This is a genomic window from Pseudoalteromonas sp. APC 3250 (genome assembly GCF_030407915.1).
GTDB lineage: Bacteria > Pseudomonadota > Gammaproteobacteria > Enterobacterales > Alteromonadaceae > Pseudoalteromonas > Pseudoalteromonas tetraodonis.
This window is the reverse complement of record NZ_JASDCM010000017.1, coordinates 1-57,671: the sequence shown is the minus strand read 5'-3', so window position 1 is coordinate 57,671 and position 57,671 is coordinate 1. Positions and strand designations below refer to the sequence as shown.

Annotated in this window: 62 protein-coding genes, 2 tRNA genes and 2 rRNA genes (1 of these 66 running past the window's edge); 35 read left to right on the top strand and 31 right to left on the bottom strand. The window is 40.1% G+C overall.

The genetic code is table 11. From position 1 onward, the window contains the following. From hemC to cyaY, 4 genes are all read right to left on the bottom strand, one after another. Positions 1–831 carry the 5' portion of a hydroxymethylbilane synthase gene (gene hemC, locus QL986_RS15540; RefSeq protein WP_024601984.1) on the bottom strand. It extends 108 nt beyond the left edge of the window, so the window shows 831 of its 939 coding nt (coding positions 1–831); it begins with the start codon at positions 829–831; its stop codon lies beyond the left edge, outside the window. 71 nt (positions 832–902) lie between these two features. After that, positions 903–1,808, bottom strand: a complete 906-nt coding sequence (locus tag QL986_RS15535; protein WP_138686363.1) for a DUF2914 domain-containing protein — start codon at positions 1,806–1,808, stop codon at positions 903–905. Between the two features lie 23 nt (positions 1,809–1,831). After that, positions 1,832–2,488 (bottom strand): alpha/beta fold hydrolase, encoded by a 657-nt coding sequence (locus QL986_RS15530; protein WP_036980847.1) that lies wholly within the window; start codon positions 2,486–2,488, stop codon positions 1,832–1,834. Continuing rightward, positions 2,485–2,808, bottom strand: a complete 324-nt coding sequence (cyaY, locus tag QL986_RS15525) for an iron donor protein CyaY (protein WP_013463729.1) — start codon at positions 2,806–2,808, stop codon at positions 2,485–2,487. Before cyaY ends, QL986_RS15530 begins: the two co-directional genes overlap by 4 nt. Before the next feature lie 148 nt (positions 2,809–2,956). Between cyaY and QL986_RS15520 the strand changes: the two genes are divergently transcribed. The 7 genes from QL986_RS15520 (at position 2,957) to QL986_RS15490 (ending at position 8,012) form a co-directional block, all read left to right on the top strand. Further along, positions 2,957–3,136: a lipoprotein gene (locus QL986_RS15520; protein WP_013463728.1), complete on the top strand. Its 180-nt coding sequence runs from the start codon at positions 2,957–2,959 to the stop codon at positions 3,134–3,136. Beyond that, a complete protein-coding gene (gene lysA, locus QL986_RS15515; RefSeq protein WP_024601982.1) occupies positions 3,137–4,390 on the top strand; it encodes a diaminopimelate decarboxylase in 1,254 nt (417 codons plus the stop codon). It abuts the gene before it with no gap. 64 nt (positions 4,391–4,454) lie between these two features. Next, positions 4,455–5,285 carry a diaminopimelate epimerase gene (gene dapF, locus QL986_RS15510; RefSeq protein WP_013463726.1) on the top strand — a complete coding sequence of 277 codons (831 nt, stop codon included), beginning with the start codon at positions 4,455–4,457 and terminating at the stop codon, positions 5,283–5,285. Then, complete coding sequence (locus QL986_RS15505; RefSeq protein WP_024601981.1) at positions 5,282–5,893, top strand: DUF484 family protein; 612 nt, start codon at positions 5,282–5,284, stop codon at positions 5,891–5,893. The genes dapF and QL986_RS15505 overlap by 4 nt, the downstream gene beginning before the upstream one ends. Further along, positions 5,890–6,834 (top strand): tyrosine recombinase XerC, encoded by a 945-nt coding sequence (locus tag QL986_RS15500; RefSeq protein WP_013463724.1) that lies wholly within the window; start codon positions 5,890–5,892, stop codon positions 6,832–6,834. The genes QL986_RS15505 and QL986_RS15500 overlap by 4 nt, the downstream gene beginning before the upstream one ends. A gap of 10 nt (positions 6,835–6,844) precedes the next feature. After that, positions 6,845–7,555: an HAD-IA family hydrolase gene (locus QL986_RS15495; RefSeq protein ID WP_013463723.1), complete on the top strand. Its 711-nt coding sequence runs from the start codon at positions 6,845–6,847 to the stop codon at positions 7,553–7,555. 97 nt (positions 7,556–7,652) lie between these two features. Beyond that, a complete protein-coding gene (locus QL986_RS15490; RefSeq protein ID WP_024601980.1) occupies positions 7,653–8,012 on the top strand; it encodes a HopJ type III effector protein in 360 nt (119 codons plus the stop codon). Between the two features lie 14 nt (positions 8,013–8,026). Here QL986_RS15490 and QL986_RS15485 read toward each other — a convergent pair whose 3' ends face one another. After that, positions 8,027–8,446 carry a GNAT family N-acetyltransferase gene (locus QL986_RS15485; RefSeq protein WP_024601979.1) on the bottom strand — a complete coding sequence of 140 codons (420 nt, stop codon included), beginning with the start codon at positions 8,444–8,446 and terminating at the stop codon, positions 8,027–8,029. A gap of 41 nt (positions 8,447–8,487) precedes the next feature. Continuing rightward, positions 8,488–8,793, bottom strand: coding sequence for a DUF6482 family protein (locus tag QL986_RS15480; protein ID WP_013463720.1), 306 nt, complete (start codon positions 8,791–8,793; stop codon positions 8,488–8,490). A gap of 91 nt (positions 8,794–8,884) precedes the next feature. Here QL986_RS15480 and QL986_RS15475 point away from each other — a divergent pair, with 91 nt between their 5' ends. The 3 genes from QL986_RS15475 (at position 8,885) to QL986_RS15465 (ending at position 11,279) form a co-directional block, all read left to right on the top strand. Next, positions 8,885–9,577, top strand: coding sequence for a pseudouridine synthase (locus QL986_RS15475; RefSeq protein ID WP_013463719.1), 693 nt, complete (start codon positions 8,885–8,887; stop codon positions 9,575–9,577). A 109-nt stretch (positions 9,578–9,686) separates the two neighbouring features. Further along, entirely contained in the window at positions 9,687–10,061 is a 375-nt protein-coding gene (locus QL986_RS15470; protein ID WP_013463718.1) for a BlaI/MecI/CopY family transcriptional regulator, read from the top strand. Between the two features lie 9 nt (positions 10,062–10,070). Further along, positions 10,071–11,279, top strand: coding sequence for a M56 family metallopeptidase (locus tag QL986_RS15465; protein WP_028834871.1), 1,209 nt, complete (start codon positions 10,071–10,073; stop codon positions 11,277–11,279). A gap of 74 nt (positions 11,280–11,353) precedes the next feature. Here the strand turns inward: QL986_RS15465 and QL986_RS15460 are convergent, their stop codons facing one another. Beyond that, positions 11,354–11,737 (bottom strand): MAPEG family protein, encoded by a 384-nt coding sequence (locus QL986_RS15460; RefSeq protein WP_013463715.1) that lies wholly within the window; start codon positions 11,735–11,737, stop codon positions 11,354–11,356. A gap of 243 nt (positions 11,738–11,980) precedes the next feature. On the opposite strand from QL986_RS15460, the gene QL986_RS15455 reads away from it, so the two are divergent. After that, complete coding sequence (locus QL986_RS15455) at positions 11,981–12,862, top strand: DMT family transporter (RefSeq protein ID WP_013463714.1); 882 nt, start codon at positions 11,981–11,983, stop codon at positions 12,860–12,862. Between the two features lie 44 nt (positions 12,863–12,906). On the opposite strand, the gene QL986_RS15450 is transcribed toward QL986_RS15455, so the two are convergent. The 4 genes from QL986_RS15450 to QL986_RS15435 form a co-directional block, all read right to left on the bottom strand. Continuing rightward, on the bottom strand, positions 12,907–13,224 hold the full coding sequence (locus QL986_RS15450) for a multidrug efflux SMR transporter (RefSeq protein ID WP_016900225.1): 318 nt from the start codon (positions 13,222–13,224) through the stop codon (positions 12,907–12,909). Further along, complete coding sequence (locus QL986_RS15445) at positions 13,224–14,756, bottom strand: bifunctional GNAT family N-acetyltransferase/carbon-nitrogen hydrolase family protein (protein ID WP_016900226.1); 1,533 nt, start codon at positions 14,754–14,756, stop codon at positions 13,224–13,226. The genes QL986_RS15450 and QL986_RS15445 overlap by 1 nt, the downstream gene beginning before the upstream one ends. Positions 14,757–14,844: 88 nt before the next feature. Beyond that, complete coding sequence (locus tag QL986_RS15440; protein WP_033103662.1) at positions 14,845–15,693, bottom strand: MBL fold metallo-hydrolase; 849 nt, start codon at positions 15,691–15,693, stop codon at positions 14,845–14,847. A 76-nt stretch (positions 15,694–15,769) separates the two neighbouring features. After that, positions 15,770–18,058 (bottom strand): penicillin acylase family protein, encoded by a 2,289-nt coding sequence (locus QL986_RS15435; RefSeq protein ID WP_033103661.1) that lies wholly within the window; start codon positions 18,056–18,058, stop codon positions 15,770–15,772. Positions 18,059–18,214: 156 nt separating this feature from the next. Between QL986_RS15435 and ycaO the strand changes: the two genes are divergently transcribed. From ycaO to folX, 7 genes are all read left to right on the top strand, one after another. Beyond that, the gene (ycaO, locus tag QL986_RS15430) at positions 18,215–19,975 is read left to right on the top strand and encodes a 30S ribosomal protein S12 methylthiotransferase accessory factor YcaO (RefSeq protein WP_013463710.1); all 1,761 of its coding nucleotides are present in this window, start codon (positions 18,215–18,217) and stop codon (positions 19,973–19,975) included. A gap of 118 nt (positions 19,976–20,093) precedes the next feature. Next, positions 20,094–23,447 (top strand): ATP-binding protein, encoded by a 3,354-nt coding sequence (locus QL986_RS15425; protein WP_138686362.1) that lies wholly within the window; start codon positions 20,094–20,096, stop codon positions 23,445–23,447. A gap of 47 nt (positions 23,448–23,494) precedes the next feature. Then, entirely contained in the window at positions 23,495–24,127 is a 633-nt protein-coding gene (locus QL986_RS15420; RefSeq protein WP_024601972.1) for a YceH family protein, read from the top strand. 72 nt (positions 24,128–24,199) lie between these two features. Then, complete coding sequence (gene nadE, locus QL986_RS15415) at positions 24,200–25,036, top strand: ammonia-dependent NAD(+) synthetase (protein WP_013463707.1); 837 nt, start codon at positions 24,200–24,202, stop codon at positions 25,034–25,036. A 127-nt stretch (positions 25,037–25,163) separates the two neighbouring features. After that, positions 25,164–25,883, top strand: coding sequence for a dihydromonapterin reductase (gene folM, locus QL986_RS15410; protein ID WP_013463706.1), 720 nt, complete (start codon positions 25,164–25,166; stop codon positions 25,881–25,883). A gap of 23 nt (positions 25,884–25,906) precedes the next feature. Further along, complete coding sequence (folE, locus tag QL986_RS15405) at positions 25,907–26,461, top strand: GTP cyclohydrolase I FolE (RefSeq protein WP_008108996.1); 555 nt, start codon at positions 25,907–25,909, stop codon at positions 26,459–26,461. A gap of 3 nt (positions 26,462–26,464) precedes the next feature. Continuing rightward, positions 26,465–26,821, top strand: a complete 357-nt coding sequence (gene folX / locus QL986_RS15400; protein WP_013463705.1) for a dihydroneopterin triphosphate 2'-epimerase — start codon at positions 26,465–26,467, stop codon at positions 26,819–26,821. Here the strand turns inward: folX and QL986_RS15395 are convergent. The 3 genes from QL986_RS15395 to QL986_RS15385 all read right to left on the bottom strand — a co-directional run bounded on the left by QL986_RS15395 (position 26,798) and on the right by QL986_RS15385 (position 30,026). Next, positions 26,798–27,238, bottom strand: a complete 441-nt coding sequence (locus QL986_RS15395; protein WP_013463704.1) for a YqaA family protein — start codon at positions 27,236–27,238, stop codon at positions 26,798–26,800. The two genes, folX and QL986_RS15395, sit on opposite strands and share 24 nt — an antisense overlap. 91 nt (positions 27,239–27,329) lie before the next feature. After that, a complete protein-coding gene (locus QL986_RS15390) occupies positions 27,330–27,695 on the bottom strand; it encodes a DUF4870 domain-containing protein (RefSeq protein ID WP_010392586.1) in 366 nt (121 codons plus the stop codon). A gap of 159 nt (positions 27,696–27,854) precedes the next feature. Next, a complete protein-coding gene (locus QL986_RS15385; RefSeq protein ID WP_138686361.1) occupies positions 27,855–30,026 on the bottom strand; it encodes a S9 family peptidase in 2,172 nt (723 codons plus the stop codon). A 191-nt stretch (positions 30,027–30,217) separates the two neighbouring features. On the opposite strand from QL986_RS15385, the gene QL986_RS15380 reads away from it, so the two are divergent. Then, entirely contained in the window at positions 30,218–30,688 is a 471-nt protein-coding gene (locus QL986_RS15380) for a DUF2721 domain-containing protein (protein ID WP_013463702.1), read from the top strand. A 53-nt stretch (positions 30,689–30,741) separates the two neighbouring features. Here QL986_RS15380 and QL986_RS15375 read toward each other — a convergent pair whose 3' ends face one another. Beyond that, the gene (locus tag QL986_RS15375; protein ID WP_013463701.1) at positions 30,742–31,275 is read right to left on the bottom strand and encodes a hypothetical protein; all 534 of its coding nucleotides are present in this window, start codon (positions 31,273–31,275) and stop codon (positions 30,742–30,744) included. An 11-nt stretch (positions 31,276–31,286) separates the two neighbouring features. Next, positions 31,287–33,620, bottom strand: a complete 2,334-nt coding sequence (locus tag QL986_RS15370; protein WP_013463700.1) for a S8 family serine peptidase — start codon at positions 33,618–33,620, stop codon at positions 31,287–31,289. A gap of 221 nt (positions 33,621–33,841) precedes the next feature. Between QL986_RS15370 and QL986_RS15365 the strand changes: the two genes are divergently transcribed. Then, complete coding sequence (locus QL986_RS15365) at positions 33,842–34,294, top strand: cytochrome c (RefSeq protein WP_290191687.1); 453 nt, start codon at positions 33,842–33,844, stop codon at positions 34,292–34,294. 51 nt (positions 34,295–34,345) lie between these two features. Here QL986_RS15365 and QL986_RS15360 read toward each other — a convergent pair whose 3' ends face one another. Next, positions 34,346–35,002: a cytochrome b/b6 domain-containing protein gene (locus QL986_RS15360; protein ID WP_013463698.1), complete on the bottom strand. Its 657-nt coding sequence runs from the start codon at positions 35,000–35,002 to the stop codon at positions 34,346–34,348. 105 nt (positions 35,003–35,107) lie between these two features. Here QL986_RS15360 and QL986_RS15355 point away from each other — a divergent pair, with 105 nt between their 5' ends. From QL986_RS15355 to QL986_RS15345, 3 genes are all read left to right on the top strand, one after another. Then, positions 35,108–35,812: an AzlC family ABC transporter permease gene (locus QL986_RS15355; protein WP_013463697.1), complete on the top strand. Its 705-nt coding sequence runs from the start codon at positions 35,108–35,110 to the stop codon at positions 35,810–35,812. After that, positions 35,809–36,108: an AzlD domain-containing protein gene (locus tag QL986_RS15350; protein WP_016900234.1), complete on the top strand. Its 300-nt coding sequence runs from the start codon at positions 35,809–35,811 to the stop codon at positions 36,106–36,108. The genes QL986_RS15355 and QL986_RS15350 overlap by 4 nt, the downstream gene beginning before the upstream one ends. A gap of 93 nt (positions 36,109–36,201) precedes the next feature. Beyond that, entirely contained in the window at positions 36,202–36,693 is a 492-nt protein-coding gene (locus QL986_RS15345; protein ID WP_013463695.1) for a glutathione peroxidase, read from the top strand. 118 nt (positions 36,694–36,811) lie between these two features. Here QL986_RS15345 and QL986_RS15340 read toward each other — a convergent pair whose 3' ends face one another. Then, positions 36,812–36,997, bottom strand: coding sequence for a PA3496 family putative envelope integrity protein (locus QL986_RS15340; RefSeq protein WP_008108975.1), 186 nt, complete (start codon positions 36,995–36,997; stop codon positions 36,812–36,814). A gap of 387 nt (positions 36,998–37,384) precedes the next feature. Here QL986_RS15340 and QL986_RS15335 point away from each other — a divergent pair, with 387 nt between their 5' ends. The 5 genes from QL986_RS15335 to QL986_RS15315 all read left to right on the top strand — a co-directional run bounded on the left by QL986_RS15335 (position 37,385) and on the right by QL986_RS15315 (position 40,207). Beyond that, positions 37,385–38,179 (top strand): YggN family protein, encoded by a 795-nt coding sequence (locus QL986_RS15335; RefSeq protein ID WP_013463693.1) that lies wholly within the window; start codon positions 37,385–37,387, stop codon positions 38,177–38,179. 760 nt (positions 38,180–38,939) lie between these two features. Next, positions 38,940–39,080 (top strand): hypothetical protein, encoded by a 141-nt coding sequence (locus tag QL986_RS15330; protein WP_008113257.1) that lies wholly within the window; start codon positions 38,940–38,942, stop codon positions 39,078–39,080. Positions 39,081–39,306: 226 nt separating this feature from the next. Beyond that, a tRNA-Ser gene (locus tag QL986_RS15325) sits at positions 39,307–39,397 on the top strand. Positions 39,398–39,450: 53 nt separating this feature from the next. After that, positions 39,451–39,543, top strand: a tRNA-Ser gene (locus QL986_RS15320). A gap of 175 nt (positions 39,544–39,718) precedes the next feature. Then, positions 39,719–40,207 (top strand): DUF4124 domain-containing protein, encoded by a 489-nt coding sequence (locus QL986_RS15315; RefSeq protein WP_013463692.1) that lies wholly within the window; start codon positions 39,719–39,721, stop codon positions 40,205–40,207. Here QL986_RS15315 and QL986_RS15310 read toward each other — a convergent pair. Next, entirely contained in the window at positions 40,191–41,315 is a 1,125-nt protein-coding gene (locus QL986_RS15310) for an aminotransferase class V-fold PLP-dependent enzyme (protein ID WP_013463691.1), read from the bottom strand. The genes QL986_RS15315 and QL986_RS15310 overlap by 17 nt on opposite strands. 1 nt (position 41,316) lies before the next feature. Next, positions 41,317–42,486 (bottom strand): monodechloroaminopyrrolnitrin synthase PrnB family protein, encoded by a 1,170-nt coding sequence (locus tag QL986_RS15305; protein ID WP_016900237.1) that lies wholly within the window; start codon positions 42,484–42,486, stop codon positions 41,317–41,319. Between the two features lie 136 nt (positions 42,487–42,622). Here QL986_RS15305 and QL986_RS15300 point away from each other — a divergent pair, with 136 nt between their 5' ends. The 3 genes from QL986_RS15300 to QL986_RS15290 all read left to right on the top strand — a co-directional run bounded on the left by QL986_RS15300 (position 42,623) and on the right by QL986_RS15290 (position 47,109). After that, the gene (locus QL986_RS15300) at positions 42,623–43,078 is read left to right on the top strand and encodes an Lrp/AsnC family transcriptional regulator (RefSeq protein ID WP_010392556.1); all 456 of its coding nucleotides are present in this window, start codon (positions 42,623–42,625) and stop codon (positions 43,076–43,078) included. 73 nt (positions 43,079–43,151) lie between these two features. Then, a complete protein-coding gene (locus tag QL986_RS15295; RefSeq protein ID WP_016900238.1) occupies positions 43,152–45,878 on the top strand; it encodes an ATP-binding protein in 2,727 nt (908 codons plus the stop codon). Between the two features lie 91 nt (positions 45,879–45,969). Next, on the top strand, positions 45,970–47,109 hold the full coding sequence (locus tag QL986_RS15290; RefSeq protein ID WP_016900239.1) for a GNAT family N-acetyltransferase: 1,140 nt from the start codon (positions 45,970–45,972) through the stop codon (positions 47,107–47,109). Here QL986_RS15290 and QL986_RS15285 read toward each other — a convergent pair. Beyond that, on the bottom strand, positions 47,086–47,676 hold the full coding sequence (locus QL986_RS15285; RefSeq protein WP_016900240.1) for a DUF938 domain-containing protein: 591 nt from the start codon (positions 47,674–47,676) through the stop codon (positions 47,086–47,088). The two genes, QL986_RS15290 and QL986_RS15285, sit on opposite strands and share 24 nt — an antisense overlap. Before the next feature lie 193 nt (positions 47,677–47,869). Between QL986_RS15285 and QL986_RS15280 the strand changes: the two genes are divergently transcribed. The 4 genes from QL986_RS15280 to QL986_RS15265 all read left to right on the top strand — a co-directional run bounded on the left by QL986_RS15280 (position 47,870) and on the right by QL986_RS15265 (position 50,689). Further along, positions 47,870–48,055: a hypothetical protein gene (locus QL986_RS15280; RefSeq protein ID WP_013463685.1), complete on the top strand. Its 186-nt coding sequence runs from the start codon at positions 47,870–47,872 to the stop codon at positions 48,053–48,055. 216 nt (positions 48,056–48,271) lie between these two features. Further along, positions 48,272–49,651 (top strand): class II fumarate hydratase, encoded by a 1,380-nt coding sequence (locus QL986_RS15275; protein WP_290191686.1) that lies wholly within the window; start codon positions 48,272–48,274, stop codon positions 49,649–49,651. A 107-nt stretch (positions 49,652–49,758) separates the two neighbouring features. Beyond that, positions 49,759–50,277, top strand: coding sequence for a hypothetical protein (locus tag QL986_RS15270; protein WP_171046546.1), 519 nt, complete (start codon positions 49,759–49,761; stop codon positions 50,275–50,277). Between the two features lie 10 nt (positions 50,278–50,287). Further along, positions 50,288–50,689, top strand: a complete 402-nt coding sequence (locus QL986_RS15265) for a hypothetical protein (RefSeq protein ID WP_008113277.1) — start codon at positions 50,288–50,290, stop codon at positions 50,687–50,689. Positions 50,690–50,704: 15 nt separating this feature from the next. Here the strand turns inward: QL986_RS15265 and QL986_RS15260 are convergent, their stop codons facing one another. From QL986_RS15260 to QL986_RS15215, 10 genes are all read right to left on the bottom strand, one after another. Further along, positions 50,705–50,890 carry a hypothetical protein gene (locus QL986_RS15260; protein WP_290191685.1) on the bottom strand — a complete coding sequence of 62 codons (186 nt, stop codon included), beginning with the start codon at positions 50,888–50,890 and terminating at the stop codon, positions 50,705–50,707. 64 nt (positions 50,891–50,954) lie between these two features. Beyond that, the gene (locus QL986_RS15255; RefSeq protein WP_008113280.1) at positions 50,955–51,275 is read right to left on the bottom strand and encodes a hypothetical protein; all 321 of its coding nucleotides are present in this window, start codon (positions 51,273–51,275) and stop codon (positions 50,955–50,957) included. Continuing rightward, positions 51,272–51,910, bottom strand: a complete 639-nt coding sequence (locus tag QL986_RS15250; RefSeq protein WP_016900243.1) for a hypothetical protein — start codon at positions 51,908–51,910, stop codon at positions 51,272–51,274. Before QL986_RS15250 ends, QL986_RS15255 begins: the two co-directional genes overlap by 4 nt. Positions 51,911–51,981: 71 nt before the next feature. After that, entirely contained in the window at positions 51,982–52,674 is a 693-nt protein-coding gene (locus QL986_RS15245) for a PspA/IM30 family protein (RefSeq protein WP_008113282.1), read from the bottom strand. Positions 52,675–52,698: 24 nt separating this feature from the next. Beyond that, a complete protein-coding gene (locus QL986_RS15240) occupies positions 52,699–53,112 on the bottom strand; it encodes a DUF2170 family protein (protein WP_290191684.1) in 414 nt (137 codons plus the stop codon). 80 nt (positions 53,113–53,192) lie between these two features. Continuing rightward, positions 53,193–54,914 (bottom strand): polyamine aminopropyltransferase, encoded by a 1,722-nt coding sequence (locus tag QL986_RS15235; protein ID WP_016900245.1) that lies wholly within the window; start codon positions 54,912–54,914, stop codon positions 53,193–53,195. Between the two features lie 4 nt (positions 54,915–54,918). Further along, positions 54,919–55,818, bottom strand: coding sequence for a DUF350 domain-containing protein (locus QL986_RS15230; protein WP_013463678.1), 900 nt, complete (start codon positions 55,816–55,818; stop codon positions 54,919–54,921). A gap of 25 nt (positions 55,819–55,843) precedes the next feature. After that, on the bottom strand, positions 55,844–56,776 hold the full coding sequence (locus QL986_RS15225; protein WP_016900246.1) for a hypothetical protein: 933 nt from the start codon (positions 56,774–56,776) through the stop codon (positions 55,844–55,846). 553 nt (positions 56,777–57,329) lie between these two features. Further along, a 5S ribosomal RNA gene (gene rrf / locus QL986_RS15220) occupies positions 57,330–57,444 on the bottom strand. A gap of 135 nt (positions 57,445–57,579) precedes the next feature. Next, positions 57,580–57,671, bottom strand: a 23S ribosomal RNA gene (locus QL986_RS15215); the annotation flags it as partial.

The window sequence follows — 57,671 nt, the reverse complement described above, 5'->3', positions numbered from 1 at the left end:
TTCATCGCGTAAAATTTCGCTGCCATCAATCGCCCCAACTAAACCACGTAAATGCACTTGCTCACCATCAACCAATGCATAAGCACCAATCGGAACTTGGCAGCCCCCTTCTAAGTGGCGGTTCATTGCGCGCTCGGCATTAACACGAATACGAGTTTCACTGTGCTCCAGCGGAGCTAATAAGGCTTTAGTAACTTCATCATTTATACGGCATTCAATACCGACAGCACCTTGACCATTAGCAGGTAACGACACTTCTGGCTCAATAAAGTCACGAATACGTTCACCCATTTCTAAACGAATTAGCCCAGCCGCTGCGAGTATAATCGCATCGTATTGACCACTATCAAGCTTTGCTAAACGTGTATTTACATTGCCACGTAAGTCACGAATTTCTAAATCTGGACGCAACGCTCTAATTTGGCATTGGCGACGTAAACTTGAGGTGCCAACAATGGCGCCTTGCGGTAACGCATCAATATTGGCAAAATTATTTGATACAAACGCGTCACGCGGGTCTTCACGCTCACAAATAACATGTAACTCTAAATCATCTGGAAATTCGACTGGCACGTCTTTCATTGAATGCACTGCAATGTCTGCTCGCCCATCAAGCATGGCTTGTTCTAGTTCTTTTACAAATAAGCCTTTACCACCAATTTTAGCCAGTGGTGTATCTAAAATAATGTCACCTTGAGTCGACATAGGCACCAGCTCTACACGCACGTCATCGTGAAAATGCTCTAGCTGCGCTTTTACAAATTCAGCCTGCCACAGTGCCAATGCACTTTTACGAGTAGCAATGCGAACTAACTTTGTTTTTTCAGTCATAAAATATCCATTAATAATTACTGGGGTCTGTTGACCTTCCAGGATTAAAACCTGTTCTATCTGAGGGCGATTTAATCAGCTAAAATTCTAAATTCTTTTTGCGCAATGAGTAAGCCTCGCTCATCAACCACATCAACGCGCCAATTCCCTAGCTGGGAATCCATAATATTTTTAGTTGAGTAAGTTCGGTAGCGCGGAGAAGTAACTTTGAGCGACACTTCCGCCATCACTTCCCCTTCAAATAACCAAATGTGCTTTACCTGCTGACCTTGTAAGTTTTTAAGCTCACTAAAAAATGACAATGATTCTTCAAATTGGCTTAAACGCACATCGGCGGCAAATACATTGGTTGGTTCACGATTACTCACACTGCGCGTCAATACGGCGCGGCTAATAGTAGCTGTATCTATTTTGGCACCAATGGCCACACTCGCAACTTGTGCTGATTCAGCAAATACTTTTTGCTCAGCCGGTTTTTCACTGGCCGTTTCGGTTTCAGGCGTTTGGTTATCTGTTGCAGCCATGGCTGCTTCTTCAGGCTCAGCAGTGATCGTTGGCTCTACTTCTTGCTCAATAATACTTTGTTGAACTTCAGGCTCTGATGTTACTTGTTCGGTAATAGGAGCTGGTTTTTGCTCATCTGGGGAAAGGATTTTAGGTGCTGCAATTGCGACACTGCTCAGCAGCTCCTCATCAGCATCTGTTGCGTTTTCACTCTCTGCTGATGCTGCAGTATCATCGCTTAACGACACAATTGCTGTTTGTTGCTCAGTAAAATCTAGCTGCTCATTAGGATGCGGCGCCCCTTGATCAGCATTCACAGCGCTAGACAGGCCGTAAATAACCGCTGCAGAGGTCATAATCACCAACATAGAAATACTCACAATCCGACGCCAATGCCACTCATAGCTCACGCTGGGTTCGCTAACCTGTGGTTCACGTTTTACATTTGCTGTTATTACTATTTTTTGACTCATTTTGACCCTCAGCGGCTCCTAAACTAACTTAAGCGAGAAATTAACCATTGGCGCACAGCTTGTAACTCTTGTGTACAAACCTGATGCCCCATAGGGTATTCTTGCCAACTCACATCCATGTTATGCGTTGATAATACTTCAAACGCACTTCTACCCGCGCTATGCGGTACAACGTCATCTTGGCTCCCATGAGCCATAAATATATTTAGCTGTGTTTGCTTTGCTTCATCAGCCAATTTATGTGGCACACACATATAGGTTGATAGTGCCATAACGCCAGCAAGCTTTTGCTCTAAACGCGGGGCTAAATGTAGCGATATGACGCCACCTTGTGAAAATCCCGCTAAAATAATTTTGTTCGCCGGTATGCCGTTAGCAATTTCTTGCGTTATTAATTGCTCAACTTTTGCTGCAGACTCCCTAACCCCTTGCTCATCTGCACGTTTGTCTAAATCCATCGATTTAATGTCATACCATGAGCGCATCTGCATACCGCCGTTAATAGTAACAGCCTGCATAGGCGCATGCGGAAAGATAAAACGCACACCTAGTTCACTGGGTAAATCGAGCTGTGGCGCTACTGGGGCAAAACCGTCACCAGAATCACCCAAACCATGTAGCCAAATAACCGTGGCTTTATGCGTTCCCTGAGCTGGGTATTGAACAAACTCTAAACTCATAGCGATGATTGCCACTTAATTTCTTGACCCGCTTGACGTGTTGACGCTTCATTGATGAAACTCCAAAACTCTGCACCTGAGCGGTTATCAATCCATTGACCATCACGCATTTCAAAATGGTGACCATTAAATTTTGTTGCCACCCACACTTGATGCAACGGTGCTTGCTTATTAATCACAATTTTACTGCGATCTGGAAAAATAATTTCTAAAATACCTTGAGCCGATTCATAATCTAAATCTGCTTCACAATCATCAACTTGTTCTTCAATTGTGAACATAAGAGCTTCTGCTAACTGGTGATATTCGTGATCAGTCATCGTTAATTTCCTTTGCAGGCAAGACGCCTAAATAATGGGTGCATGTTTGTACAGCTAGTGTAACAGGAATAAAATCATCCGCGAATAGCTGCATTTTTTAGATATTCTGTTACTCTGCGATTATAAAGCCAGCAACCGTATTAATCTAATGAAAGCGACATATACCTTACAATTAAAACAACTATTAATCAGCACCGTTTTGTTGTGTGCGTTAGCTGGCTGTGGTCAAAGCGGCCCGCTGTACTTACCAGAGCAGCCTACTGAACAAAATCAGCCAACAGACACCCCCAACAAGCAAACACCTATTGAGCAAAAACAGGAGCAGTAAATGGATTTTTTTAATTATAAAAACAATCAACTATTTGCTGAAGATGTCAGCGTAGCAACGATTGCACAGCACTATGGTACACCGTGTTATGTGTATTCAAGAGCGACGTTTGAACGCCATTATTTAGCGTTTGCCAATGCAGCTCAAGATCATAAAAGCCTAGTGTGCTACGCCGTTAAAGCAAATTCAAATATTGCAGTATTAAATATACTGGCGCGACTTGGTGCGGGTTTTGACATTGTTTCAAAAGGCGAGCTCGCGCGGGTCATCAAAGCGGGAGGCGCAGCCAATAAAGTGGTGTTTTCTGGGGTTGCTAAAACCGCTGACGAAATTGCTTATGCGTTAGAATTAGGTATTAAATGTTTTAACGTTGAATCAATCTCAGAGCTTGAGCGCATTTCAGAAGTAGCGTGTGAGCTTAATCTAGACGCGCCAATTTCTATTCGTGTTAATCCTGATATTGATGCTAAAACACACCCGTATATTTCTACTGGCCTAAAAGAAAACAAATTTGGCATTGGTATCGAAACCGCGTTAAGTGTGTACCAACATGCTGCGTCGTTACCTGGCTTAAATATAGTTGGGGTTGATTGTCACATTGGCTCACAGCTGACACAAACCAAACCGTTTTTAGAGGCGCTTGATAAACTACTGGCATTAATTGATGAGTTAAAAAATGCAGGTATTGAGTTAAGCCATTTAGATATTGGTGGAGGCCTTGGCGTAACCTACGACGACGAACAGCCTCCCCACCCGAGTGAGTATGCAGCACAAGTAACACAGCGCCTTACTAATTATCGCCACCTTGAACTGATTTTTGAACCAGGGCGAGCTATTGCCGCCAACGCTGGGATTTTAGTGACTCAGGTTGAGTTTATTAAGCAAAATCAAGACAAGTACTTTGCGATTGTTGATGCGGGTATGAACGACATGTTGCGCCCATCACTTTATCAAGCGTGGCAAAAAATTATTCCTGTCTCGGTGCGTGATGACGAAACACCTACCCACAACTATGATGTGGTTGGGCCGGTGTGTGAAACCGGTGACTTTTTAGGTAAAGACCGCCCTCTAGCACTCAAACAAGGTGACTTATTAGTGCAGCGAAGCGCTGGAGCATACGGCTTTACAATGAGTTCAAATTATAACTCACGCCCACGGGTTGCCGAAATAATGGTAGATGGTGAGCAACATCATCTTATTCGCGAACGCGAAACCATCGAGAGCCTGTACCAAGGTGAGAAAATTTTACCATAAACGTTTTTGTTACCTAGCTGCTCTGTGGCATGATTAGCGCAGAGCAAAACCGAATTAGAGCGCTATGTTAGTTAATTTTTCCAAAATGCACGGCTTAGGTAACGACTTTGTTGTGATTGATAATATTACACAAAACGTTTTTTTATCCCGTGATCAAATCAAAAAGCTGGCCGATCGCCATTTCGGCATTGGGTTTGACCAATTACTGATGGTTGAAGCCCCTTACTCACCCGATCTCGATTTTCACTATCGGATTTTTAATGCCGACGGCCACGAAGTAGAACAATGTGGTAACGGCGCCCGTTGCTTTGCCCGCTTTGTGCGCATGAAAGGCTTAACCAATAAACATAAAATTAGCGTTTCAACTAAATCTGGTAACCTCACCCTGTATATTGAAAAAGACGGCCAAGTAACGGTTAACATGGGACACCCTAATTTTGAGCCGAGTAAAATCCCGCTTAAAGCAACCAAACGTGAGCTGACTTATATTATTCGTGCAGAAGAACATACCGTTTTTAGCGGTGCTGTTTCTATGGGTAACCCGCATTGCGTCATGGAAGTAGACGACATTGAAACGGCACAAGTGAGTACCCTTGGCCCGTTGCTTGAAAATCATGAACGTTTTCCACAGCGCGCAAATATTGGCTTTATGCAGGTTATTTCTCAAGAACACATTAAACTCAGAGTGTGGGAACGTGGTGTAAGCGAAACACTTGCTTGTGGTACCGGTGCGTGTGCCGCTATGGTGATTGGCTTTATTCAAAACAAGCTCACCAGCACAGTGCAAGTTGATTTACCAGGCGGTAGCTTACAAGTTCGCTGGAGTGGCGAAGGCCACCCTGTGCGTATGACAGGCCCCGCTGAACATGTATTTGATGGGCAAGTTGCACTATGAGTGAATTAACTAAACAGCAAGTAATAGATTACTTACAACAGCACCCTGATTTTTTAATAAATCAACCTGCGCTATTAGCGCAACTTGAGTTACAACAGCAAGTTCAGGGTGCGACTTCGTTAGTACATATTCAGCAACGTCAACTACGTGAACATAATACTCAGTTAAAACATCAAATCGAGACGATGACCAAGCATGCCACGCAAAATGAACTCGTGTACCGCTTGTTCAGTCAATGCCATCGTCAGCTTTGGAGCAATTACGACTTTAATACTTTGGCAAGTAACTTACGCAACATTATTTGCATGAGCCCGACTATTAATGAGTGCAAACTCGTAAGATACGACAGCGCGTTTGAGGGCTTAGTAAAGCATAGATTGTCAGATAGTAATCATTATTTAGGGCGGGTAAATCAGCAAGAGCGCGACTTACTCTTTAACGATGATACCCAATCGACCGCCCTGTATTTAATTGGCGAACCCACTAACCCCTACGCAATTTTGGCTTTTGGCAGCCACGATGAGAACCACTTTGAGCCCTCACAAGATAACTTATTTGTGTTAGATTTTGTACGCTCATTACAAATACGGTTACTGGAACTGGCATGAGCGACGACACGCCAAATATTAGCGACTTAAGCGATAGCTGGCGTACACCCATTACATTATTTAGTGATTACTTAAAATTTGAACGCCAGTATTCAGCGCACACCGTCAATCAATATGTTAGCCAATTAGGTTTTGCCGCCTTGTATTTTAATAAGCTATGCGACAATTGGTTTGCCGTACAAAGTGAGCACATTCGCCGTTACAGCATGGCGCTGCGCGCTAAGCAACTGAGCGGCAGAACAATCAGCTTAAAGCTAAGCTGCATTCGAAGTTTATATAAGTTTTTAAAAGCAAAAAATATTACTGAGCAACCGCATTACCATAACCCCGCGCAAGGGATAAAAGGCCCTAAATTTGCCAAGCCTTTACCTAAAAATCTTGATGTTGACCAAATGGCACGTTTACTCGAAATCCCCGATGACGATCCACTTGCCATTCGAGATAAAGCCATGATGGAACTCATGTATTCATCAGGTCTGCGCATTAGCGAGTTAGTTGGTGCTAACATGCAGGATATAAACGCCCGTAATGGTGAAATACTGGTACGTGGTAAAGGTGCAAAAGAACGGCTAATACCGGTTGGCTCTAAGGCCCTTGAGGCATTAAAGAAATGGCTCGCGGTTCGGCCGCTATTTATGGGCGCAGACGAACACGCGGTATTTTTAAGTAGTAAAAAAAACCGTATCTCTGTGCGCCAAGTCCGTTTGCGAATGCAAGAATGGGGCATTAAACAAGGTATAAGCTCACAAGTGCATCCGCATAAATTACGCCACTCATTTGCGTCGCATATTTTAGAATCGTCTGGCGATTTACGAGCAGTACAGGAGCTATTAGGCCACAGTAGTTTATCTGCAACCCAAGTTTATACTCATTTAGATTTTCAGCACTTGGCTAAGGTGTACGACAACACCCATCCACGAGCTAAAAAACGAACCGATTAGGGTAATAACCATGATCCGATTTAATCGCGCAATTTCTCCTTTTTCTGTACTAAGCTTTGACTTAGACGACACCTTATACGACAACCGCCCAATCATAACCGCAGCCGTTCAGGCGCAAATTGATTATTTAAATGCGCTGCCAGGCTATAAAAAACAGGGGCCACAGTTTTGGCAACAATGCCGTGAGCGAGTTGTTCAACACCAACCTGAACTCATTGATAACGTCACTCAGTGGCGTAAACATACCCTACGCTTAGTTTTGTCTGAGCTTGGTTTTAAAGACGATGAAGTAGAGCATCATGCACACAGTGCTTATCAAGCATTTGCTGATGCGCGCAGTAATATTGAAGTGAGCGAAGACGTACTAACATTGCTTGATAAACTAAGCCAGCACTACAAATTAATTGCCATTACTAACGGTAATGTAGAGGTTGAGCGTTTTAATTTAAAAGATAAGTTTGAACTGGTGCTGCAAGCTGGCCTGCACGGTAAAGCTAAACCACATACGACCTTATTTGATCAAGCTGCAACACATTTGCGTATTAACAACAGTGAAATTTTACACATAGGTGACAGCCTTGATAGCGATGTGCAAGGTGCTAATAACGCTGGCTGCCAGTCTGTGTGGTTAAATAATCAAGCACAAGCCTATGCCTACAAAGGACTTGCTGATATTGAAATAACCAACATTCATGCGTTAACCCACTTAATTGGTAAATAAACTATGCTTGTTTTATTGGCTCAATTGAATATAAATCAATCATAAGATAGGTTAGGGGTAATTACTTAACAATATCTTATAATAACAAGGACAGCGTATGACGCTTACAAACTACTTAACAACGCTCGCGAATGAGCCTAAAAGCATTGCTTTTGCTGATACTATGGCCGTTATTGATGAGCATTATACTTTTACTGCATGCAGCTTTAGTAACCATGGGTTGTTGAGCTCTGCGAGTGAGAATAACGGTTCATGCAAGATTTTTGCATTTGCAAAGCTCAATGGTCTTAGTAAGCAAAATACATTAGATTGTTTTGGGGCATTTTATCGCGAAGATGTGCTAAACAACCCAGATGCAGACGATCACATGAATATTCGCACCTTTATGTTAGCGCCTGAAGCTACCCCATTTTTAGGTGTTACCTTTGATGGTACGCCATTAACAGCAAAAAAATAACGCTCCAATCAGCGTTATTCAGCCACTATTAGCGGTTTTTCCATAAAGTAACGAGTGCCATTAAGTGGGTAATAATCAAGTTGATATTTAACTTGGTAACCCCGTTTTTCATAAAAAGGTTTGGCTTGAAAGTCTAAGGTGTCAAGCTGAGCCTGAACGGCACCCATTTCAATTGCTGCATTTTCAAGTGATGTTAATAACGAATCAGCCAAGCCATTGCCTCGTACCGATTCATCGCACCATAACCAGCTTATTAGCAACCAGTTACCAAACACATGACCGCTTATGCCTGCAACTAACTCACCTTGTTTATCGAGATATTTAAAGCCAAGAGGTTGACGCTGTGCGTCGAAGTGCTGAGCATTAAACTCAAGCATGTGCGCGCGCAGTGCTTGATTTAATTGCTCAGAATTATCGGGATGTAATAGGTACATTGGATGATTCCAAATAAACCTATATTAGCAAATACCTGATATTAAAACAGGTTGTTTTGCCCAAAGGGCACTTCGAGCATATTACTGGAAATTTTTTCCGGTTGACCACACATTTCATCATAAGCACTGGTGTGCCTTAGCATCATTTGTGCATAGGCGATATCTTCAAAGCGTTTTTGAATATGTAATGGGCTTAGTGCCTTCACAAATTCACCATTACTTTCTTGTACATAGTATTCAACATTATTAATGACAACAGACACTTGGTACAAGGCCATTTCCAGTGAATGAACAACCACTTTTTGTAATGGCTGATGCTTTTTTAGTTCTGAAAATTGAATACCCATAGTAACCTACCTACTGTTAAATTAACTGTCCAAGTAATCAATACGCAGCTTTGCTATAATCGCGATCAATATTTTTTAATTACACGGCATTATGGATACAAAAATTCGACTCGCTAAATACATTGCTCATGCCGGTATTTGCTCACGAAAACAAGCGTCGCGCTTGATTGATGAAGGCGTTGTCATCGTTAATAATCGCCCCGCTAATCATATTGATCATGTGGACGAAAACGACCGTGTTATCGTTAATGGTCACGCCATTAAAGGCCCAGCCGATTTAGTGTACTTTGCCTATCACAAACCGGTAGGGATTGACTGTAAACTCAATCATCACGACCCCAGCAGCCTTATTCATCACCTGCCTCAACTTACCCGTGTTTACCCTATTGGCCGCCTTGATAAAGATTCTCGTGGTTTAATTATCTTGACCAACGACGGAGACTTTTGTAATCAACTGATTCATCCAGACTTTCATCAACCTAAACGCTACTTAGTCACTGTGAATAAACCATTAGACGCGCATTTTTGTGAAAAAATGGCGGCAGGCGTCCCCGTTGATAAGCAAATAACACGACCTTGTGAAGTAGTTAAAATAGCGAGTAATCAATTTAGTATTGTTTTAAAACAAGGGCTCAACAGGCAAATACGTAAAATGGCGCATTACTGTGGCTACACAGTCATTGATTTATACCGCGTACAGATCAGTGAATTACTATTAGATAATTTAAACCTCCCAGAAAACCACTTTATAAAAATTAACAAAAACGATATTTTAAGCCAATAAGCTCACACTAATTCCCTCCCTTTAGCGTGATTAAAAAACAAAAAATAAACTTGCAAAAATAGATTACAGGTGTAGTCTTAAATAAAAGATTACACTTGTAGGCAATAAAATGATCGAATTATCAAAAGCAGAATTTGAAGTGCTGGATGCACTCTGGATTAACTACCCCGCCACAGCCAGCCAAATTATTGAGCGTTTAAGTGACGATAAACAATGGCACGAAAAAACCATTAAAACCTTATTGGGTCGTTTAGTAAAAAAAGGCGCGCTTAGCTTCGAAAAAGACGGCCGCCAATATATTTACACCCCCTGTATAAAGCGTGCTGATTACACTTTAAAAGAGAGTAAGAACTTCATAGAGCGCTTTTTTAGTGGTCGTATTGCCCCTTTGGTAAGTGGCTTCGCTAAATCGGAGCAACTCTCTCAGCAAGATATAAACGAGCTTAAAAAAGTCATTGATGACTGGGAAAAGAATCAAAAGTAAGGAGTTAGCATGGCGATTCAAATAGGATTTAATTGGCTCATTGAGCAGCAGCTATTATTAAGTCTGTTGTTTGCAGGGTTTGTTTTACTGGAGCGCTTTGGCTTAAAAACCCTTGGTTCACGCTTTGTGTATAAATTAGCTTGGTTAATACCTGTATCAGTTCTGTTGGCTAATTTACCTAGTGCAATTAAGCCACTGCAAAATAGCGGCATTAGTTACCATTTAATCACACCTAATCAGGTACTTACAAACAGCTTGAGTGTTAGTTTGGCGCTACTGTATGTCATTATTACCACGGTCCTATTAATTGCCGCTGTTGTTACCCATACCCGATTTGTCAAAGGCCTACAGCTCACTGAATTAGCGAACTTTAAGCAGGTAATAACCGGAGTAAAAACTTATACCAGTGCTCAGGTGGCTACGCCCATGGTCATTGGTGTTTTTAATAGCAAACTGGTATTGCCGCACAATTATAATACTCAGTTTGATAATACTACTCTGGCGCTTATTCTAGAGCACGAAAACGTGCATATAAAGCGCAAAGACAACCTTATAAATGTGCTGCTATTACTGGCTACAATTTTATTGTGGTTTAACCCTCTGGCTTGGATGGCTTATGCAAGCTGTAGACGTTTGCAGGAGCTAACTTGTGATGAACGGGTACTAAGCAATAAAACCACACAGCAACAAATTTTATACAGCAAAGCCTTAATAAACTGCGCTGCCAATGCGCCAGCGGGTCTGATGGCTTATTCACACTACGGAGATAAAAAAACCATGTTACAACGACTTACTAATATCAAACATAACGGCGCACATTCGCGCCTAGCAAAAGGAAGCGTGTTACTTATCGCTGCGAGCTTACTCAGTGGCTTAGCAGTAGCAAAGCAACCTGAAGCATCAGCTAAAAAAGAAACATCTATTGCTCCCGTAATGCGAATCGAACCGCTTTACCCAAAACAAGCGGCGGAACAAGGCATTAGCGGTTCAGTGGTATTAAAATACGACATAACCCCAGCAGGTAAAACAGCTAACATTACTGTTGTAAAAGCTGAACCAGAAGCAGTCTTTAACAAAGAAGCAAAAAGAGCACTGATGCAATGGCAATATACGCCTTCATCAATGGGACAACAGAACGTACTAATACAACTTGATTTTGCACTCAACAGTACAGTTACAAAAAGTGATTTAATAGAGCGAGTTAACATATCGCATTAATGGGAATAAGTGTTTAAGACTATAAAGCAAGCACCCTTGTAGGCTGCTTGCTTTGTGGTTTTTGCTTATTCTCGTTATAAACTGACGGCGATCATGCCAATAGCGGTGCCTATTCCCACCAGCCAAGTGATCGAGCGAATAATATCGAGGTTTAAATAATAAAAAGTACAAAATAAAATACGCGCTACAATATGCGTCATCGCTAAAGTTTCGGTTACGGCATTAACATTGTTTGTGCCTAATACAGCAGCCAAAGCAACGGCAAAAACCGCTAACGATTCAAAACAGTTTTGATGAGCAGCCAGCGCCCGTGCTCCGAGTCCTGTAAGTTGTGTTTGTTGTTGCCGCGGATGTTTATTATCGTAACCACCGAGCTTATTCATTTCTATAATAGCTGGGATTCTCGCAACATAAGGCATGATCACTGCAATTAAGGCGCAAACCAATAAAATCGTCATTATAATTCTCGAGTTATTATTTATGACCCAAAATAACACAGCAAATAGAAAAAAGCCGCCAAATATAAATAACCTGAGCTCTGGCGGCTAACAGTAACATCCCTCACACTATAGCCGATTTAAGCAGTGCGTCACTGTGGCAAATTGTCGCAGGTGATGAATATTCATTATGCCTTTTTGATGGTCGCTTTAATGCCAGAGTACTGCTAAATTAGCTCTCCACTTTTTTGTATGTTGTTTAAGATGATTTGGATTTTACTCACTATTTTTGCCGCATTTATGCAGTCATGGCGTAATGCGCTGCAAAGCAAATTAAGCGCTCATGTCAGCGTTGCTGGCGTTACTCTAGCCCGCTTTATTGTCGCAAGCCCTATTGCAGGGCTGTATTTATATGCGCTTTATTATTACCAAGATGCGCCTCTCCCTTCATTTAATCCTTTATTTATTAGCTATATTATTGGAGCCAGCATAGTGCAAATTATTGCCACAGGGCTCATGGTGAAGTTGTTTAAAATGAACAATTTTGCAGTAGGCGCCGGCCTTGCTAAAAGCGAAGCGCTAATGGCGGCGATATTAGGGTTACTATTTTTTGGTTCGGCGCTTTCATTTTTAGGTTGGATTGGTGTATTTATTGGCGCACTTGCTGTATTGCTATTAAGCGGCATTGCAAATGTGAAACATTTTAGCTTAAAAACCGCCTTAACAGGGCTTGCTTGCGGTACTTCGTTTGCGTTGTCATCGTCATGGATCCGCGAAGCAAGTTTAAGCTCGGGTATAGCTTTTCCTTATGCACCCGCGTGGGTTTTGTTACTGATTATTAGCTTGCAAACACTGATGTTATGTATATACATTGCTTTAAAAGAGCGCCATACCTTTAAAATGATGTATCAATATAAGAAAATGACAAGTGCAGTGAGTGTATTTAGCTGCTTAGGTTCCGTCGGCTGGTTTAGTGCCATGAGCTTACAGCATGTCGCCTATGTAAAAACGCTCGGTCAAATAGAAGTGTTTTTTACCATGTTAATCTCGATTTTATGGCTAAAGCAGCCGCTAAAGCGCCAAGATAGTGCGGGGCTAGTGCTGATTGCAGTGGCTGCCATATTGGTTATGCTGCCAAGTAGTTAAAAAAAGCGCAGGTATAAACCTGCGCTTGTTTTTTAATCTAACAATTAATGACTAATTTTTAAGGTGATGACACCACAAATAATCATTAATACACCAGCAATACGGCCAAAAGTGGCTGCATCACCATAAAATAATATACCAACTAAAAACGTACCTGCTGCGCCAATCCCCGTCCATACCGCATAAGAAGTCCCCATAGAGATTTGCTTTTGCGCTAACCAAAGCATAAAGCCACTTGCGACCATAAACGCGATTGCAATTGCAATGCCTTGCCAACGGGTATCTGGGTTTTGTGAAATTTTTAGGCCTATTGGCCAACCAATTTCAAGTAACCCTGCAATTATTAAGTACATCCACGCCATTAAACATCTCTCTTTTTCAATATCACTTCATATAAATCACTGCGGCGGTCTTTTAAGTTACGCACGGTACCTTCACTGTGAAGTATTTTTAACTTGTCCATATCTAAGTCGCTAAATAATAGCATTTCGGTATTGGTGGTGGCCTCATTTAGTGTGGCATCGTGTGGAAATGAAAAGTCAGACGGTGTAAGAACAGCAGATTGCGAATACTGCACATCTAAACTTTCTACTTCGGGTAAATTACCCACCGAACCTGCGATAACCACATAACATTCGTTTTCAATAGCGCGCGCTTGTGCACAGTGGCGAACACGTAAATAACTATTTTTGGTGTCGGTCCAAAATGGCACAAATAAAATATCAAGCCCTTGGGTTGCTAAAATACGCGACAACTCTGGAAACTCAACATCGTAACAAATTTGAATCCCTACGCGACCGGCATCGGTTTCAAATACCGCTATTTTATCACCGCCTTGAATCACCCAATCATTATGTTCATGCGGGGTGATATGAATTTTACGTTGCTCATCTATTTTGCCACTGCGGTGGCACAGGTAACTTACGTTATAAATTTTATCACCCTCGGCAAGCGGCATAGAGCCGGTGATAATATTCGCGTTGTACTCAATTGCCATCCGCGACATCGCGTTTTTAAAAGTCTCAGTGTATTCAGCTAAATAACGAATGGCTTCGGTTTGATTACTTTGCTCAGTTAACCCCATCAGTGGCGCGTTAAAGAACTCCGGAAATAAAATAAAGTCGCTTTTATAATCAGACACCGTATCAACAAAATATTCAACTTGCTTAAGCATTTCTTCAACCGACTCAACACAGCGCATTTGCCACTGCACAGCCCCTACACGTACAATTGATTTAGTCGACTCAATAACGGTATCGGTTGGCTCAAACATAATGTTATTCCACTCAAGTAACGTGGCATAACCTACTGATTCTTGATCCTCTGGAAGGTACTTTTTAAGTAAACGCTTTACCTGAAAATCGTTAGCTAATTGAAAGCTCAATATTGGATCGTATATCTCTTTTTGATCCACCTTGGCAATGTATTCCATTGGCGTCATATCGTCGCTGTGATTGTAATAACGCGGAATGCGGCCACCCGCTAAAATAGCGCGTAAGTTATATTGGCGACATAATTCTTTACGGGCATCATAAAGACGACGCCCTAATCGCATGCCTCGGTACTGCTCACTAATAGCAACATCTAAACCATATAGCGCGTCACCTGTGGTATCACTAAATACACGATCATGGCCATCAGCAATATCTTCATAGGTGTGCGGGTTCGAAAAACGTGCATAATCTACTTGGACACTCAGCGCTAAACCCACCAGCACGCCATCATCAACAATACCAATTTGCCCTTCAGGGAACTGATCTATAAGTCTAAAAATTGTATGGCTTGGCCATGCGCCGCCTAAATCAGGGTACGCTTCGTCCATCAAGGTTTTAATTTGTGGGTATTGTTCTCTGCTTAAGTTACAAATTTCAAGATGGGTTTTTTCTGCCGACATATACAACTCCTTTAGGCACGTAAAAATCAAAAAAGCTGAACAAATGCTCAGCTTAATTAGGTTTATGCGTTATGGTTCGCGCTAGGCGCTACTTTAAACTGCGATAAAAAAGGGTGGTTACACGCTCTTTTGGTAACCAGTTTGCATATTCAAGGCCAAGTTCTGATAATGGATCGGCTTTGAGGACTTGCTCTAAACTGGCATCGTTTTGCATAGCATTAAGCATAACATCTTTCGCTTTTTGTACCAGCTTACGATACGTCATTAGCCCTGAACGGTCGCTTATCGGGCCATGCCCTGGAATAACGGTTGTTTTTTCATCAATTTGTTTGATCACATCATCAACCGCCGCTAAAACACCATCAACACTACCGCCACTATCTACATCAACAAAAGGTAAGCTTCCAAAGTTAAAATATATATCGCCCATGTGCACTATGTTGTCGTTACTAAAAAAGATAACCGAGTCGCCATCTGTGTGTGCATTTGAGTAGTGCACAACATGCGCATGCTCATTGTTAAAGTGCAGTTTTAAATCATGGCCAAAACTAATACGCGGTAAGTAATCAGAACCCTCACCATGTTTTTCTTTTAAGCGTTTGTGTACATTGTCGTGAGCAATCACATGTGCGCCCGCTTTGGCAAAGTTCTCGTTACCCCCAGTATGGTCGCCATGATGATGGGTATTAATTACAAACTCGGCACTGCCTGGCTTTAAGTCGCTAATGGTTTTTTTTATATCGTCGGAAAGCTTGGCAAACTGATCGTCAATAATATAAATGCCATCATCCCCCACGCTTGCGGCAATGTTACCGCCTTGACCAAATAACACGTAAACATGTTCACTTAATTGTGTAGCCGTAACAGGGTTTTCATCCGCAAATGCATGATTGCTTAACAGTAAACTGGTGATTAATGCCGGTAGTAATTTTTTCATTTTTGTTTTCCTATAATTGCTTTATCTGGGTTATAAAACGTTATTACTACTTATTTAGCTCACTTTGCATCCAAGGCTAGTCGTTCATTGGTGCAATTTCAATTTGATGCATTAATGCTTGCGGTAATAATGGCGTGTGCTTACCTTTTACATATTCATCAAAGCCAGCTCGATAAAACTCAGAAAGTGGGTGGCCTGATTGCCCACCCGGAATCGTTAAAATAGCATTCTTTAAGTGCCCAGGCTGAACAATAAAACGCTGTGATGCGCCAAAACTACGTTTTTGCACCGCTGGCATATAACTGTCACCAAACCCGGGCGCTGTTGGCATGTTAAGTAACTTACTTAGTATGGGCATTTGTTTAGCAAACGGGTGCTCAATCGCTAATTCGTTTACTTTTCCCCACTGCCAGTTTTGTATGTTACTACCAAACCTTGATGTTAACTGCGTGAGTGTTTGCTCAAATGCGCCCTGTAATTGCTGCTCCCAATTAGTAAACTGCGGATTAACCCAACTTGTTGGCTGAGCCTTTATTAACTGCCAAACAGCAGGCTCTAAATCACGTTTCACATATTTTAATGTGCCATCTTGCTGGTTGAGTGTTGTCTCAATACTGCTAAATAAAATATTAATCAGTTCATCACGATACGTCTTTACTAAGGTATACCCTATTGATTGCGGGCAAGCGCATTGCTGCCAGTTTTCGAGGGCATTTATATGATCTTTATAGCGCGTGGGCTGCTTTTTTAACTGCTCAAGCAATAAGGCATGCCAAGGCATTAAAAATCGTGCTTGGTTATCTAACTGCAACTGATAAAAATCACTTTCATTAAAGCGTTGTTTTTCAAATAACCTATCGCGAATTTGCGTTGCACGTGCTCCAAGCGCATAGCCGCCATTACCAAAACGGACGTTATCATCAGCAGATACCACTCGAGAATTACCTGTCCACAATCGCCCGTTTTCAGGATTTTTAATAAAAGGTCGATCGATTTCGTTTTGCTGCCAAAGCGCGGAGTAATCTTCTTCTTTTACGGCTAATTCACTAGGTGTTGTTCGCGCAGGTATGCCGCCCATATTTTTCCATGCTGCATTTCCTTGGTCATCGACCACCAGCAGGTTTTGCACAGGAATGCCTACGTCACTTGCAATATCAAGCGCATCATCAACACTCTGTGCTTGCTCAAGCTGTAATAGCTGCATATTAACGGCGTATGGTTGATGTGCAGCCCAGCTCAGTGCATAAGGCTTTTCATTAATGTATTTTACCGGACCGTATTCACTGAGCGTAAGAGAGTAACTTTCTACTTTGCCACTGGGTAATGCAATAGGCTCATCTACTTGCCACATTTTGCTATCGCTATTAAGCGCAATCCAATCGGCGGTATCTAAATACCCGTTGGTAAACCCCCATGCAACGTTGTTATTTGTGCCTACTACAATCGCCGGCGCTCCCGGAAGCGAGACACCCGTTACCTGCATGGGTTTATTATTTAATGAATAGTTTAATTGGGCTCGATACCAAATAACCGGCACAGCCATTGATAAATGCATATCATCAGAGAGCATCGCAGCCTGAGTGTTGGTTAAATTTGAGGTGACCGCCCAATTATTACTACCCACTTCTAAGTTAGCGGTAATGGGTTTAATCGCGGTGATTGGTTGCGATAAAAGCTCGGGGATTGGGTTATTCAAAAGAGCGAGCTGACTGCCATCCAATGCGGCTTGATATTGGCTAGGCTGAGTTAAAAAACTTACCATTTCAGCACCGTACTGCTGCTCTATTTGAATTAAAGCTTGGTCGCGCTCAAATGTAGATGACTGTAAATCAAGGTACATGCTAAAAATAACTAATAAACTGTCTTCACTTTGCCAAGGCTTTTGCTCGGCCCCTGTGATTAAATATTCAAAACTTGGGTACCCTACTTGTGCAAGGCCTTCATTTACACCTTGGGCATAACTGCGTAGCAGCTGTTTGTCGGCCTTCGGGAGGGTTTTTAAAATAGCTTGGCTGCGTTTACGTAATTGGTGAAAACGCATTTTTTTATCAAGCCCAAGCGCGGCTTCACCAAATAGTTCGCTTAGCTCACCGGCCGCATTACGACGTAATAAATCCATTTGAAAAAAGCGGTCTTGCCCATGCGCATACCCTAAGCCATAGGCAGCGTCATGACGAGTAGTTGCAGTAATAACGGCTTGGCCAAGCGTATCACGAGCGACTTTAACGGGCTGTGTTACCGCATCGCTTCGGCCTTTACCATCAAGGGCTGGCAAACTTAAGGTCAAAACGCCGTAAACAATTGCAGTACTGGCGAGTGCTAAAACCACAACAACCAATAGCAACCGTTTGATTACTTTAAACATAAACATACCCTTTAACTATTTCAATAAACTATTATTAGCATATATTCATAATCGTTCTATTAAAAACGCTACGAAAAGCGGGTAAAGGGTGAAATAAACATCAAAATCCACGATAATACACAGTTCATGTATTGTGCAGACCTAGTTGAGATAAAAATGACTGAAAAAACATTTATTAAAGGTAAAGACCGCGATTTAGAATCGTCTATCTCTACCATGCAAAACAAGCTAAAAGCGCTAAATATTAATATTGAAGAAGCGCTGTGGCTTAACCCTGTAGCAAACTGTTATTCAGTTCATATAAAAGATAGCGACTGCGGTGTGATGTTTACTAATGGTAAAGGTGCCACTGATAAAGCCTCTATTGCCTCTGCGCTAGGTGAATATTTTGAGCGTTTAAGCTGTAACTACTTTTTTGCTGATTTTTACTTAGGCGAAGAATTTGCCAATGATGACTTTACTCATTATCCAAACGAGAAATGGTTTAAAGTTGAAAACGATGAAATACCACAGGGTATTATGGATGAGAGCTTATGGGATTATTTTGACCCAGAGCGTGAATTAACCGCATCACACCTTTATGACTTTAACTCTGGCAATTTCGAACGTGGTATTTGTTCTGTACCGTACACTCGTCAGCGCGACAACCAAGACATTTACATTCCGGTGAATGTGATTGGTAATATTTTTGTTTCTAATGGTATGAGTGCCGGTAATACTAAATTTGAAGCCCGTGTTCAGGGATTATCTGAAGTATTTGAGCGCGCTATTAAAAACCGCATTATTGCCGAAGGTATCAGCTTGCCAATCGTGCCTGAAGAGGTGGTAAAACAATACCCTAAAATTCATGAAGCTTGTGAAGAGCTGCGTAGCCATGGCTTCCATTTACGCATTGCGGATGCATCACTAGGCGGTAAATACCCAGTAATGAGTGTCACGCTTATAAACCCTGTTGATGGGTCAGTATTTGCTTCTTTTGGTGCCCACCCTTCATTTGAAGTAGCGCTAGAGCGTACCGTTACTGAATTACTGCAAGGTCGTCGCCTAGATCAACTAGACGTATTCCAACCTGCTACATTTGATAACGACGAAGTCGCTACTCCTGAGAACATTGAACTGCACTTTATTGATTCAAGCGGTTTAATTTCACATGACTTTTTCCGCTCTGAAGCAGATTTTGAATTTGTACATTGGGACTTTAGTGGTTCAACTGAGCAAGAATACAACTTCTGTACTGATTTAATTCATAGCATGGGTCACGATATATATATTATGGATTACACCCACTTAAACGTGTATGCATGTCGTATTTTAGTTCCTGGTATGTCAGACATTTATCCAGTAGATGAGTTAATTTGGCGCAACAATAATGAAGGCGCTAAATTCCGTGAAGACTTCTTATCGCTTGATCAGTACGATAGCGAACAATGGATGGAAATTTACGACAACCTCGAAGAAGCAGGCCACAGCGATATTATTCGCGCAGCTGAATTCATTGGCTTAGCAACCGACGCCGATACACCTTGGCACACACTACGCATTGGTGAGCTTAAAGCACATTTATGCTTAGCGGCGGGTAATGAAGAAGCTATTGACTGGGTTGATTGGATTTTGCATACCGGCCAAGTAAACGACGAAGCGATGCGTCACTTTCGTTGCTTAAAAGCAATCCTTGAAATTAAATATGATGACGAGCGCGAATATGCAAGTTATCAAGATGCATTAGGTTTAATGTTTGGTAGCGACAATGTCACGCTTGCTATTGAAATTGCTGAAGGTCGTAAATTATTTAACGGCTTAACTTTCCCAGGCTTATCGCTTGAGGGTTTTAAAAAGCATGCAGCACTTCTTGATGGTTACCGCAAATTACACGTTGCAAAGCAACAGCATTGGGCGCGCGAAGTTAGCGACTCATAACCACACCTAAACTACTAATTATAAAAATAAAATGGCGCATTTTTAACTGCGCCATTTTTATTTCTTCGATAAATTGACTATAGTTAGCCTGTCTTGATTAACAACTTAATTACATTCTATGTCCCCGCAGCGCAAAAACAAACGCACCCGAATTAATAACGCTAAGCTGACTTTTTTATTATCGCTGGTGTTGATAATCACTATCAGCTTGGTGCTTGATCACGTCAATTATCACCGTGAGAAAGATGCTTATCGATTACGCACTCTGTCGCAGGTAAGTACCTATAGAGCACAACTTGAAGCTGTATTAGTGTCTAATATTCAACTCATTCGTGGCTTAGCTATTGCTGTTGCCGCTGAGCCAAACTTAGATCAAACTCGCTTTGAACAAATTGCAGCCCCACTTTTTGAAACCTCAAATGAGCTACGTAACATTGGCGCGGCGCCAGGCATGGTAATAAAAATGACCCATCCGCTTAAAGGTAACGAAAAAGCGATAGGTCTTAATTTTTTGGAAAATAAAGCACAGCGCGAAGATGCCATTAAAGCAAGAGACACGAATACGATCGTGATGGCAGGTCCACTTCAGCTTATCCAAGGCAGCGAAGCCTTGATTGCGCGCGTACCAGTATACTTGCCAGAAAATAACGCCTTTTGGGGATTGCTCTCAGTGGTACTCGATATAGAAAAAGTTTATGAAAACTCGGGGATTATTGAACTACAGCAAAATTATAATATAGCAATACAAGGACGTAATGGATTAGGTAAGCAAGGTGAGTTTTTTTTCGGTGGCCCCTCTATTACTGATCAAGACCCTCTAGAATTTACTTTAAACTTTCAAGGAGGTGTTTGGCAGCTTTATGTTATACCCAAGCAAGGCTGGCAACCAGTGAGTTCTTCGATCTGGCCTTTACGGTTCATTATTTTAACCGTGTTAGGCTTGCTCATTTCTGCCTTTTTGTTTTATCTAAAAATACTCAACCGTGAACAAGAAAGCGAAAGAATGCTTGAGGTGATGAGTAATTTAGCACAAGTCGGTGCATGGTCGTTTAACTTAGAAAAAAAACACGTGTTTTGGTCAGATATGACTAAAAAAATATTTGAATACCCATTAGATGAGCAACCAAAATGGTCAGAAAATTTAAACTATTTTAAAGAAGGTGAAAGTAGAGAAAAAATCGCTAAACTGGTTGAAAGAGCAATTAAGCATGGTGAAAGTTACGAAACTGAGCTTGAAGTGATCAATGCAAATGGTCAGCCTGTATGGGCACTTGTTCACGGTGAAGCTGAACATAAAAATGGCCGTTGTGTAAGAATATTTGGTTCATTACAAAATATTGATGCCCGTAAAAAAGTAGAATTAGAAAATCGCAAAATTGCTCGTTTTAACGAAACCTTGGCCTCCTTAACGGTGAGTGATGAAATATTAAATGGCAAACTAAGCCAATCTAAAGAATTAATCACGCAGTCTATTTGCCAAGCCCTTGAGGTAAACTGCGCCAGTATAAAATTGTTTAATCAACAAAGAACCCAGCTAATTCAATTTGCGAGTTTTAATCGTTCAGGTAGCGAAAATAATATTCCGTGGCTGCAAGAAACTATTCCTGACTTTTTTACCGCAATAGAACGAAAAGCGATATTTTGTGTTGATGATGCTCAACAACATCCCTACTTAGCCCCTATCAAAGAAAGCTACCTTCAACCGTTTTCAGTCAAGGCGATGCTGTGTGTTCTTATTCCTGCAAGCAGTGGCTCTATTGGAATAGTTTGTGCTGAGCAAGATATAGTTAGAACATGGAGCCATAATGAAGAAAGCTTTTTAATTGCTGTAGGGGCTTTAATTGGCAGCCTTTACTCTAGCCAACAACGTATAGAAACAGAGGCACAACTAGTCAAGGCAAAAGAAGCCGCAGAACAAGCTGTGATTGCAAAAAGTGAGTTTTTAGCCAGTATGAGCCATGAAATTCGCACACCCATGAATGGGGTGTTGGGAATGCTTAATATTGTTAAAGCAACCCAATTAGATCAACAACAAAAGCATCATATTAAACTTGCGCAATCATCTGCAGAGTCATTATTAGGAATTATTAATGATATTTTAGACTTTTCTAAAATAGAGGCTGGCAAGTTAGACATTGAAAATATTCAATTTAATTTACCTCGCTTACTGGGTGAAGTGGTTGAGTCATTTGCATTAAAAGCCGAACAAAATAACACCACGTTAATTTTGGATGCAACACATATCACTAGCAGCGAATTTATTAGCGATCCGAATAGATTACGTCAAATTTTAAGTAACTTAATTGGTAATGCCGTTAAATTCACCCAAAACGGTGAAATATTGGTAACCGCTAAAATAGCCCACACACTTGACGCCACAGTTTTAGAATGTGCAATCGCTGACTCAGGTATAGGAATCAGCGCAGAGAAACAGCCCCATTTATTTGACTCATTTACTCAAGCAGACACATCAACCACACGCCAATATGGTGGCACAGGCCTGGGTCTTGCTATTGTAAAGCAGCTTTGTGAGCTCATGGGTGGCGAAGTGAATGTGAGCAGTACACCAAATAAAGGCAGTACATTTTCCTTTTTTATAAAGATAATCCCTCAATTAGTTCAACAGCACGAAGCATATCAAGCAATTAAAAATAAGCGTATTTGGGTTATTGATGATTGCTTACTCAATACCACTATTGCCAAAAAACAATTAACTCGCTGGGGGGGCAAGGTCAGCACGATTTGCGATTACCTGTCTATAAGTGACTACATTAATAGCCATGAAGATACCCCACCAAACATTGTGCTCGTTGACAGTGCTTTATTTGAACCATTATACGAAGCTCAAGCACTCGCACTTAAGCAGTTTTTAATAAAAAGTAACAGCCATTTAATTATTATGGCTCCCATGAGTTATACAAATAAAAACGCGACCTTACCATTAACCGAAGAAACCCTCGTATTTAAACCACTCACCCCTTTTGATTTACAAAATGCGCTGACTGCAAAAAGCACTATCGAGCAAACACACGTTGATACACAACTAAAGTCGCTTGCTGCCACTGAGGTTATGACAGATACACTGGCGGCGCATGTTTTATTAGTAGAAGATAATAAAATTAACCAAGTTGTTACCGCTGCTTTTTTAAAACAGTTGAACGTGACATTTGAGATTGCTGAAAATGGTGCTGAGGCAGTTGAAAAGTTGAATCAAAACCCAGCTAACACTTATCAATTAATATTAATGGATTGCCAAATGCCTACGATGGATGGCTACCAAGCAACTATTGCCATCAGAGAAGGCAAAGCAGGTAAGGTAAATAAAAACATAACAATAATAGCGCTTACCGCAAACGCAATGCAGGGTGATAAAGACAAATGTTTAGCCACTGGTATGGATGATTATTTAACTAAACCCCTCAATGCCACAACTCTTCATTCTAAGCTCCAGCAATGGCTTACAAGCAAATAACAGTGTAAGCTAAAAATAGAATTTATTAGGTGAGATAAGGTATGCAATTGCAATTATCAATGGAGCAACAACGCGTTATTGGTTGTTTATTAGAAAAACAAAGCACAACACCTGAGCACTACCCTTTATCGTTAAATGCATTAACAAATGCCTGTAATCAAAAATCGAATCGCGCGCCAGTTGTTAATTATATAGAAGAGCAAGTTCAAACAACCGTTGATGAATTAATCAGTATGCGATTAGTCACTGTAAATGAAGGGCTGTCTGGGCGAGTTAATAAATACGATCATCGTTTTTGTAATACTGAGTTTAGTCACCTGCAATTTGATCAACAGCAAAGGGCGATTATTTGTTTATTATTATTGCGAGGCGCACAAACACCTGGCGAATTAAAAACACGCAGTAGCCGCCTTGCCGACTTTGCTCATATTGATGATGTTGAAAAGTCACTTGAACAACTAATTCAAAGCAATCATGTTAAAAAGCTGCCGCGCGAATCAGGTAAACGGGATTGTCGATATATTCATTTATTTGCAGATCAATCATCTGTGAACGAGGCTTCACTTGAGGCACAAACACACACTGATGATATAAAAAACACTGAGCTAAATGACTTACTTGCAGAAATTGATGAGCTAAAAGTCCAGCTTAAACAAATAAAAGCTCACTTAGGGCTTTAATTCATAAATATGAAATCACATAATAGTTGCTCTATGTAGAGCGTAAAAATTATTTAACTAAAGGAGCGGGCCATGCGCGCCGAGATTATGGCTGAAATGAAAGTTCAGCCTTCGATTGATGTAAACGCTGAAATTAAACGCCGAGTGGATTTTATTAAAGCACGTTTAAAAGCGGCATATTCAACCTCACTTGTACTAGGGATCAGTGGTGGTGTAGATTCATCGACCTGTGGCCGTTTGTGTCAACTTGCTATTGATGAGCTAAACCAAGAACACCCTGACACTCATTATCAATTTATTGCTGTACGCCTACCTTATGGCGTTCAAGCTGATGAAAGTGAAGCGCAAATGGCGGTTGATTTCATTAAGCCGAGCACCCGCATGACAGTAAACATTAAACCCGCAACCGATGCTCTGCATGAGCAGACAATGGCAACTCTCGCGGGTACCGAACAAACACTCCCTTCGCAAGATAAAATCGATTTTATTAAAGGTAATGTCAAAGCACGTCAACGCATGATTGCGCAATATGAAATAGCCGGCTTTTGCCAAGGCTTAGTGGTCGGTACCGATCATAGTGCTGAAAATATTACGGGTTTTTACACTAAATTTGGTGATGGTGCATGCGATTTGGCTCCTTTATTTGGCCTATCAAAACGCCAAGTTCGCGCATTAGCAACCACATTGGGTGCGCCTGCGCTTTTAGTTGAGAAAGCACCAACAGCAGATTTAGAAAGTGATAGACCTGGACTAACAGACGAAGAAGCACTTGGCTTAAGTTATGAAGAAATTGATGACTTTTTAGAAGGTAAAGCAGTTTCAAGTCATGTAGAAGAAACGCTAATTGCAATTTACCAGCGCACGCAACATAAGCGCCAGCCTATTCCAACAATATACGATGCTTTTTAAATCAATATTATAAGCGTGATTTAACTGATCGAGCCGCTTGTATTTTACGTAAACATGACGTGAAAATAAGTGGCTTAAATTTTTAAAAGTTAACCTTAACGCTTGCCAACAGAGAGTTTTATATTTTATGACACCCCCTATTTTGATTACTGGTGCAGCACAACGTATAGGGCTTGCGCTGGCAAAGCACTTTATAGCCCAAGGGCAAGCGGTCATTATTACTTATCGGACCCGTCATGAGGCTGTTGATTCGTTGGAACAACAAGGAGTTACCTGTCTTTATGCTGACTTTAGTACTGATGAGGGCATTAATACTTTTATTACGTTGCTTAAATCACACACTGACTCACTCAGGGCGGTTATTCATAATGCATCAAGCTGGGACTGTGAAGCTAACAACCCCCACTTTGAGCAGCTGTTTGACAATATGATGCGCATTCATGCAAAAACACCGTACTTGGTAAACTTACACTGCGCAGATTTACTATTAAATTATCAGGCGTCGCATGCTAAACCCGCTGACATTATTCATTTGACTGATTATGTAGTGGAAACAGGCAGTCCAAAGCATCTTGCTTATGCGGCCAGTAAAGCCGCACTGGATAACTTAACTAAATCATTTAGTGCTAAATATGCACCTAACATAAAAGTAAATTCAGTCGCACCATCATTAATTATTTTTAACCAACATGATGATGAGCAGTATCGCGCTAAAACTTTAAAAAAATCATTAATGGGTATCGAACCTGGATGCCAAGAAATTATTAATAGTATAGACCTACTACTGAACAGCCATTACATCACAGGGCGTGCTTTACCTGTTGATGGTGGTCGCCATCTTAAGTAAGTCCTAATAAAACTGAGAAACTTATGCATAACGAATTAAAAGAAAGCTATCAAAAAATTATAACTGCTGTAGGTGAAGACGCTGAACGTGAAGGGTTACTTGATACCCCAAAACGCGCTGCAAAAGCGATGGAGTACCTTACTCAAGGATATCGTCAAACGCTTAACGAAATCACTAACAATGCGGTATTCACCTCTGACGCTGACGACATGGTATTGATACAAGACATCGAGCTTTACTCTATGTGTGAACATCATTTACTCCCTTTTATTGGCCGCTGTCATATTGCTTATATCCCTGATGGCAAAGTATTAGGCTTATCTAAGTTTGCGCGTATTGTTGATATGTTTTCGCGTCGTTTTCAAATTCAAGAACAGCTTACCCATCAAATTGCAAAAGCGGTTGAGGAAGTAACCGGTGCAAAAGGTGTGGGGGTAATTGTTGAAGCAAAACACATGTGTATGATGATGCGTGGTGTAGAAAAGCAAAACTCAAGCATGCGTACCTCGGTAATGCTAGGAAACTTTAGAGCCGATCCGAAAACACGTAATGAGTTTTTACAGCTGATCAAAGGATAATGTATGGCAAACGCAATTATTAATGTAACTAATTTACGACTACGCACATTTATTGGTTTTAATCCTGATGAGCGTGAAAAAAAACAAGATGTGGTCATTAACCTTGAAATTCACTACCCTGCTGATCAAGCTTGTGAAACAGATGAAGTAGACCAAGCACTTAACTACAAAGTGATTACTAAAGAGGTGATTAGCTTAGTGGAGCAAGGACACTTTTTATTGTTAGAAAAACTAGTTGCTGAAATTCTTGCTGTTTGCCACTCACACCCAAGTGTTAATTATGCTAAGGCTCGAGTAGATAAACCTCATGCGTTGCGCTTTGCCGATTCGGTTTCTTTAACCCTCGACTGGCACAAATAATCCAACGGCAAGGGCTATTACCGCTAAATAACGTAACCCCTTGCCGAGCGTTACCAGCACTAAAAATGTAGTAAAGCGAACTTTAAACACGCCGCCAATAACGGTTAGTGGGTCGCCAACGATGGGCAGCCAAGCAAACAACAGGCTATAAACACCATATTTATTAAACTGCTGTTGTGCTTTTTTAAGCCCTTTTTCAGACACTGGAAACCATTTTTTATCTTTAAAACGCAATGCCTGCGTCCCTAACCAATAGTTAACACAACTGCCTAGTACATTACCCAAGGTTGCTGCGAACCAAATTAGCCATAAGTTAGTATTGCCTTGCATGATCATGCCACCCATCAATACTTCAGAGGAGCTAGGTAATAACGTGGCAGATATAAATGCTGTAAAAAATAATGTTATATAGAGCATCTTTCCCTTATGGCTAAAAACTAAACCCAGCAATTAGCTGGGTTTGAACGACTTTTTAACTTAAAACCAATTCACCGAATAATAAAAACAGTTATTTTATCAAATTTAAGCTAAGGGGATAATTAAACTCTTTGCCATCGTTGGCTTTCACGCTTGCGATAACCACCATCACAAATGAAAAAATAGCCACCATAGGTAACAGTAGTAAACCAACCGCTGCAAAAATTAGTAAAAAACAAACAAAATAAGCTATAGCCATAGTAATTTGAAAATTAAGGGCTTTTTTGCCATGTATATCAACAATTGGCATTTCATCTTTTTTAATTAACCAGATAATAAGAGGGCCGAGTACCGACCCAAATGGCACAATAAACCCCGCTAATGCACTTAAATGACATAGCATTGCCCATGTGCGGTCATCTTTATTGACGACTTTAATCTCTTGATTTTGTTCCATTACACTCTCCCTTCTCGTTTTTATTTTGCGCTAAAATAATATTCACACTCATTAGCCACCTTAATGTAAATGCTTATTTATCCAATGCAAAGCATTTGTGTATATTTAAAAATAAAAAAGCGCAGCAAATAGCTGCGCTTATTGATATTGCCAGACCAGTTACTTATTCACACCCGCTAAATCAAGCATAAAAGCATAATTTAATGCAGTATCTTCTAAGCGTTTGAAGCGACCTGATGCACCTCCGTGCCCTGCTTCCATATCGATTTTAAACAGTAGCTTGTTATCATCTGTTTTGTAATCTCGCAGCTTAGCCACCCACTTTGCAGGCTCAAAATATTGTACCTGTGAATCATGTAAGCCAGTAGTAACTAACATATTTGGGTAATCTTGCTTACTGACCTGATCATAAGGTGAATACGATAACATATACTCATAGTATTCTTTCTCGTTAGGGTTACCCCACTCACCGTATTCGTTGGTTGTAAGTGGAATACTTGCATCAAGCATCGTGGTCACTACATCAACAAATGGAACCGCAGCCACCATACCTTTATACAACTCAGGAGCTTGGTTTGCCACTGCGCCCATTAACAAGCCACCCGCACTGCCACCTTGAGCAAATATTTTATCTTTTGCACCATACTTTTGCTCAACTAATGCCTTGGTAACATCTACAAAGTCGTTAAAGGTGTTCTTTTTAGTCAGTAGTTTACCGTCCTCATACCAAGGGCGACCTAGCATTTGTGAACCGCGAATATGCGCAATGGCAAATACAAAACCCCGATCGAGCAAACTTAAGCGAGCGCTAGAAAAGGTAGGATCCATGGTCGCGCCATACGAGCCATAACCATATTGTAGCAGCGGATTAGTTCCCTCTTTTTTAAACATGTCTTTGCGATAGACTAGGCTTACCGGTACTTTAATACCATCTCGTGCAGTGACAAAAATTCGCTCTGATGCGTAGTTATCTGCACTAAAATCACCGAGTACTTTTTGTTGTTTAAGTAATGTTTTATTGCCAGTAGCTAAATTAACATCATACGATGAAGCGGGTGTTGTCATACTGGTATAATACACACGTAATGTATCGCTATTTAAATCATTGTTACCGTAGGTGCTAATTGTATAAGCACTGTCGTTAAAGCTAAGCGGTATCTCTTTACCCGTGGTTAAGTTACGAGCAATAATAGTCGACTGACCCATTTCACGCTGCTGATACACTAAGTAATCGTTAAATAAGTCGATGCCTTCTAATTTTATATTATCGCGAGCGGGGATCACCGTTTGCCAATTAGCTTTATCGCCAGCTTTATCAATATCTACTTTCATTAACTGAAAGTTGACTGCGTTTAAATTAGTGACAATGTAGTAAGTATTACCCAGCTTAGAAATTCCATACTCCAGATCCGCTTCACGTTCAATCAAGCGTTTTGGCATAGCTTTAACATCATCAGCACTTAAAACCGATACACCTGACGCAGTTGTACTGCTGTGCCAGATATAAATTTCTGAATCGTCTTTGCTTTTGCTAATACCCATGTAATAACTGGTATCTGTTTCTTCATAAACGAGTTCATCTTCAGCCTGTGGGGTACCGAGCGTATGACGATAAACTTGGTAACCTAGTAAAGTTTGTAAATCTTTTTTTATGTAATAAAGCGTTTTGTTGTCGTTTGCCCAAACAACACTGCCATTCGTACCTTTAAGCGTATCTTCGAGTAATTTACCAGTGCTTAAGTCTTTTATTTTTATATTATAAATACGACGACTTACGGTATCTTCACCATATGCCATTAAATTGCCGTTTGGACTTACATCTAAACCACTTACGGCATAATAATCATGTTCCTTAGCTAGCTCGTTTACATCTAAAATAACCTGCTGGTCAGTGCCTGCAAAATCACTACTACGTACATAAGTTGCGTATTCGTTATCACCGCGAGTTTGTGATGAATAATAATAGTCACCGTTTTTAACTGGCACTGAATCATCGTCTTTTTGAATTCGCCCTTTTAGCTCTTCAAATAACCTAGTTTGTAACGTTTTTGTATGCGCAAGCATTGCATCTGTATAAGCATTTTCAGCCTCAAGGTAACTAAGTACCTCAGGATCTTTTCGCTCATCATCACGCATCCAGTAATAATCATCGATGCGAGTGTCGCCATGGATTGTCATTTCATATGGCACTTTCTTCGCAATCGGCGGCATGACTTCGGTTTGAGCAGCTACATTTTCAACCTTTGCTGATTGCTCAACATCAGGGGCTTTATTACATCCCCCTAAAATAGCTAAGGATATAAAAGTAAGAACAAATGGGGTGTGTTTCATTGATTGGAATCTCTGTAGTTTTTATTTTTATTAAATATACCTAATATTTAATAGCACGGAGATTTAGTTTGTGAAGCTATGTAAAAAGAGAGCCTAGAAATTCTTTTTATATGTTTATGACTTCAGTTATCCTAACAATAACGAAGTAGCATTATATAGCCTCTTCATGCTGCTAATTAATAAGGATAAAAATGAACAACGACGTAATTAACATTTTAACAATGGCTAAAGTCATTCAAACAGCGGTTGCACCCGTTTTTTTAATTACTGGTATTGCAGCAACGCTCGGGGTTTTATCTAATCGCTTGGCGCGAATTACAGACAGAGCCAGACAGTTAGAGCGAAAATTAAAAGTTAGCACCGATGAAGAATTTAACTTGTCTCTGACTACAGAGCTTAGAGCACTCCTTAAGCGCTCTCGCTGCATACACATTGCATTTAGTTTAAGTGTATTAAGTGCACTATTAGTTTGCGCCGTGGTTATGCTGTTATTTTTATCTCACATACAGTCAATTAATTTAGGTGTCACTATTGGCAGCTGTTTTGTTGGTGCAATGGCATTACTGATATGTGCATTTATGTCATTACTCGGTGAGGTGTTTTTGGCAACGCGCAGTATGCGTCGAGGGATGATTTTCGCAGATATAGATATAAACGAATAATAAAAAACCCCGAGTCAATCGTGCTACTCGGGGTTTTACTTATTTAAAACAGATTACTGTGCAGTGTAAATAGTTTCTAACACTTCTATTTTAGCTTCTTTAATCAAACCAGATTCTTTTAGCTGCTTTGATGCAACTAAAATATCTTGACCATCATTTACAGCTAAAACAGCAATTTTAGTGCCTGGGAATAAAGATACGACCTTCAAACCTGCAGCCGAAGCAACATCGCTTGCACTCATACCATCTTTTAAAAGAATAGTAATATTACCTGATAGTGACGTTAGGTTATTAGTAAAAATATTACGAACTAATGTTCCTTTTGTGACCACATCAGACGATTTATCTACGCTTACTACTGTCATCTCACCTTTTTGCATAACGACATGCTCTTCTGAAGCAACACTCGAAGGCACTAAACGTAAGTTCTTTTCAATTTTGTAAGAACCAAAATCCGCTTTATCAAACTTTAATTTAGCTACTTGTTTCTTAGGAAGCTGAAGCTCTTTATCTGAGCTAGTGTTTGCTGTTGCCCCAAACGAAATACACGCAGCAGCACCCAATACGATTAATTGTTTAATTTTCATCTTTATAATCCTTACTCTTGACCTGCGTGACCAAATGCACGAAGAGATACACCTTCAAGTACACTTGCTGAGTTATTATTACTAATACCAGTAACACCTAGAGAATTATTTGAGCCTCGACTAAATGCAAAGCTATCTGCGCTTGTATCTAACAAACGAACAGTCCAAGTACCTTTCGTAGACTCTCCGTAGAAAGCATTTGAAAGCATCACAGCGTCTTTAAGTACATAACCTACACTCCAGCTATTCGTGAAGCTATATGCAGGGTAAAACAAAGCTTGTTTAGATGAAAGTAATACACTTCGAGTACCCGCTGGCGAAGTAACCTCAATAGCTAAATCATTACCAGCAGATGTTTGAGTACCATCAGCTAGGCCGAAGCCCATTTCAGGGTTGCTTACATCAAATTTAAATTGCATTGCCTCAATGTTTAATTCTTCTGTAACTACAATTTCTTGCGTTAAACCTGTAGCACTGTTATCAGGAATTTCTAATGCTAGTGCACTCTCAGAAACGGCTGAACCAACACCATTCCAATCCGTGATTACTTGCTCACCTAATGAAGCGTCATAAGACTTAGCCATTGCAACCGCTGCACCTGCATCTACACGCCCAAAGCCATATAAGTTATTAAAGCTATAACCAGCGGCATTTTCAACCCAACCATCATGTGCAACAAACTCACCATCTGCGGTAGTTAATTTTACAGGGGCATTTTCAGCGTCAATTAATGTACTTGTTGACGCTAATATATGACGCACATCACGCCAAGTTAGTTCAGGATTAGCCGAAAGAATAAGTGATACTACACCTGATGCATTTGGCGCAGCAGACGATGTACCGTTAAATGTAGATGTATAGTTACAACTTGCGTTATCTTCATTACCAGGATAGTTAAATGGGAACTGGCTTATGGCAAACTCTTCTCCATATCTCTGAGTAAAGCTTGCAACAGCACCACTATTAAAGCCTGAGTAACCGTTGATACATGTCATCTGATCCGTTGTTACCATTGCAGGTGCCCAACGACCATATTCACCAGCTGGCGCTGAAACCATTAAGTTAGCACCTGCTGTTGAGTAGCTAGTGTGCTTACCATTTGCATTTACAGCAGCAACACTTAGATAGTAAGGATGGCCTTGGCTTGGCTCAAACGCACCGTTATAACACGTTAAACCTAAGTCATTAGCTCCATTATCTTCACATAGTGAGCCTTCATCACCGCCATCAACAAAAGAGTTACCACTCGATTTCATATTAAGTGCCCCCTTACCATCTCGCAGGTTTAGGTTTGGGTATGACTCAATAGCTTCATCTAATTCTGAATATGCAATAAATGTTGGGAAAGTTATGCCATAACTACGGTTAAACGCAGAAATATTTTCTGTTGTGCTAATGCCGCTTCCAGGGAAACCATGCACCATTAACTCAGTTTGTGGGATTTTAGCACCACCAAGATAATTCATACCAATTAAACCAGCATCAGGAGCAACGCCACGGCCACCTTTACCATTCCAACCTTTTGCAGCAATCAAACCAGCAACACTTGTACCATGATCACCACTGTTTGACATACTAGTAGGATCTGTACGGTCAGTCGCATCAGCATTTAGGTTTAAAGAGCGGTTTGGTAATACATTATCGATTAAATCTTCATGGCGGATTTCCATACCCGAATCGATCACAACTGCCGTTGCACCTGCCCCAGTAACACCTTGAGCATAAGCATCAACAACATTCATATCTTCACCAGCTACAAGCTCTGTCGCTTCTGATTGAGCAAAGCTAGCGTTGACATCGGCTTGTGCTTCTTCTTCTGTATCGCCAAATAAACTAACGTACAAATCAATTAAGCCTTGTTTCATCTCATCACTAAGCGAGTAAGCTTTCTGACCTGTATTGTTTAGGTGCCACTGCTGATTTGCAAGAGGATCTCCAATAATTCCTGAGATATTAATTTTCGCAGAGGCCGTTTTACCGTTTGCAGTTACTGTGTAATCAATAACCGCATCTTCACCAGAAACAGGCACATATGTAAACGAAGTACCCTCTACTGTTAACATACCATGGCTAAACTTAAAGACACCATCTTGCGCGGTAATTGCCTCGCCATTTTCAGTAAAACTAAAAGTAAGTGCGTCACCATCATTATCACTTGCTTTAAAGTCTGCAGTAACTGGAACCCATTGTTTTAAATCAGTAACGACAACATCACTCGCTTTTGGTGCTACATCAGTAACAACTGGAACTGTATTGTTATTATCATTATCGCTTCCACCACACCCTGATAGCGAAATTACTATCGCTGCAGACAACGCTGACAGCTTAAAAATATTATTTTTCATAAATGCTCTTCATTGGTTATTTTTATGACACCTGAATGTACACAATCAAACAACAAGCAGCAACACTGCATTTACAAACATTCACAATAAACCGTAAAATAATATCAGCCCGATTAAAATCCCGTTAATAATATCAAAGTAATAATCTATGCTTTCCCTTGAACTAAAGCCTAAGCTAATATACAAAGATAATTAAAGAACCCTCAAAGGAGTAGAGTAAAGTGAAATTGAAGCAAGTATTTATCGGGGCATTACTATCTACATGCGCACTTAGTGTATCTGCAAATTCTGCATTTAAAGAGCCGAGTGATGCAATTGAGTATCGCCAAGCTGCATTTTCTATGATTTCAGTTCAAATAGGCGATATGGGTGCCATGCTTAAGGGTAAAATTCCTTTTGATGCAGAGCAATTCAAACAGCGTGCAAATAACGCGGCGGCATTATCTAAAATGCCTTGGGAGGCCTTTTACGCAGGCACTGAAAAAGGCGATACATCAGCACTTCCTGCGGTATGGTCTGAAAACGATACTTTTATGAAAAAAGCGACAGCGTTTCAGCAATATGCTGATGAACTTGCTATAGCAGCTCAAACAGGTGACAAAGCGGTCATTGGTAAAGCATTTGGTGCATGGGCTAAAGGCTGTAAAGATTGCCATAAGCAATTCAAAGACTAATAAATTCTGTGTATTAAACAATAAAAATGGCGCTGTATTAGCGCCATTTTTTTAACTAAGCAGATAACTTAAAGGCTCACTTCCCCAAGTACTCATTAATAAAATCAGTAATAGTAACAATAAAAACCATGCAATCCATGGTGACTTTGTCTCAGGCTCTGAGCTTTGTGTTGGCAGTGCTTTATTGCCGGTGATCATTGCTTTTACTAAAGGCTTGCCTTTAATTTTGTAAGCAATAATAGCCACAACATGCAAAATAATCGCATAAAATAAAATATCAAAATTGATATGGTGCAGCCAGTTGGCAAAATCAATCGTATCACTCGATACATACTGCGCTAACGGGCCATCAGTTAAAATGCCATCACTGCTCATTAAACCACTAACCAGTTGCGTAATAATCAGTATAAAAAATAATAACACCATATAACTACCTGGTGCAGAATGGCCCACATCATTTATTTTTTTGCCACTAAAAGAAGCAAGCACCGACTTAGGAGAATGCAGTAATGCCGATATTCTTGCCGTTTTACTGCCTATAAGACCCCATATAATCCGCGTTGAGATAAGCGCTAAAGTAAAAAAGCCAACCACAAAATGTAGCTCTATCATGCCCTCTTCAGCACTAAAATAAAGCGCAGCAATACTCAATACTAATAACCAATGAAAGCTTCTTAAAAAGCCATCCCACACTTTTACCTTGAACATTGCACCTTCCCTAAAAAACAGTATCATCTAAAACGCTAACTATTTTAGCATCTTAATATTAAGGTATCCTAATGAGTCTTTCTACCAGTGCGCAGAGTAAAACACATGCAGTCCATTAAAAAACCGATACTAAAAGGCTTTTTAGATATGCTGCCATTATGTTTAGCCGTTATTCCTTGGGGGATTTTATGTGGCTCGTTGGCAATACAAAATGGCTTTACCCCTTTTGAAACTCAAGCCATGTCGCTACTGGTATTTGCAGGCTCGGCGCAGCTGGTTGCAATTGAGCTCATTGCTGGTAATACCCCTCTATTAACCATTTTATTTACCACGTTTATTATTAGCTCTCGCCATTTTTTATATGGCTTGGCGGTTCGTCACAAAGTGATTGAGCAACCCATGCGTTGGCGCCTTCCAGTCAGCTTTGTCTTAACTGATGAACTATTTGCTTTTTCGCATCACCCTCGCGCCTACCAGACTCAAACGCGCCTAATTTACGCGCTCAGCGCAGGCTTTAGCTTTTACATTGCTTGGAATATTTGGACACTTATCGGTATTGTAGCCGGCACTATGCTCCCTGATCTAACCAATTTAGGACTCGACTTTGCGATTGCTGCAACCTTTATTGCTTTGGTTATCCCAGGAGTTAAAAATTTAGCCACTCTTGTCACGGTCATTGTTGCAGGGATCTGTGCCACTTTATTAAAAAGCACAGGCTTTGAGCTGTGGTTGGTATGCTCAGCACTATTAGCAATGAGTGCAGGTTACACTGTAACTAGAATAGTAAAAAATAAGGACGCTAAATCATGATGACGACTATTTTACTTATGGCATGTATTACCTTTTTTACCCGTTATTTATTCTTACACCGCGCGCTACCATTTAAAGTAGGGCCTAAAATGCAGCAGTTTTTGAGCTTCAGTGCACCTGCGGTTCTAACAGCGATTTGGGTGCCGATTGTATTTATAAATGATGGTGGCATTAATCTAAATTGGCAAAACCCTTATTTAAGCGCAGCGATTGTAGCCATTATAGTTGCTTACAAAACACATAATATTTACCTAACCACACTTGCTGGTATGGGGTTATTTTTGATTTTAAATTAACAGTAACGCCATAGCAGTGTTCACTATTTCGACTTTGTTAATCACCAAGCAAAGGTTAGACTATGCCAAATAAACAAATAATAGCTTAATAATATGCACCCATTTCATCAACTAAGTGCTACTAGCCTGCAAGGCCAACCTATCGATTTTAAAGAGTTTGTAGGTAAAGTTGTGTTAATAGTAAATACCGCAAGTGAGTGTGGATTCACCTATCAATACGAGTCATTGCAAGCATTACACGAAAAGTATGCCAGCCAAGGTTTAGTCATTATAGGTTTCCCGTGTAACCAATTTGGCCAGCAAGAACCCGGAGACGCGAATCAAATAGCACAAGGTTGTTTAATAAATTACGGAGTTAGTTTTTTAATCGCAGAAAAAGTGAACGTTAATGGTCAGCATACACATTCGGTTTTTCGCTATTTAAAATCTGTATTGCCGGGGTTTTTGACACGAAAAATTAAGTGGAACTTCACAAAATTTTTGATTAATGCAGATGGCTCACCGATTAAGCGCTACGCGCCCTTTACTAAACCTGAAAAACTAGAAAAAGTAATTGAAAAAGCATTGCTCGCAGCTAAAGTTTGAGGCTTAAAAATTATAAAGAGGCATAAAGCCTCTTTATTACCAACCCACAGAGCTCTAAATACTAACTAAGTAGCAGTTAAAAGCTAATATGTCGGCACTGATTTGTACTAGCGACAACCTAATCAATATAATCGTTTAAGTCATCTTCACCTAGGTTTTTACGCAAGCGTTTTTGCTCAAGGTAATCCTCTAACTTTCTTTTCACCTTTTGCTTTTTCTTGTCGTGTTGATTACGCCCGACCATTTCGTATTCGTCTTCAACAAAATCATCATCTAGCGCATCGTAACTAAATGTCTTACCCACAACCCACTCCATAAAGTGTTTGAGACCAATTACGGATTCTTGTATCGCGATAATTGGTGAAATTAAAATGTTCAACGCAAATTCATTGTACAAATTTACGTCAAAATAAAGCCACATCGCTATCCTAAATAGTCTCTGTGTCAGTATTGTGAATAAATAGCGCTAAATTTGAATTGTGGAAAGTGAGAGTTTTTTATCGTATCGATAAATTTTATTTATTATCATTTAACTGTTGGTTATTTTGACCAAATTTTAGCTTTTTTAATAACTTTACTTTCAACTTCAAAGCACCTTAAAAATCACAAACCACTGTTTTTAAACACTAAAAACTATTGGCACCAAACTTGTTATAAGTTAATTATCATCATCAAAAAACAGAGAATAAACATGAAAGAATTATTATTAGTTAGCGCAATTATGTGCGCCCCCGTCGCCATGGCTCATAACGATAACAGCTCTTCAATTACATTTAGTAACGACGAATGTAAAGTTGAGTTTAAAAACGATGTACGTATAAAGCCAAGTGAATTAGAAATTTTTAAAGCCAACAATCAACGTATGACTTTTACCACTCAAGGTGAGTTGTCGATCAATGGCGAGCAAGTAGCATTAAATAGCGCTCAGCGCCAAGCACTGACCAACTACACAGATAATTTACGTGCGCAATTACCTGAAGTAGCCAACATTGCACTTGATGGCGTTAAAATTGCGGGCGTTGCATTAGAAGAAGTCGCCAATGCATTTAATATTGATGGCCTCGATAACATTGCTACCTTAATGGACGATATTCAACAAGAAGTAGAGGGTACCTTTTACCAACAAGGTACATTTGTCATGGGCCAGCAAAGCTTCACTCAGTTTGGTGAAAACTTTGAACAGCAGTTTGAACAACAAATAGAAACTGCCGTTGAGTCGGCCGTAATGCAATCAATGGGCAGTATTTTAGTAGCATTAGGCTCTGAGCTAATGGGTTCAGGTGGCGACATGCAAGCCTTTGAAGAGCGCATGGAAAATATGGGCGCACAAATAGAAGAAAAAGTAGAGCTCCATGCAAAAAAACTTGAACAGCGTGCAAATACACTGTGTGGTGACTTTGTTGAAATCGCACAACAAGAAACTCAACTTGCTGCGCAAGTGCCTGCATTAAAAGGCTATGAGTTATTTACTATAAAACAGCACTAACTGCTCAGCATTTTAATTAATCTCCCTTTGCGGCATTTGCTTTTAAGCTATGCCGCATTTTGCGTTTTTTACCCCCACCAGTCCCATTTAACTCAAATAATAGACTGTTGAGCGGATCTGCTCTTGCTGTGCAGAGGCATTTTGTGGCTTCATAGTAAAATACAAACCAAAGTATAATCTTCACTTCGCTCTAGATCACTTAGAATGCCGTCCGAGCTGATGATTGTAAGCCCAAATTGCAACATATTAAAACCACCTCTTTTTAAGTTTTAAATTCTTGAGGCGGTGCGATCCCCAGTTAGACGCGTTTTAAAACGCAACTAACTCCAAAGTGCCTAGTAACCTAGGCACTTTTTTTATAATTTAAAAGCCTAGCAACACTCTTTTTTATCGTTTCTTTAATGCTCTTCTCTGATAAATAATTAACCACCTATAAATAGCATGTTAAATCTTTTAACGAAGTAAAACCCACCCCATTAATACAAAATAATTTAATCTGAATAACCATTCAAAATAATCTATTTATAAACATATTAAAATTAAAAAAACTGCAAAAACCCCGTATAAAAGTGATATAGCACACGACTATAATGAATAAATATACAAAATCAAAAAAAACGCCATTAAATAGCAAATCAAAAAAAACACTTTCAGATTAAAAAAACTAATACTTCACCAGCAATTTTTATCGCTTTATTTTTAACCAACCTACGGGCAAAATGCACACGTTTTCAACAGACACAACCTTGGAGCGAATACAATGAACCCAATTAATACATTAAACCAAACAGCCACAACTCACGTTGCAGTTAAACCAACTAATCGCAAAGCGAGAATGTTAGCTAAACTTAACCGTTACGGAAAAAAATTAGCACTTGGCGGTGCAATTCAATACAAATAATCACCCAACCATGATTTTTGTATTGTTGCAGCAAACACCCAACCACTAAATGAAGTTTCTTCTTTAGCTCCATCTGTTTGCTGCCAGCTCCCTCCTCATAGCTAAAAATCATCTTTAATTTTCATAATTTACAAAAAAAACCGCATTTACGCTCACTTTTTAAGCAAACGATCTTTTTGCTATTTACACAGGCAACTCACCTAAGTATTATCCTGCATCACGACGTGGAGAGATGGCAGAGTGGTCGAATGCACCGGTCTTGAAAACCGGCAGGGGTTTATAGCCCCTCTAGGGTTCAAATCCCTATCTCTCCACCACTTATTTGTATTAATTGGTTTTTTCCGATTGATAACACGCTGAATAATGCGTCGGAGAGGTGTCCGAGTGGCCGAAGGAGCTCCCCTGCTAAGGGAGTATAGAGTTTGTAGCTCTATCGAGGGTTCGAATCCCTCCCTCTCCACCATTACTGATTACAAGCCACTTAATTGTGGTTTTTTTGTGCCTAAAATTTAATAGCCTCTATTAATTCGCACTTTGTATAAGGCCGTCGCGAGCGCATGCTAATAAATTAAACAAATTGTATGGTGTCACAACTTAGTGCATTATAAATGGTACTTTAAACCAGCTTAGGTTTAACCATGGCAAAGCTAATATTACTACTATGTTGTTTGGGTGCCTGTGCTGCTAGCATGGCAAATGAAGTGACGGTTTATAAATGTACCATTAAAGGAGTGCCTACTTTTAGTCAAACTCCTTGCGCTGAAGACGCTCAAGTGATCACGCTTAGAAACGTCAACATCATGCAAACAAATACGCCACAATCTGAGAACACACCAGTTGCCGATACTTCTGTTGACGATTATCTAGCGGTGCAACAAATAGAGCGTGATATTGTGCAGCTTGAGCTTAAGATTAAACAATACCAACAAGAATACGCACAAAAAAAACAGCAAATCGATTACATGACCCAAGATAAAGCAAATCGCTTAGGAGCCAGCTCAATTGCGAATGCCATTACCACTGAAACGGCGGCACTTAAGCAGCGATTTGACCCACAAATCAAGCAAGCACAACAACAAATAGAAGCACTCACTCAAAAAAAACAGCAGCTTAGTCAGCAACCTTAAGTATGTGCTTCACAACATCAATAAATGTTTGTATCTCTGACTTTGTATTATATATGTGAGGTGAAACACGGATGCCGAGTTTACGCACATCAACACTTATTTTTGCAGTCTCTAATGCTGTTAATACACTTTGCTGATGCTCAGAAAACTGCAAAATAGCGGTGCCACTACATTGCTCTTTAGCGCTAGGTGACATTAAAAAAGCGCCCAATTGCTGCTGAATTAACTCAAGTAACATCAAGTTGTGCGATCTCACTTGTTCAACGCCAAATTCAACAATATATTCAATACTATGAGCGGCAATAATATAAGGAAGTACCGAGGGCGTACCGCCCCAAAACCTTAGTGTTTTAGCGTTATATTGAAAATGCGCAATATCAAACTCGAATGGGTTTTGATGTGAAAACCAGCCAACATCTTTTGGTTCACATTGTGTTATTTGCTTTGGATTTACCCATAAATAAGCAGCTCCTGGCCCTCCGCATAGCCACTTCACACTTGAACCAATCATAAAGTCAGCATTTAACGCTGTTAGATCGACAGGGATAACCCCTGCCGATTGCGCCACATCAATTATTGAGAGTGTATTCGTGACTTTACTCAGCGCCACAATATCGTTTATGGGAGCTTGTACACCCGTATTAGAATAAACATGGCTAACAAATACCCCATCAATCTCTGAAGTTAAATATCGCTGCCATACCTGTCTATCACTCAAGTCTTCATGCTCAGGGATGTAGCGTATTTTTGCACATTCAGGCAGTGCTTTTTGCATTACAAACCCCATACTGGGAAAATCAGCCTGCGCCATTAATACTGTACACTGTGGTTTATTAAATACGGGGTGTGACATAACCAATTTGGTTAAACCACTGGATAAATTAACCTGAGGACAAAATTGCTCACTAGGCGCATTAAACAACTGCCCTAATGCCTCAGTAAATCTTTCAATGGCGGGTAACCACTGTTGCCATGGCTCTTTTACACTTTCTTGCCAAGGAGTAAAAAAATGTTCAGTGGCATTTTCTAAGCTCGTTTTTAATGGGCGGCCAACAGAGTGGCTTAATAAATAACAACCCTGTGGCATACAAAAATCATTTTTAGCCATATTAATTAATCCACTGTTTTAGCGTGTTTAAATCATCAAAGCGCGTATTTATGTCGTCACGCTTTGCCGCGGCACGCCTATCTCTTAACTTAGCTAATGAATCGAGCAGTACCGGTAAAGGTGGTCCACTGGCAGTTACTTTGCTTATATGCTGTTGTTGCATTTGCAGTGACGGTTGGGCAATAAACTTCTCAACCAACTGATTATGATGACCGATAGCGGTGTCACCATGTAATTTACACACTTGTATAAATAGTTTGCCGTGCTTTTGAAACCACTCTGTGTGTTTATATTGCTCGGCTTTTAAGAAGTCATCCATAAAGCTTTGCATACGCATGGCTTCTCGCAATATTTGTTGGTCCTCTGGCATCATATATAAAAATTTATCCACCAGCATTTGTGAGTAACTCGGCTCATTGGCACTGCAAAGCCCTAACAGCATATCAATAACATTAATGCCGGCAAAATCTCCCGCATTTGCACCACGGTAAACCTCTTTACCTACCCGGTAAGGCTTGTAGTATGGGCGTACACAATTAAAAAAACGCTCGGTATCAAGTTGAGTATACAAGGCATTATTCGACGCTATTACATCAATAAGTGCCGTTTTAACCACCTCAAGTAGTTCAGCCGTGACTGGGTGTGAAATACCTAATGGCAGTATTTTTAGTAAAGCATCACTCGCGCGCTTATACGCTAAAATACCTTGGGTGTTGTAATCTAAAAACAGAGCTTCATCATCAAGATTTGTAAACCGTTTATAGGTGCCATTAATGGCTTTATTATGAGTGGTTAAATGTGCGGTGGCAAAACGAGGAGTTACTCCAATAGAAGCACCAATATGCATAGCAAGCGCCGATGCTTCTATCAGCGGTGAACTATTCTCTCTGCTTGGCTCTGTAATTTCATGTCTACGACAAGCCGCCATAAACAAACCGACATTACCAAGTAAATCAAATGCGCTATCAAATCCTTCGTCGGTATTACCTTCAGCTAATAAATCGCTGATCAACGCATTACCGTGCTCTTTCAAGGTCTGCTTTAAGTTATCCCCAACCCCTTCAACATTTGCTTTATCATCTTGTTGCCAATACAACTCTTCTAACTGAGAGTTTAGAGCAACAAACTCAGACCTAATCCAATTATCAAATTTAGCGGTGTAAGAACTCATAACTTTATCCTGTTATTATTATTTTTTAATGCTAGCAAAGATCCCAGAGGTTAAAACGCTAAAAAAAATAGTAAAAGCAGTTATTGTTAGCAATAATCACTATTACTAGACAAATAATTAATAAGATTCTATAGCCATGTTAGATAATAAAGATCAGCAGCTACTCGTTGCCTTGCAATCGCAAGCCCGAATGTCGGTATCAGAATTAGCCAATACCATTAATCTCTCGGATACTCCTACTCTAAGGCGCATTAAAAAACTTGAGCAAGAACAGGTTATTATTGGTTATCACGCAGCTATTAACCCTAAGTCACTCAATCTTAATGTACTGGTTTATGCTTTCGTGCGACTGTGTCAAAACTCAGTGAGTGCGGCACAACAGTTTGAACAACATGTAGAAAAACTACCGCATGTACTTGAGTGCTCAGTGATCTCAGGCAGCCACGACTATTTATTAAAAATTATCTCTCAGGATTTAGAAAGTTATGAGCAGTTTGTAAAGCACCAACTGGGAAGCTTAAGCTGTATCGCCAACATAGAATCAACCGTTGTATTAAAGCAGTCATTTAGTAAAAAACAGTTACCACTTTAAAAAATAATACTATTTAGTACTGATTCGCTATACTGAGATTCAACTATAAAAATAATATTAAACAAGGATGCATGTGAAGATTTTTCGTTCAACATCCAGTTCTTCTGCTTTTTACATATTGTTTGCGGTGGCTTATTTTGCAACTGGTAAGTTATTAACTAATTTTGCCTTCCAATCACAAGTAATCCCTATCTGGCTCCCTGCAGGTATTGCCCTAGTTGGCTGTTTTATCTGGTGGTGGCGTTTTATTCCGGCATTATTTATTGCCTCTGTCGCCTTTAATTTAAGTACCGGTGATAACGTTATTACTGATCAAGTTTTAATTGGCAATACATTAGAGCAGGTGTTACTAATCGGCTTTGGTGCTGTACTACAAGGGATGATTGGCGCAGCTTTTTTAAAATACTGGCTAGGTCATCCGCTGTTTTTAAAGAAGCGCCAATCAATAATTTATTTTATTTTTATCGTTGGTATTGTCGTTAGCCTAATATCGGCCAATATTGGCGTCTATGCTTTAAGTCAGTTTAACCCTGCTTACAGTATTGATAATCATTGGAGAAATGTTACTTTTTGGTGGCTTGGTGATTCTCTTGGTGTGCTGATCGCAACTCCTTTTATATTGGCGTTATTACAACCTAAATTTAAACGACATTACTTCACCCCACTACCTACCATCGCAGTTTGCTCGGTATTATTCATCTCTGTAGCTTTAACCACAAAGCTATATAATCAAGAGAGTTATTCAAATGCGATACAAATTGCCAAACGCGAAACATCTATCATTGAAAACAGTTTACTGAGCAATTTAAACCTCAGTCAAATAACCGTACAAAGCCTTGCAAGCCAAATACAATCAACACCGACTTTAAGCAAGCAAGAGTTTGATATTTACAGTGCTCAACTATTGGCTGAGCATTCATTTATTAAAGCATTTTCATGGAACCGTAAAATTAACCAGGCTCAGGTCAGTGACTTTAACAAACAGCTTAATGAAGTTTATACTGCATACAGCTTTGATCCGAGCATTAAAGGCGCCCCATTATCAAACAACGATCCATTGGTGATTATCACTTATATTGCTCCTTTGTCAGAAAACCAATCCGCCATAGGTTTTAATCTCAACTCTCGTAAAGATCGTCGTGAGACTTTACTCGATCCACGTATCAAAAATCGCCCTGTCGGTACTAAAATAATTCAATTAGTTCAAACACAGCGACCTGAACCCGCGTATTTATTATTTTCTCCTGTGTATCAACAAAATAATGAGATTGCATCAATTAAAGGCTACGCAACAGGTGTATTTTTAGTAAAAAACATACTTGCTCAGTCGCTTACCCAAGCACAAAATAAAATGTTTAATATCGCTATTTATGAAGCTAATGCTACCATCCCGTTTTATTCAAATGCCGAAAATATTCCAACCAAAAGCAATAAGCTTACAACTATCGAAATTAATTTTGCAGGACAAACATGGTTCGTTGATTTAACCATTAAAGATGAATTTCTACCGCATCAAACTAATAACATGACACTCTTTTTGCTTATTTTACAGGTCATTGTCAGCTCACTCATTTTACTGATATTACTGTTGTTTAATCACCAACACCTTGCACTTTCACGTTTGGTAGCAGAGCGTACTCGCTCTCTCGTTAAGGCTAAACAGCATTCTGATTTGGCAAATCAAGCTAAAAGCCGGTTTTTAGCAAATATGAGCCATGAAATTCGCACCCCACTTAACGCTGTGATTGGCTTTTCAACCCTAGCTAAAAATGAAGATAGCCCTGAAATTCTTTCTGATTATTTAAATAAAATTAATTTAGCGTCTAAATCATTGTTAAGTTTAATCAATGATGTACTCGATATCTCTAAAATTGAATCACAAAAGCTCACCTTAGAAGTCGCCCCTTTTGATTTGAATGCGCTTCTTGCTCGGATCAGTAGTATGTTCGAGCAAAGCGCAGAACAAAAAGGCATTCACTGGAAAGTTGATAACCAATTACCAACCGATATTTGGTTTGAAGGTGATGTTATGCGAATTGAGCAAATTTTATTAAACCTATGTAGTAACGCCATTAAGTTTACCTATGAAGGTGAAGTAAGTGTTAGCGCATACAGCAAGGAGATCACCGATAGACGTCGTCAAATCACCTTGACTATTAAGGACTCGGGCATCGGTATTGCGCCATCAGAGCAAAGTAAGTTATTTGATGCGTTCACCCAAGCCGATAGCTCAACATCACGTAAATTTGGTGGCACAGGGCTTGGTTTAGCAATCGCAAAAGAACTTAGCTTATTAATGTCTGGAGATATCAGCGTACAAAGCGAGCCAGGTAAGGGCTCTACTTTTACTCTGTCTGTCGAGTTAAATACATGTGCAGCGCAACAAGTAACGGCAAAGCACATACACCAGCATGTTGACTTAAGTAAACTAAAAATACTGGTTGCAGAAGATAACAGCGTCAATCAATTAGTCATAAAAGCAATGCTTAGCTCTTTAGGGATTACCCCAACACTGGTTGAAAATGGCGAATTAGCAGTAGAACAAGTTAAAATAAATGACTTCAATTTAGTATTAATGGATTGCCAAATGCCGATTATGGACGGTTACCAAGCCACCGCCTTGATACGTCAAATTAAAAGTACTGAGCAATTACCAATTATTGCCTTAACTGCTGATGTAATGCCTGAAGATAAAGCCAATGCCTTAGCAATTGGTTTTAACGAACATCTTGCAAAACCTCTCGAACTCGATAAGCTTATACAGTGCCTATCTCAATATATTGCGCCAGATAAACCATAAAGATTTATCGAAAACAGAAAACCAAATATGGCTGTCGCACTATTACCAAAATTAATCAGCAACCCACTTAAAAAATAGTAGGCAAAGCATTATGAGCCACTTTTCACATCAATGGTTTAATAGCATCAACCAAATTGACGCAACACAATGGCATTATTTTTTTGGCGATGATCCTTTTACTCAACACGCTTTTTTATACGCACTTGAACAAAGCCAATGTGTAAGCGCAAAAACAGGTTGGCAGCCCCATCACTTAGCCGTTTATGAAGACGATAAACTCATTGCCCTTGCCCCTGGCTACTTAAAAGCGCACTCCTACGGTGAATATGTATTTGACTGGGCATGGGCTGAAGCTTATGAAAAAAGTGGCTTAGATTATTACCCTAAATGGCTGTGCTGTATTCCCTTTAGTCCGATTGAGGGTCAAAGAATACGTATTATGCATAGCAATCCAAAGTTAGTGTATGAGTATATAACAGAGCAACTTAATGCCCACTGCGCAAAACAAGCCTGGTCAGGCTGGCATGTAAACTTTTGCGATAAAGCACAAGCCTCACAGCTAAATGATGCAGGTGCCATGCTGAGAACCGGGGTACAGTTTCAGTGGTTTAATAATGAATTTAAAGACTTTGATGATTTTTTAAAAACCTTTAATGCCCGTAAGCGCAAAGCAGTAAAAAAAGAACGCGCTAAAATAACACAGCAAAATATCACCATTGAATGGTTGGAAGGTGAGCAAATCACCACAACAGTGATGCAGCTTTTTTGTGAGTTTTATCAACGTACTTATTTAAAACGTTCAGGCCATTTAGGCTACTTAAACAGCGATTTTTTTAGCTTGCTACACGCCTTAATGGCTGAAAAATTGCTCATTATGCTAGCCAAAAAAGACCATAAAGTGATTGCCGCCACATTAAGTTTAATTGGTGACAATACCCTTTATGGGCGTTATTGGGGAGCAAGCGAAGAGATTGATTCTCTTCACTTTGAGCTGTGTTACTACCAAGGTATTGAATATGCGATTAAGCATAATATTCACTGTTTTAATGCCGGTGCTCAGGGTGAGCATAAAATAGCACGCGGCTTTCAACCCATCACTACTTATTCTGCTCATCATATTATTCACCCCGATTTTAATCATGCTATTGCAGATTACTTAAAACGCGAACGCCAACATATCGATATTTATAAACAACAATGCAGCTCTTTATTGCCGTTTAAAAATGAGTAACTGATTATTTGCAGGCATCGCCGTATCGCTGAGTAACTTAAGCCCTGATTGCACTGCAAGTTGCTCAATCGCTTCGAAATCACGGATACCACTAAGTGGATCGCGACTTTGCAATAAACTGTTAAATTCATTATTACTGGGGCTGGTAAACTCCCCTTTATATTTGAAAGGGCCATATACACACACCACCCCTTGCTGGTTTAAGTGCTGATTTACTCCAGCAAAAAAACGCGTAATTAACTCCCAGCTCACTATATGAAAAGTGTTAGCAGTATATATCGCATCCACTTTATTTACTGGCCAAGGATCGTTTAGGTCAAGTAATAAAGGCGGATGCAAGTTTGCCAGTTGCACCTCATCATGCCATAACTTTATTCCTTGATGATTAACCTCTCGATCACTGGTATACCATTGTAAATGTGGCAATTTTTTGGCAAAGAAAACGCTATGCTGACCCGTCCCCGAGCCTATTTCAAGTACCGACCCTGCATTTTGCAATGCAGGCTGCAAAGCCTTAAGTATATGATTTTTATTATTTTCGCAGGCTTGTGAAAACGGTTTGGTCATACTGATGCACCTAAATTGCAAATGAATGCACAATAGTAAAACAAATTTCAGCTATTTTGTCGTGAGTAAATTAACCAAAATAATAAAATAACTTTAATTTCAATACGTTAAATTATATTTACCGAGCTGGTACGCTATATGCCTTTATTAAATTACTCACTTAATGAGTACTAAACTACAAAAGGATAACATTATGTATATTTCACCCTATACCGCCGTAGACGCTGTAATGGCAATTACCGATAAAAGCCTAGATAAAACGAGTCATGAAACAGATTGTAGAGCAACGGTTATCGACTTACTTTCTCATGTAAAACACACTCAAAAGGCACAAAACAAACATGAAACAGACCAAATATTTATTCTTGGCTACAATTAAAATTCTGTTTAGCCTTATAACTGGCTGTTTATATAAATACATTATTTAAGTCGACTTAAAATCCGTTTAAGTCGACTTTTTAGTTTTAACCCCACTTGTTAACTTGCCTTGACGCCCCCTACTTTTTAACTATACCGTTGTAAATAGCAATAACAGCACCATATCTTTTTATATAGCGTAGTTTAATGTCATATATTCTCTTTTTTAGGAGTACTAATGAGTAACTTTAGAATAGAATCAGATAGCATGGGCACACTCGACGTACCCGCTAACGCACTTTATAAAGCACAAACCCAACGCGCCATTAATAACTTTACAATTAGCAACCTCACCATGCCACAGCAATTTATTATTGCTTTAGCGTATATAAAACAAGCCGCAGCATTAACCAATTTAAAGCTGGGCCATTTAGATAAAACAAAAGCAAATGCAATCGAGCATGCCTGCCAAGAAATTATTGATGGTCAGCATTATGAGCATTTCCCCGTTGATATTTTTCAAACGGGATCAGGTACCAGCTCAAATATGAATGCCAACGAAGTTATTGCAAGTTTGGCTTCAAAACATGCTAATCAACCTATTCACCCTAACGACGATGTGAATATGGGACAAAGCTCGAATGATGTTATTCCCACTGCAATCGCCTTAAGCAGTGCTATCAGTGTTGATAAAAAATTATTGCCAGCACTAGCAAACTTAGCCGACGCCTTAGAGCAGAAAAAAGCAGACATCGGTCATGTAGTTAAAACTGGGCGCACTCATTTAATGGATGCAATGCCAGTGACCTTTGAGCAAACACTCAGCGCATGGCAATCGCAGGTAAAGCACGCAGCCAGCGGTATTGAGCATGCACTAATACGTGTTTGTGAGCTGGCTCAGGGGGGGACAGCAGTAGGTACAGGTATTAATGCCGATCCACAATTTGCTACGCTATTTGCCAAACAGCTAAGTGAAAAAGTAGGGATTAACTTTATCCCCAGTGATAACTTTTTTTATAATATTGGCTCGCAAGATGCCATTGTGGCTTTATCAGGGCAGCTGAAAGTCTATGCCGTTGCGCAAATGAAAATAGCCAACGATCTACGTTGGATGAATTCAGGGCCGCTTGCAGGACTTGGTGAAATAGAGCTTGAAGCATTGCAGCCTGGTTCATCCATTATGCCTGGCAAAGTGAACCCGGTGATCCCAGAAGCCGCTGCAATGGCTAGTGCGCAAGTAATCGGTAACGACGCCACAATTACCGTAGCAGGCCAAGCTGGCAACTTTGAGCTTAACGTAATGCTACCCGTGATTGCTTATAATATCCTGCAAAGTACAGAGATACTTGCTAACAGTGCGCAAGCACTAGCGGATAAAGCCATAACTAGCTTTAAAGTTAATCAAGCACAGATTGATAAAGCGCTGACTAAAAATCCTATTTTAGTTACTGCACTCAACCCAGTTATTGGCTATGAAAAAGCAGCAAAAATTGCCAAACAAGCTTACCAGCAAGCAAAGCCAATTATTGATATCGCCGAGCAAGAGACAGACCTATCTCGCTCAGAATTAGAAGCATTACTCAATCCAGCTAAATTAACCCAAGGTGGGTTAATGTAAAAACGCCATTAATGGCGCTTTAATATATTGATAGTAGAGTTTTTATTGCCGTAATGGATGCACCGTGTATGATAGTGATGAATAATTCATCACTATCAGGAACGATTATGCGTACTCCATTACTCGCTCTACTGCTACCGCTTTGCTTAACAGCTTGCTTAGAAACCACCTCAAATGAAACTGAGCAAACTAAAACCAATGCGGTAGAAAACACGTCTACGCCGATACCACAACAAAAACTACCACAAGAAAATAAGCAAAATAAAATAGCACAGCAACTACCGGTTGATGCTGCAAAAGAAGTGTCGCTTGATGATATTAAAACAGCAAAAAATAAATTAAATAACCTCATAGCAGATAAACAATGTTCAACTAGTTCACAGTGTAAAGTCAGCGCTGTTGGTAGCCGTGCCTGTGGTGGACCAAGTGATTACATTGTGTACTCTACACAAAGCGCACCCCAAGAGCAGGTTTCAGCCCTAAGCGATACTATCACTCAATTGGAAAGTACCTATAATGCGCAAAAAGGCATGATGAGTATTTGCCAACATTTAACTGCGCCAAGCACTCAGTGTGTTGAAAATAAATGTGTTAAACTTGAAGGCTCTGCGGTAAGTGTATTTTAAGGATTAGATTATGAGTTGTTTGTCATCCGTAATTAAGCTATCAGCTACCTGTGTTGTTATGACTATGCTGCTTAGCGGTTGCAGTAGTGCACTAACATCAAGCAAAGCTCAAAACGCGAGTGAATCTGTTTTAAATACTCAACTTAATGAGCTTACAAGTAATAAAAGCTGCACAGCCAGCTATCAATGTAAGGTGTTAGGTGTTGGCTCGCGTGTCTGTGGGGGGCCGAGTAAGTATGTTGTGTACTCAACATTAAATCACTCTCAAGAACAAGCAGAGCAATTAGCGCAAAAAATCACTGAGCAAGAACAACTAGATAATGCAATGCTTGAGTTCAAAGACTGTTCACCAGTGCTAGAAGTCCACTCTTTATGTATTGATAATCAATGTAAAACAGTTAACTACCAGTAGCAGTTCGTTTCGGTGTTAATCTAATAGTGGTATTAACACCGAAACAACCACCACCATGAAAATACACACACCTGCCTTAAAAATGTATTCCAGTGGCATTTTTTTCTGTACCCAGTAGGCATATATAAAACGCACGAAGTAGCTTGCCGCCGTGCCAAATAAAGCAAACATGAGTAAGTAGGCAATCAATAAGATATTCACAGCGGCACTTTTTTAGAAAATAATAGCCCCAGTGTAAGTATTTTACATAAAGAAGGCAAAAGGGTTACTTAGTCTTTTTTGTATGCTCAATGAGTAACTCTGCTACCTGTTGCTTTACCGCTCTTTTATCATCTACTGCCACTTCAAACCGGCTAGCCAATTGGGCTATTTCGTCATCATTTAAATTAAACGATAGTCGTTGCCGTGTTTTTTTAGACTTTACATCAAGACCTAAAATTTTACGGATCATATCTGAGGGAGTGAGCTCTTGATCGATAGCTTGTTTTTTTATCGACTTTTGTACCTCACTACTCAAATCAAATGCCATTTGCGTGGCGCGCACAGCTTGCTCTTGGCGCAACCACTTGTCTTTAGCATCACTCACTGGGCATCTCCAGGAAACAAATCAACAATATCGCTAATTGGGCGAGTTAACGTCAGTGAGACTTCTGTTTCACCTCCCTCCCAAATCTCTATATTAACGCTATGCCCTTCATCGGGTGACGCTAAACAAATCATTTCACAGGGTTCACCACCGTCTTGCTCATAGCGAGGCAGCGTTTGGCCACGAAAGTCTTTATTATGAAAATAACATACATAAGGCGATTCACTTTGTTGATAGCTTTTAGCTAAAAATTGCATAAAACGCTCAGGGGTATTTTGTACCGTGATATGTGTTAATGACTCTTCATCAAAAATACGCGCAAATTCATCAAGACCAAAGATCTCTTCAACTTCATCACGCTGAATTTTTATAGAGAAGTTTGCCCACTGTTCACCATCATTTTGCTCTATTTGTAAAAACACCACTTGGCCAGTGTTAGTTTCAAGTACAAATTCAGTATCACTGCTGTGTTGGTACTGATACGTTTGCACATCAATAACGCGCAACGTTTGACCTTTAAGCCATGAAGGATAAGCAAACGAATCAATGACAGTAAACATGTCGCCTTTTTTAAGGTCACTCGCATGATTAAGCTGACGTTCTGGCTTTTTTTTAGATTTGAAAAAATTAAACATATAAGGTGCCTCTGTAAGCAAAAAAGGTAACGGAGCGAAACTCGGTTACCTTTTTGATATGGTTCTAAATGTTAGCTATTTTGCTTCGCTTTAATGCGCGCTAAAATATCAGCACTTTTTGGATTGGTATCACCAATACCCGCTTCAGCCATTTTAGCTTTTAAATCATCGCCATTAACATCTGCTTCTAGAGACTTTGCAGCACCTAATTGATCAGTACGGTCTTGTTGGCGTTGCTTAATACGCTCAAGCGACTGACGCGCCGATGTCATTGATGAATTATTAGTATTAAGCGTGCTGTTTACAGCCATTGTCGCTTGCTGAACGCTTTCTGTGGTTTTAACCATAGTAAGCTGACGCTGATTTTCCTTAATTGATTTTTCAGCATCTTTTACTTGCTGCTTCAAAGTCACTATGTGATTACTAAAGCCCGCTAACACTTGCTCGTGCTCAGCTTTCTCAGCTTCAAAGTCACCAATTTTTTCTGCAATTTCTAATGCTAATGCTTCATTCCCTTTTTCAAGGGCTTGACCTGCATAAGCTTCATGCTCAGCAATTGATGCATCTACTGCGCTAATTTTACGCTTAGTTTGCATTTCTTTAGCCATCACTTCTGTTAGGCTTTTTTTAGCACGGTGTAACGCATTTTGTGCATCAGCAATTTCTTGCTCAAAAATACGAATACCATTGGCATCAACAATTGCTTCGCCTGCTTCACGTGCGCCGCCACGTACTGCTGTAAATAATTTTTTTAAAATACTCATAATCTTAACTCCACTAACTAGCTACTAATCGTTTAAATATAAGGTCACGGCTTCTAGTGCATCTATAGCGTTATCAGCTAATGTCACTAGTTCGTGGGTAACATCATCTAGAGATGAATTTACCGACAGTGCACCAAAAATCGCGTATTTATTATCGATCTTAGCAAATGCACTCAGTGGAATTGGCACGTTTAAATGCAGTAACGTTTCGTTTAACTCGTTGCGTAATTCACTTTTTACTTCATCTTCGTCAAACAAGTAGCTAATACATAGTAATTGCTCTTGTGTTTGAGTAACAAAAATTGGAAGCTCGTCATTTCCATCAACAATGACTTGTAAAACATCTTGCTCACCTGGATTGGCAATCAAGAAAGACTCAAAGTTAGCACCCTCGGTTTCAAAAGACGCTAATTTTATTGAAAGTTCATTTAATTCCATGTCTCTGCCTTTTCGTCGTTTGACATATTATGTCTGAGTTAAGATTCGCACGGCCGACATATTATGTCAACCATGTTTTATTAATTTTTATACAATTCACTTTCTATTTGCCAAGCTGCTCGGTAGTAATCATATAAGCGACCAGAACCTAACCTATTGACTTCAATATCGTTCACTTGTTCAAAATAGTTATTAGGAAATGCAAAACTCGCTAATAAATATTTTTTACTAATCCACCGAGATGGCACTGGCATATCAGTTATATTGCTAATACGGGCACTAGGTGATTGCCCCATTTTAGTCGCAATAGTCCATCCCCATTGACCAAACGAAGGAATGTTTTGCTGATATTGCTCTACATAATCAAAACCTGCGGCTTTCACCGTTTTAGCAATACTTAAAAATGCCTTTTTCGCATGATAAGGCGATGTTGACTGTACCGCCATAGCACCATCAGGCGCTAATAATTGGCGTACATGATTATAAAAGTAATCGCTGTACATCTTATTAAGATCAGGGTGATTAGGGTCTGGCAAATCAATTAAAATAGTATCGAACTGCTTTGACTGATCCAGTAGCTTTTCGACTTCTAAAAATGCATCGCCCACAATAATATTTGCTCGCGGGTCATGCATCGATTCATTATTGAGTGCTACCAACCGCTGTTTAATCTCTTCTGGCGGTGTGAATTTATCGTCTTCATGGCCAAATAAATTCAGTAGCTGGCCATCTAAATCAATTAGTGTGACTTCTTTGACTGGCCACTTTAATACATCACGCATGGCTAATCCGTCACCGCCACCAATAATCAAAACACGGTCATGACGATTAGATGCGAGCATTGCAGGATAAACAAGCATTGAGTGATATATTTGCTCATCTACACTAGAGAACTGCAAACGACCATTTAAATATAGATCAGTAATTGGCTGAGGCTGATTTTTACTTAAACGCTCTGTTAGCACCACATGTTGATACTTAGTCGCCTGAGAGTAAATAACTTTATCTTTGTATAGTACGTTACTTAGGTTATCCATCCAGCTACTACCAAACTGCAAAATAAAAGCGAATAACACCAGCAGTAATATATGGCAAACCAATAGCAACTTAGCAAAGCGTACATAGCTATGGTAACGCCATAAAAAGGCAAGTCCGGCAATAATGTTAAATAGCGCTGTCCAAGCGGCGGCTTGCATTATTGGCATTGCGAGCATAATACTCACCCAAATTGCCGCGCCAATACCAGCGCCAATATAGTCAGCCCCATATATAGTGCCGGCGTTATTTTCTAAAAAACGTCCATAAACATGCTGGCGAATGCGCGCAATAAGCGGTATTTCCATACCAATAAATAGCCCTAATATTAAGCCAAATACATAAGGTAAAAAGCGAGACCACTCTTGCAGCTTTTGAAACACGTAACCATTAAGAATAACGTCAGGTGGAATATTAAAAATACTTGAGAATAAATGAGGGAGTGAATAACTCACGGCAATAATGCTGGCAATGGCTAATATACAGCCCATACCTATGAGCGCAATAATACTCTCTAGCCAAGCAAATGCGGTAAAGGCATCTTTAAACCAACGCGCTAAAAATGCACCCATCCCCATAGCTACAATCATAGTGCCTATCATGGCGTAAATTGCACTCTCAACTGAGCCGAGTACTCGGCCAGCATAATGAGAAAGTAAGTATTCATAAATAAGGCCGCACCCAGCGAGTACGGCCATAACAGTGATCAGTAAAATATCATGCCCAAGTAAATTAAATTTACTTGGGGAAGCTTGAGTTGATGACACGTGATTATGCACCCAGTAGTGTGGCCATAGTGATCCCGACAGCAAATGACACAGCTGCAGAAATAGCGGCAACACCCACATTCTTTTGACGATTCACTTCATCTGAAATATTACAGCCAGCAAGAATGATTTTAATCGTCAGTAAGTGCAGTAAAATGAAAGCAACCAAACAAACAACGGCGCTTAGCGCCCAGTAAAGTAAACTCGCATTAATATTGTCAGCAGCATAAGGAGCAATGCCTGTTGCAGCAGTAATGGCTAATGCACTACCAATTAAAAAGCCTGCATAACGAACACCTACTGCTAAATTACCATCAATAATAGCCTGTTGTAGGCAGTCGCCACTTTTATTGGTGCGCTTAAATAACTGCACGCGATATTGGCTTACTAACAGCAATACCACACTACCAATTACAAACGCAGCAATAACAATAGGAATGCCATGCCAACCTTCAGTAGCAACCCACAATAGGGCTGAGCGGATAACCACGGCAACACTTACTACATGGCCAAAATCAATAATTGACGCAGTAACGTTACCTTTGACTATTTCGTTATGTAAGCTCACTTTACGCAGCGCCACTTTATCTTGAAAAAAGTGACCCAGCTTTATAAGCAGAATTGCTAATGCACCATAGCCAAGCATTAACAGAGCTTCTTTTTGTAACGTAGCAGCAAACGCACCACTACTCACGCCCGTTAACACAATCGCAAGTGCTACCAAACCAGCGGCAAAGCTTATTCCAAATGCAAAGTTATCGCGCTCGGTAATTTCATCATTGGCGTGTAAATTAGATACCCAACCTTTAATATACTTTAAGCTCACAAACAGTAAGATGATAATTGCAAAGTCCACAGACAGTGCTTGCAAAGACCACATAGTTATTCCATTAAATTCATACATATTATTCTAACTCCAACGTTATTCTTTACTTACCACGACTTACGCCGCGCGAGGTTCTGCTACTGCTATTACGAACCGATCCTGAATTATTGCTATAACTACTCGCTCTTGAGTAACTGCTGCGACTTTTAGGCGGCGTATAACTGCTGCGACTCAAACCTGATGCACCTGTTTTTTTACTCGCATAAGGACTAGTGAACTGCTTGCCTTGGCGTTGGTAAGATTGTCGTGTACGTGTTTCTAATGCACTTTGGGTTTTTATTTGTTTAGGGCTTGAGTAACGAGTACGACCATAGTCATTGTAGTAACTATACTTACGGCGTTTACTCCAACTTCCGTATTCAACTCGGTCAAATACATCACCCAAAATACGGTACATGCCGTACCATTGCCAAAAGCTAATACCGCTACTATTCGTTTGCCAATTACCATAGTTAGGATTACCTATCATTTGGTTACCGACCCCTTCGCCTTCAGCTTTTTGGCTTATAGCACCAACTCGTGCCAAAGAACCATTCGACATATCCGCAAGCATATTAATAGGATCGGTTAAGGCATCAGAAAATAACGTTGGCTTGGCGGCCTCACGCAATAAATCAATATTGTATAAAGTGTCTTCGTAAGGAGGAATTAAGTAATTACCCTTAATATCATCAAGGCGTTGGGTTAAGCCACTATAAAGGGCTCCCTGGCGTGTGGCATCAAGGCTAACTACATCAACAACCTTACTGAGTTCAGGTTGCTGTTGTTTAAGGATACGACTGTATTCTTTAAGAATAATCGCATTACGTATACTACCATTATCAAGTGCTTTACCAAGCTGAGTAAGCTCGACATCGGCCTTTTTAATGGACTCTTGAATTGTTTGTTGTAGCTGTTCTTCTTTAGATTGACAACCAATCAGTGCTGTAAACAAACAAAACAGGCTGAGAAGTTTCCAAGCTTTTATATTCGACATTCATGTCACCTGATTTACTAAATTATCCTAGATAGTTTTACACAGGACAGTTATTAAACCAACAATGAAATTGCAACAAGATGATAATTTAGGGACTAGTTTAAAGGTGCAAGGAGAATAACTGAGATCAGTAAAGGGAGAATGCTGATGGAAAGGCACCAGTTAAAAGGAAGAAACAATACCAATTCGCTTAATTAAGCGGTCTATTTTCAGGCAGGAAAAACGGATTGATAGCTAGGCAAAAAATTCGCTATTTAGTTGTTCTAAATGAGAATTTTTTAACGCAGATAGCGACACGTTTAGCCCCGCAAAATGATTGAGTATTATTGCGGATTGGTATAATCCTTCATGCCTTCATTATGACTCTCCACGCTGTTCTGCCACTACATGCTACTGCGCTGTCGCTAAGAAGTAGGACAGTTACTCTAAAGACAAGTCAGTGTTAAGCCCTCAGTTATAAGTTTTGAAGTATTTCACCTCGAACCTGCATTTTCACTTTCCTGCAGACGTAAAAAAGCCCGACTATTTCTAGTCGGGCTTTCTCTTATTTGGAGCCTGGTAATGTCCTACTTTCACATAGCAAATGCTACACTATCATCGGCGCTGTTTCGTTTCACTACTGAGTTCGGCATGGGGTCAGGTGGGTCCAAAACGCTATTGTCACCAAGCAAATTTGGTGTAAGTTCGATTTAATCAAGCTTACTAAAATTTGGAATTTCTGATAATAAAGAGTAATCAAGTAATCTACTTTAGTCTATTAACTTCTTTGCTTAAACTATCACATAAAACGCGTTTGGCGTTGTATGGTTAAGCCTCACGGGTAATTAGTACAAGTTAGCTTAATGGCTCACACCACTTCCACATCTTGCCTATCAACGTTGTAGTCTTCAACGGC

Bases quoted from the DNA above. Each gene is read 5' to 3' on its own strand.
- QL986_RS15535 (WP_138686363.1), bottom strand. From the start codon at position 1,808: ATGAGTCAAAAAATAGTAATAACAGCAAATGTAAAACGTGAACCACAG.
- QL986_RS15530 (WP_036980847.1), bottom strand. From the start codon at position 2,488: ATGAGTTTAGAGTTTGTTCAATACCCAGCTCAGGGAACGCATAAAGCC.
- cyaY (WP_013463729.1), bottom strand. From the start codon at position 2,808: ATGACTGATCACGAATATCACCAGTTAGCAGAAGCTCTTATGTTCACA.
- QL986_RS15520 (WP_013463728.1), top strand. From the start codon at position 2,957: ATGAAAGCGACATATACCTTACAATTAAAACAACTATTAATCAGCACC.
- lysA (WP_024601982.1), top strand. From the start codon at position 3,137: ATGGATTTTTTTAATTATAAAAACAATCAACTATTTGCTGAAGATGTC.
- dapF (WP_013463726.1), top strand. From the start codon at position 4,455: ATGTTAGTTAATTTTTCCAAAATGCACGGCTTAGGTAACGACTTTGTT.
- QL986_RS15505 (WP_024601981.1), top strand. From the start codon at position 5,282: ATGAGTGAATTAACTAAACAGCAAGTAATAGATTACTTACAACAGCAC.
- QL986_RS15500 (WP_013463724.1), top strand. From the start codon at position 5,890: ATGAGCGACGACACGCCAAATATTAGCGACTTAAGCGATAGCTGGCGT.
- QL986_RS15495 (WP_013463723.1), top strand. From the start codon at position 6,845: ATGATCCGATTTAATCGCGCAATTTCTCCTTTTTCTGTACTAAGCTTT.
- QL986_RS15490 (WP_024601980.1), top strand. From the start codon at position 7,653: ATGACGCTTACAAACTACTTAACAACGCTCGCGAATGAGCCTAAAAGC.
- QL986_RS15485 (WP_024601979.1), bottom strand. From the start codon at position 8,446: ATGTACCTATTACATCCCGATAATTCTGAGCAATTAAATCAAGCACTG.
- QL986_RS15480 (WP_013463720.1), bottom strand. From the start codon at position 8,793: ATGGGTATTCAATTTTCAGAACTAAAAAAGCATCAGCCATTACAAAAA.
- QL986_RS15475 (WP_013463719.1), top strand. From the start codon at position 8,885: ATGGATACAAAAATTCGACTCGCTAAATACATTGCTCATGCCGGTATT.
- QL986_RS15470 (WP_013463718.1), top strand. From the start codon at position 9,687: ATGATCGAATTATCAAAAGCAGAATTTGAAGTGCTGGATGCACTCTGG.
- QL986_RS15465 (WP_028834871.1), top strand. From the start codon at position 10,071: ATGGCGATTCAAATAGGATTTAATTGGCTCATTGAGCAGCAGCTATTA.
- QL986_RS15460 (WP_013463715.1), bottom strand. From the start codon at position 11,737: ATGACGATTTTATTGGTTTGCGCCTTAATTGCAGTGATCATGCCTTAT.
- QL986_RS15455 (WP_013463714.1), top strand. From the start codon at position 11,981: ATGATTTGGATTTTACTCACTATTTTTGCCGCATTTATGCAGTCATGG.
- QL986_RS15450 (WP_016900225.1), bottom strand. From the start codon at position 13,224: ATGGCGTGGATGTACTTAATAATTGCAGGGTTACTTGAAATTGGTTGG.
- QL986_RS15445 (WP_016900226.1), bottom strand. From the start codon at position 14,756: ATGTCGGCAGAAAAAACCCATCTTGAAATTTGTAACTTAAGCAGAGAA.
- QL986_RS15440 (WP_033103662.1), bottom strand. From the start codon at position 15,693: ATGAAAAAATTACTACCGGCATTAATCACCAGTTTACTGTTAAGCAAT.
- QL986_RS15435 (WP_033103661.1), bottom strand. From the start codon at position 18,058: ATGTTTAAAGTAATCAAACGGTTGCTATTGGTTGTTGTGGTTTTAGCA.
- ycaO (WP_013463710.1), top strand. From the start codon at position 18,215: ATGACTGAAAAAACATTTATTAAAGGTAAAGACCGCGATTTAGAATCG.
- QL986_RS15425 (WP_138686362.1), top strand. From the start codon at position 20,094: ATGTCCCCGCAGCGCAAAAACAAACGCACCCGAATTAATAACGCTAAG.
- nadE (WP_013463707.1), top strand. From the start codon at position 24,200: ATGCGCGCCGAGATTATGGCTGAAATGAAAGTTCAGCCTTCGATTGAT.
- folM (WP_013463706.1), top strand. From the start codon at position 25,164: ATGACACCCCCTATTTTGATTACTGGTGCAGCACAACGTATAGGGCTT.
- folE (WP_008108996.1), top strand. From the start codon at position 25,907: ATGCATAACGAATTAAAAGAAAGCTATCAAAAAATTATAACTGCTGTA.
- folX (WP_013463705.1), top strand. From the start codon at position 26,465: ATGGCAAACGCAATTATTAATGTAACTAATTTACGACTACGCACATTT.
- QL986_RS15395 (WP_013463704.1), bottom strand. From the start codon at position 27,238: ATGCTCTATATAACATTATTTTTTACAGCATTTATATCTGCCACGTTA.
- QL986_RS15390 (WP_010392586.1), bottom strand. From the start codon at position 27,695: ATGGAACAAAATCAAGAGATTAAAGTCGTCAATAAAGATGACCGCACA.
- QL986_RS15385 (WP_138686361.1), bottom strand. From the start codon at position 30,026: ATGAAACACACCCCATTTGTTCTTACTTTTATATCCTTAGCTATTTTA.
- QL986_RS15380 (WP_013463702.1), top strand. From the start codon at position 30,218: ATGAACAACGACGTAATTAACATTTTAACAATGGCTAAAGTCATTCAA.
- QL986_RS15375 (WP_013463701.1), bottom strand. From the start codon at position 31,275: ATGAAAATTAAACAATTAATCGTATTGGGTGCTGCTGCGTGTATTTCG.
- QL986_RS15370 (WP_013463700.1), bottom strand. From the start codon at position 33,620: ATGAAAAATAATATTTTTAAGCTGTCAGCGTTGTCTGCAGCGATAGTA.
- QL986_RS15360 (WP_013463698.1), bottom strand. From the start codon at position 35,002: ATGTTCAAGGTAAAAGTGTGGGATGGCTTTTTAAGAAGCTTTCATTGG.
- QL986_RS15355 (WP_013463697.1), top strand. From the start codon at position 35,108: ATGCAGTCCATTAAAAAACCGATACTAAAAGGCTTTTTAGATATGCTG.
- QL986_RS15350 (WP_016900234.1), top strand. From the start codon at position 35,809: ATGATGACGACTATTTTACTTATGGCATGTATTACCTTTTTTACCCGT.
- QL986_RS15345 (WP_013463695.1), top strand. From the start codon at position 36,202: ATGCACCCATTTCATCAACTAAGTGCTACTAGCCTGCAAGGCCAACCT.
- QL986_RS15335 (WP_013463693.1), top strand. From the start codon at position 37,385: ATGAAAGAATTATTATTAGTTAGCGCAATTATGTGCGCCCCCGTCGCC.
- QL986_RS15330 (WP_008113257.1), top strand. From the start codon at position 38,940: ATGAACCCAATTAATACATTAAACCAAACAGCCACAACTCACGTTGCA.
- QL986_RS15315 (WP_013463692.1), top strand. From the start codon at position 39,719: ATGGCAAAGCTAATATTACTACTATGTTGTTTGGGTGCCTGTGCTGCT.
- QL986_RS15310 (WP_013463691.1), bottom strand. From the start codon at position 41,315: ATGGCTAAAAATGATTTTTGTATGCCACAGGGTTGTTATTTATTAAGC.
- QL986_RS15305 (WP_016900237.1), bottom strand. From the start codon at position 42,486: ATGAGTTCTTACACCGCTAAATTTGATAATTGGATTAGGTCTGAGTTT.
- QL986_RS15300 (WP_010392556.1), top strand. From the start codon at position 42,623: ATGTTAGATAATAAAGATCAGCAGCTACTCGTTGCCTTGCAATCGCAA.
- QL986_RS15290 (WP_016900239.1), top strand. From the start codon at position 45,970: ATGAGCCACTTTTCACATCAATGGTTTAATAGCATCAACCAAATTGAC.
- QL986_RS15285 (WP_016900240.1), bottom strand. From the start codon at position 47,676: ATGACCAAACCGTTTTCACAAGCCTGCGAAAATAATAAAAATCATATA.
- QL986_RS15280 (WP_013463685.1), top strand. From the start codon at position 47,870: ATGTATATTTCACCCTATACCGCCGTAGACGCTGTAATGGCAATTACC.
- QL986_RS15275 (WP_290191686.1), top strand. From the start codon at position 48,272: ATGAGTAACTTTAGAATAGAATCAGATAGCATGGGCACACTCGACGTA.
- QL986_RS15270 (WP_171046546.1), top strand. From the start codon at position 49,759: ATGCGTACTCCATTACTCGCTCTACTGCTACCGCTTTGCTTAACAGCT.
- QL986_RS15265 (WP_008113277.1), top strand. From the start codon at position 50,288: ATGAGTTGTTTGTCATCCGTAATTAAGCTATCAGCTACCTGTGTTGTT.
- QL986_RS15250 (WP_016900243.1), bottom strand. From the start codon at position 51,910: ATGTTTAATTTTTTCAAATCTAAAAAAAAGCCAGAACGTCAGCTTAAT.
- QL986_RS15245 (WP_008113282.1), bottom strand. From the start codon at position 52,674: ATGAGTATTTTAAAAAAATTATTTACAGCAGTACGTGGCGGCGCACGT.
- QL986_RS15240 (WP_290191684.1), bottom strand. From the start codon at position 53,112: ATGGAATTAAATGAACTTTCAATAAAATTAGCGTCTTTTGAAACCGAG.
- QL986_RS15230 (WP_013463678.1), bottom strand. From the start codon at position 55,818: ATGTATGAATTTAATGGAATAACTATGTGGTCTTTGCAAGCACTGTCT.
- QL986_RS15225 (WP_016900246.1), bottom strand. From the start codon at position 56,776: ATGTCGAATATAAAAGCTTGGAAACTTCTCAGCCTGTTTTGTTTGTTT.